The organism is Mycobacterium sp. IS-2888, from assembly GCF_001954215.1.
In the GTDB taxonomy this organism is placed as follows: domain Bacteria; phylum Actinomycetota; class Actinomycetes; order Mycobacteriales; family Mycobacteriaceae; genus Mycobacterium.
On sequence record NZ_MBET01000051.1, the window covers coordinates 1 to 57,671 of the forward strand.

Here is a 57,671-nt window from a genome sequence, read left to right on the forward strand (position 1 = left end):
CTCGGGGGCGCCCTTGAGCATCAGGAGCGGCGCCGACCCGTTGGTGCTCAGCGTGCCTATCGCGGCGGCGAAACCGCGGCTGGACTCGAACGGCACCTCGGCAAGCATCGCCCACTCCGAATCACCTTGACCGGCAAGTGAATCCGCCGCGGTGATGATCGCTTCGTCGGTGGCGTGCGCATGTCCTTGTCCCTCTTGCGGTTTCGTCGACGCCCACGCCGCGGCCCGCAGCACGGCCGCGGACCGCGGATCGTCCGCGTCCGGAAACGGGTCCCGCGCGTCGGCCGCCGCCGGTACCGCGCACACGACGCGCAACCGGTTTTCGGTGAGAGTGCCGGTCTTGTCGAAACAGATGGTGTCGACCCGGCCCAGCGCCTCGATGGTGCGGGGCGCTCGAACCAGCGCCCCGCGCGCGGTCAGCCGCTGGGCGGCGGCGAGTTGGGACAGGGTGGCCACCAACGGCAGACCCTCGGGGACCGCGGCCACCGCGATGGCGACGCCGTCGGCGACGGCCTGGCGCAGTGACGCGCGCCGTAGCAATGCCAAAGCGCTGACCGCGGCGCCGCCGGTGAGCGTCAGCGGAAGGACCTTGCTGGTGAGCTCCCGCAGCCGGGCCTGCACACCGGCCGACGTTTCGACGTCGGCGACCGCCGAGATCGCGCGGTGCGCGGCGGTGCCGACCCCGGTGGCCACGACGATCGCCCTAGCGTGCCCGGCCACGATCGTGCTGCCCTCGAACAGCATGCTGGCCCGGTCCGGGTCGTTGACGGCAACGGGATCCACCTGCTTGTCCACCGGCAGCGACTCGCCGGTGAGTAGCGACTCGTCGACCTCCAGGTCCTCGGCCACCAACAGTCGCGCGTCCGCCGGCACCACTTCCGGTGCGGCCAGGTCGATCACGTCGCCGGGTCGCAGCGAATTGGCGGACACCGTGGCCGTGCGCGTGGCGCGCCGGGCCGCCTCCAGCCGGCGTCGCGTGGTCGCGACGGCCGGGACGACCACCCGGCGCACCAGCTGGTCCTGCTCGGCGAACAGTTCGGCGGCGGCCGCCTCGGCCCGTAACCGTTGTACCCCACCGGTTATCGCGTTGACGGTCATCACGCCGGCGACCAGAAGCGCGTCGATATTGCTGCCGACTATCGCGGATGCGGCCGCCCCGACGGCCAGGATCGGGGTCAGCGGATCGGCGAGCTCGGCGCGGGTCGTCGATGCCAGCCGCGCCAGGCTGGTCACCGGTCCGCGCAGCGGTGCCAGCGCGGGGGTGTAGGACAGGTCGTCGAGACGGCGTCGCCACGACGGCGTGCCGGGCTCGACGGCCAAGGGCCGCGCGCCGCCGGCCAGCCGCGAATACACGATCTCCGGGTCCAGCGCGTGCCAGGCGGTCAGCGGCTGCGGGGTGGGATCGGGCAGCCTGAGCACCCTGGTGGCCGAGAAGGTTCCCGCCACCAACGCGGTGGCCGCGGCCGCATTCACCGGATTGAGCCAGCGCCGGAAGCTGACGGGGTTGGCGGTTCGGTCCTGCTCGCCGGTGACCAGCAGCAGCCCGGCCAGCGTGGTGCCGCCCTGGGCGAGGTGCACGGCCGATTCGCTGGCCGACCGGGCCACCGGGATCGCCGAGAGGATCCGCACCGCGTCGGCCAGGTCGGTGCCCGTGATGATGTCCGCGGTCCACGCCGTCGCCGCGCGGGGATCATCAAGGGCCACACCGACATCGGCGATCGCCAGGGCCGCCAGCGTGTCGGTGGACGCGAAATCGCGGTGCAGCGCGGTGATCAGCAATACGGGTCCGCGATCCACGCGCAGCTCCCGCACCAGGTTCAGCAGCGGCGTGCCCGGCGGATGCGTCGCCCCGACGCTGGCGGTCAGCTCCTCGGTGCCGGCGACGTGGCGCAAGACCACCCGGGCTCCGGTGCGGTGCGCGGTCTGAAACAACGGAATCGCGTAGGGGTCGACCTCCCAGCCAACATCGACGCTGCCCACACATTCGCCGTCGACCACGAGGTCGGCGCTTTCGCGGCCCTGGGCCGGCGTGTCCGACGGGCCTTGCACCGGAACCCATCTCAGCCGCGCGCCGGTGGCGGGCAACTCGTCGGGATCGGGCTCGGGCGCCTCCTCGCCGTGCAGCAGGGCGTCGGCGACCTCATATACCCGGTCGTCGTCCCAGCCGGGCGCATCGCCGCGCGAATGCAGCACGGCGCGGTGATCGCCGCGCAGCGCGGCGCCGTCGATTACGACGACCTTGACCCGATCCAGGCGCCGCAGCGCACCGGGATCGAGGACCAACTGTCCGGCATTGGCCAGGCCGCGACCCAGCACCGCCGCGAACGCCTGCCGGCCCATGTGTGCCGCTCTCGGCACCCCGGCCTCGATCGCACCGGCCGCGTCCTCGGTACCACCACCGGCGACCAACGCGCTCGCCGCCGCGATCAGCGAGCCGTTCGCAGCCGAGTCGACATAGCTCTCCACCGGACCCGCCATCGATCCCTTCGCGGTGTCGATCGCCGCGTCGATGGATCCGCCGACCACGACGTGCGACGCCTCACCCGCCGCCGCGGCCGGCCAGCTGTGCCGTGGCGCGTGCGATCTGGCCCCGGCGGATGAGATGACCGGCACCACCGGCGCTTGCGGCCGTTCGGGCGAGGCCAGCTGAGGCTCCCGGTCTCGCCACACGCGGCGGTGAGCCGTCGCCTCGGAGATTTGCAGGGTGCGTTGCGTCAAATCGAGCAGCGGTGTGCCGACCGCCTGGGTCAGCCCATGAGCCGCGGCCGTCGTCGCGGCGAGCGCGATATCGGTGCCGACTCGCCCCAGTCGCGACTCCAGCAGTGACACCATGCGCGGCTGATGATTGATCAGGGCGGCCGCGGCCCGGGTCGTCTTCGGTGCGGCGGGCAGGCGGGTGACCCAGCCGGTGACGGCGGCACTCACCGCGATGAGATCCATCGCGGCCGCGGTCAACGGCACCAGAACCGCCAACGGGTTTCCCGGGTCGGCGAACGGCGCGGAGACGGGCCCTGATCCCGGCCCTGCCGACGCGAGGTCGTCGGCTATCGAAGCCACCGTTTCCCGCACCTCGTCCAGGACGACGTCGTTGTCGGCGTCCTCGGCGAGTTCGATCACCAAACGGCCTAGGGAGCCCTCGACATGGGCCTTGGCCACGCCCGCAATCCGGCGAACCGGTTCCTCGACCACTGCCGCGTACTCGTGCCAGCGCGGGAACGGCAGCAGCGGATCGAGGTCCAGGTGCACCCGGTGCCCGCTCTGCCAGCGCACCGGCGCCGCGACGCCGTTACGGGAACCGTTGGGGGAGCCGTTCATCCCGAATGCCCGGCCGGTCGAATCGGCCACCGAATGCGCCACCGGGCCGGCGAGCTCCACCACCGGGCTGACCAACATCTGCACTGTGCCCGCGGCGCCGGCCGCGGTGGACACGCCGGCTCGCACTACTTGGGCCGCTCCGCCGGTGACGCCAGCGACGACGCTGGCAACACCCGGAATCTTCATGTGGTCACCCTTCGATTGCCTCTACCGTGCCTATCCTCCTGGCGTCGCTAGGACCTGTCCACATAGGGCCTGGACGGTAGGGCCTCGTGATGAAGGGGGCTACCTACTTTGCGGTAATCCAAACGCGCCGAACAAAGCCGGGTCGAGGAAAACGGTGATCGCGCCGATCCCGGCGTTCCCGGCTTCGTGGCCCGCGGTCAGGACATGGATGGAATGGGCGCGCAGGACGCCGTCGGCACCGCGGCGGTACTCGGCCACGGCGGGTTGTGCGTTCGCGGCCGTCCGGACCATGACGATGTCGCCGGCCTTGGTGAAGGCACGGACGGCGAGGAACCGCATCACCGTGTCGCGGCCCGTGAACCACATAGGCAGAGGCGGCATTTCGAGTTTGACGTCGGCTTGCAGCAACTCGGTGAGCGCGGCCATGTCCGCGTTTTCGAATGCGGCGCAATAGCGGTCGAGCAATTCACGCAGTTGCGCGTCGTCGGGCTCGGCGGCGTCGTCTTCGGTGGGCGAGATCTCCGCGAGGCGGGCCCGCGCCCGCTGCAGGGAGCTGTTGACCGCGGCCGGTGTGGTTTCCAGTAGTTCGGCGACCTCAGCGGCGCTGAACTGCACGACATCGCGCAAGATCAGGACGGCTCGCTGCCTCGCGGGAAGCTCCTGCAGCGCCGTCATCACGGCCAGGCGCACACTTTGCCGTGCCGTGACGGATCCTTCCGGAGTCTCGGACATCAGGGCGTCGGGAATCGGCTCCAGCCACTGATGGGCACCGGTGTAGCCGTCCAGGCTCACGTCGGGGTCGATCGAACTGTCGCCCAGCCCGGCCGGCAGCACCCGCCGGGCGCGGTTCTCAAGCGCACGCAGGCACGCGGTCGTCGCGATCCGGTACAGCCAGGTCCGCAACGCCGCCCGTTCCTCGAAGGCCTGATAACCCCGCCAGCCCCGCAGATAGGTTTCCTGGACCAGATCTTCGGCGTCGTGCACCGAACCGAGCATGCGGTAACAGTGCGCGATCAACTCGGCGCGAAACGGCGCCGCGCGCTCGATGAACTCCTCCTGAGCCGGCACGCGCATCTCCTATCTAGGCCTCCGGTCCGGAATGGGCCGAAACGCTACTCCAGTACAGAGACACCCGGGCACCGGAATTCATCGTGCGGCGATGAATCAGTGCGCCGCGCCGTATCGGAATTAGTGCGGCCGTCGCGCCGTCCGGCGATGCGCCCGCACCGTCGGGCAGATCAACGAGGAGATCGTCATCATGGTGAGAATCGCCGACACCACAGTTCTGGTTACCGGGGGCAATCGCGGCATCGGGCGCGCCTTGGTCGAAGAAGCGTTGAGCAGAGGCGCCAAGCGCGTATACGTCGGTACCCGAGCGCAATTGACCCACCGGGATCATCGCGTCACGCCCCTGACCCTGGACGTCACCAACGCGGCGCATATCCAGGACGCGGTCGACGAAGTCGAATCGCTCGACATCCTCGTGAACAATGCCGGCCTGGCGCTCTACGACGACTTGAGCGAGCGTGTCGCGCTCGAACGCCATCTCGCCGTCAACCTCTTTGGCACCTACGCGATGATCCAGGCCTTCCTGCCGTTGCTGACTCGTTCCGGCGGAGCCATCGTCAACAATCTGTCGGTGAACGCCATCGCCCCCTTGCCGCTCATTCCCGCGTACTCGATCTCGAAGGCGGCCGCGTTCAACCTCACGCAATCGCTGCGTGCCCTGTTGGCCGAACGGGGCGTCAGCGTTCACGCCGTCCTCACCGGGCCCGTCGACACCGAAATGACGCAGGGCCTCGAGATACCGAAAAGCTCCCCAGAATCGGTCGCGCGGGCCATCTTCGACGGAGTCGCGAACGGCGAAGAGGACATCTTCCCCGACGCCATGTCGAAGTCCGTGGCCGAGAGCTGGAATACCGGCGCCGCGAAGGCGCTCGAACGCCAGTACGCGGCGCTGCTCGCGGACGGCACCGATTAATCCCGGTGACAGAACGTATCTGAATTACTGAGCACCCAAAACACCGGAAGCGAGCACGATCATGACCAACACAATCACCAACCTCGCCGGCACGACGGCGATCGTGACGGGGGCCAGCCGCGGATTCGGCCGCGCCATCGCCACCGCCTTGTCGGCCGCCGGCGCCGATGTCGTCGGCGTCGCGCGCAACCGCGCGCTGCTGGACGAGGTCCGCGGCCAGCTGGGCGACACGTTCATCCCCGTTGCCGCCGACGCCGCCGATCCGGCCACGGCCGTCCGTCTCATCGACGAATACGGGCCGAGCACACTGGTGCTGTGTGCCGGGGCGGCTCCGCGGATGGGCCCGTTGCAGGATCAGACCTGGGAGACCTTCAGCGAAAACTGGAACGTGGACGTGGCACAGGCATTTCATTGGACCCGGCATGCGCTGCGGCGCCCCCTGCCTCCGGGCAGTTCGGTGATCGTGATGTCCAGCGGCGCCGCGCTCAACGGGTCACCGCTGTCCGGTGGCTACGCGGGCGCGAAGTCGACCGTCCGGTTCATCACCAGCTACGCCGCCGCCGAATCGCAACGGGCCGGGCTGGGGATCAGCTTCGTGTCCGTGCTGCCGCGCTTGACGCCGGCCACCGATCTCGGTGCCAAGGCCGTCGCCGCCTACGCCGAGCGTGAAGGCGTCGACGTCGAGACGTTCGTGCAGGCCGCCGGCCCCGCGCTCACCGCGGACCAAGCCGGCCGGTCGGTTCTGGAGATCGCCGTCGGCGCCATCCGGAACGGCGACGCCTACCTACTCACCTCCGCTGGCCTGTCATCGCTGGCGTGAGCCACTCAACCGAAAGGCGGACAACCTCATGACGATGAACACACCCCCGATCGTGTCGGCCGAGGAGTGGGCGGCGGCCCATCAGCGACTGCTGGTCAAAGAGAAGGAGGTGACCCGGGCCCGGGACGCGCTCGCGGCGATGCGCCGGCGGATGCCGTGGACTCCCGTCGACAAGCCGTACGAGTTCGAGGGGCCCGGGGGCACGGTCGACCTGCTCGGCCTGTTCGAGGGCCGGCGCCAGCTGATCGTCTATCGCGCGTTCTACGGGCCCGACATCGAGGGCTGGCCCGACCACGGCTGCCGGGGCTGCTCGATGATCGCCGACCACATTGGGCACCTCGCCCACCTCAACGCCCGCGACACCACGCTCGTGTTCGCCTCGCGCGCACCCCAACCCGACATCGAACGCCTCAAGGAGCGGATGGGCTGGAAGATGCCGTGGTACACCATCACCGACAGCTTCGACGCCGACTTCGGCGTCGACGAATGGCACGGCACCAACGCCTTCATTCACGACGGCGAGCGCGTGTTCCGCACCTATTTCATCAACAACCGCGGCGACGAGGCGCTGGGCAACACCTGGAGCTTCCTCGACATGACAGCCCTTGGGCGCCAAGAAAACTGGGAGGATTCGCCGGAGGGCTACCCGCAGAGCGCGCCCTACGAGTGGTGGGACTGGCACGACGCCTACGGACAGCACGAGCCGTCGCGATGGTTCGGCGAGCCGGACCCCAACGATCCCAACGATCAACGTCCCCCGCGCGCGTGACCCGAATAGGGGCTTGACACTTGCGATCACGCTGATTCGCACCGCTGTGTTCCGCGGCGCCGGTCGCTACCATCCAAGCTTCGAGAGTCTGCCTCGTGCAGATTGCGGAAGCAGTTAGTCAGTGGTGATTGGCGACTTCTGCGAGACCGCGATATGGAGGCGGCGATGACACAGCCCCCGCAGGCGCCGGCGCGCCGGCGCGCATTTCGGTTGCCCGTTCCGTGGCTCAATATCGTCGGCATCGTTGCGATCGTCCTGGCGGCCGGCCTGATCACGGCGAAGAACCTGCACGGCCACGCGCCGCCGAATCAGATCCTCAATGTGTCCTATGACCCGACGCGGGAGCTCTACGCAACGCTCGACAAAGCCTTCGTCGAGCAGTTCCGCCGGCAGACCGGCGTCACCCTCGACATCAAGCAATCGCACGGCGGTTCGGGGCGGCAGGTCAGCGATGTCATCGACGGCAAGCAGAAGGCGAGCGTCGTATCGCTGGCGCTGGTGAGCGATGTCGATGCGCTGCGCAAGCGCGGATTGATCGCCGCCGACTGGCGGACCCGCCTGCCCAACAATTCGGTGCCCTACACATCGACCATCGTGTTCGTCGTCCACAAGGGCAATCCGAAAGCAATCCACGACTGGCCGGATCTGATCAAGGATGGCGTCGCGGTCGTGTCGCCCAACCCGCGCACCTCGGGCAACGGCAAATTGAGCGTGCTCTCCGCGTGGGGTTCGGTGACCACCCGCGGCGGCACCGAGACGCAGGCCTTCGCCTTCGTCAAGGCGCTGATGGGCCACGTCGCCGTCGCCGACCCCGGCGCGCGCAGCGCCGCCATCAGCTTTGCCGTCGAGAGAATCGGCGACGTCCACCTGACCTGGGAGAACGAAGCTCTGCGGGAGGTCTCCGAGAACAAGGACGAACTCGAGATCGTCTACCCGCCGATCAGCATCCGTGCCGAACCTGCGGTCGCCTGGGTCGACGCGAACGTCCCCGACAAGAAGATCGCGTCCTACGCCAAGGCGTACCTGGAATACCTCTACACCGATTCGGCACAGGAAATCATCGCCCAACTGGGATACCGGCCGCTGAAACCCGAAATCCTGGCCCGGCACGCCGGCCAGTTGCCCGACATCAACCTCTTCCCCATCACCGCGATCGCCAAAGACTGGGACGACGCCCGGGAGAGGTTCTTCGGCGACAACGGGATCTACGACACGCTTTCATCACCCGCGCAGGCCAGGGCCGTGTCGGCGCACCCGCGGCGAAAGGTCAAGCAGCCGTGAGCATTTCGGGGATTGTGAAGAACCTGAACTACGACGCGACGAAGGCGCGCCGCGATGCCGTCGCCGGCCTCACCGTCGCTGCCGTTTCGCTGCCACAGAGCATCACCTATGCGCTGGTCGCCGGAGTCGACCCCAAATTCGGCGTCTACTCCGCGATCGTGGTGACCCTTGTCGCCGCGGTCTTCGGGTCGTCCTCCCATCTCATCAACGGACCGACGAGCGCGATATCGCTGCTCATCTTCAGTTCCCTGGCGTTTCTCGACCCCGAGAATCGCACCGTCCTTTTCGAGGCGCTGTTCGTGCTGGGCGTCCTCGTCGGCGCATTCCAGATCCTCATTGCGGTATTCAAGCTCGGCGACCTGACCCGATACATCTCGGAATCGGTGATCATCGGTTTCCTGGTGGCCGCCGCGCTGCTGATCGCGCTGGGCCAGCTGGGTAATGCGCTCGGCGTGCGGGACAAGGGCAGCGGGCGGATACCGGTGCTGAAACGCACCTACCTCACCCTGTTGCACGGCGACGCCGTCAACTACCGCGCGCTGGTCCTCACCGTCGCAACCGTGGCCCTGGCGGTCATCCTGCGCCGGCTGGTCAAGCGCTACGGACTCCCGCAGCTCGACTTGCTGGCGGTCCTGGTCATCGCGGCCGTGATCGCCTATGTCGCCGGGTGGTCGACCCCCGACCGCGGCGGTAACACGGCGGTGACCCTCACCGCGAAAATCCCGCAGAGCCTGCCCTCCCCGCATATCCCGGACGTGCAACTCGGGCTGTTGAGCCAGCTGTCCGAAGGCGCGTTCGCCATCGCCTTCATCGGCCTCATCGAGGCGCTGTCGATCGCCAAGGCCATCGCGCACCAGAGCGGGCAGAAGATCGACTACAACCGGCAGATCCTCGCCGAAGGCCTGGCCAACCTGACCGGCGGCTTCTTCCAATCCGTGCCGGGCTCGGGCTCGATGTCGCGCTCGCCGATCAACTTCCAGGCCGGCGCGGCGTCGCGGTTCTCCGGAGTCATCGCCTCGGCCGCCGTCGCCGGGGCCGTGCTGCTGTTCGCGCCGCTGCTGCATTACATGCCGAAGGCCGCGCTGGCCGGTCTCCTGCTCATCACCGCCGCGCGGCTCATCGACTACAGGCGGCTGTTCTACATCTTGAAGGCGTCGCGCTACGACGCGGGCCTGGTGATCGTCACCGCGCTCACCGGTGTGCTGATCGATTTGGACACCGCCGTGCTGCTCGGGGTCGCCTTGTCGATCCTGTTGTTCGTGCCGCGCGCGGCGAAGCTGAAGGCCAAGGAGCTGATCGTCACCCCCGACCGCGTGGTACGGGAGCGCGTGCCCGGTGATCCGGTGGATCCGTCGACGATCATCTACGACCTCGAGGGTGAGCTATTCTTCGGCGCCGCACCGGAACTCGACCGCTATCTCGATGCGCTGCGCGACCGGGTCAAGCAGGATCGCATCAAGTTCGTCGTGCTGAGGCTCAAGCGGGTGCGCCATCCCGACGCCGTCGTCGTCGAGCGGATCGAGCATTTCCTGCGCGACGAAACCGCGCTGGGCGTAACCGTTCTGCTCGCCGGTGTGCAGCCCGACATGTGGACCGTGCTGACGAATGTCGGCCTCGAAAGCTGGTTCTCGGTCGAGCACGTCTTTCCCGAAGAGGATGAGGAATTCTCGGCGACGCTCAAGGCCGTCCGCTACGCCCATGCCCAGCTCGGTATCGGCGAACCGGGCGAGCAACTGCCCGCGAATGCTGGCAACGGGGATCTACAGCGTTACTACTACCTCGTTTGAGACGGCGCCTGAGCCGGTCCGAAAACACGAATGCGCGGTAGCCGTCGACCGGCTACTCGCGCATTGTCGGACGCTTGGTCTACAGAATTCGGTGGTTGGCCCTGCCAACCTGGTATCCGGCCGGGAACGACTTCTCGATGACCTGTAACTGGTGGTCCACTCTGGATTCGAGTTCGAGAACGACGCAGCTGTCGCCGACGGCTTTCGATTCGAGAACTATGTACCGCTGACCACAATCGGTGATCGGGTCGCCCGAGTGCAATTTCTCGACCGCCACCGACTCCGGTGTTCCGTCTGCCTCCATCCATGACACGTTAGGTCAATTGAGCGGATGAGGGAATAGTTCACCGGCCCGCCATCAACGCGTGTCGCCCCCGGGCTGCTTGAAGAACACGCTGACGCGAACGATCAAACCGTCGTCTCCCTGCTCGAACAGGATGCATTCCGGCCACGTCGTGGCGACGCCGTCGATCTCGAACGTCTCGGTCAGCTCGGCGAACGACAGTCGGTGGTCCACATGGGAGACCCGCTGAACCTGCAGCCGATGGCCTTCGAGGTTGGTGCACACCTTTCGTAGGTAGGCGACGTAGTGCGCCTTCCCGTCGACTTGATCGCAGAAGGGCCCCTCCCGGGTCAACCCTTCGTCGGCAATGGTGTCGGCCAGTCCGTCCCAGTCGTGCGCGGCGAGACACTCCAGGTACCGCTCGACCGCTTGGTCTTCAGTCGCGTTGCCCATGTCGTCCACGGTAGCCCGGCCGCCGCGGCGGGCTAGGTTGTCTGCCATGAGCTGGTGGACGGCCCAGGCCGAGCGAACGCTGACGGAAGACGTGCCCGCACCGCCCGATGAGGTTCGCGATTTCTACGTCGACCTGGACAACATCAAGCTGGTGCATCCGCTGATCGTGTCGGTGGAAACGCTGTCCCGCACCGAGACCCCGGCGGGTTACCGCCAGAGCTACCGTGTGGTCGACCGAATTCCGCTGGGGCCGTTGAATATCCGAATCACCTATCGGGCGTCACTACAAGTGCCCGCGATTGGCGACGTGCTGACCGAGGCCGACCAGACCCCCGGCGTGCGCCTGCGCGGAACGGTGAGCTTCGAGCCCGCCGCCGGAGGCACCCGGGTCACCGAGCGGATCCGGATCAGCGCACCCCGTGTGCTGGCGCCGGTGACCATCCGCGAAGCGGTCAAGGCGCACATCGAGATGCTGGCGGGCATCCGTCGCCACTTCGAATCCGCTTGATCAGCGGGGTTTCCACTCCGAGGTGAGGGCGAGTTCCGAGAGGTACCTGGTGGAGCTCCAGCCGCCGTCGACGACGATCGTCTGGCCGTTGATGAAAGTGCCGCCGGGAGAACACAGGAACGCCACGGTGCTCGCGACGTCCTCGACTGTCCCCAACCGCTGATGGGGAGTCAGCTCGGTGTTGATCCGCCGGAACCGCTCGTCCTGCAGGCGATGCTCGGTCATCGGCGTCTGAATGACGCCGGGAGCCACTGCGTTGCACCGGATTCCCTGAGCTCCGTATTGGCAGGCGATGTGTGTGGTCAGTGCGGTGAGCCCGCCCTTGGCCGCCGAGTACGCGCCGCCTCGAAGGCCTCCCACGACGGCGAAGGTCGAGGTGATGTTGATGATCGCCGAACCGGGCCGCATGTGCGGCAGTACTTCGCGAATGAGGCGAAACGGCGCGCGCAGCATTAGACCGAGGAAACGGTCCAATGTTTCGTCGTCGGTCTCGTGGACCGGTTTGGGACTGCCGATTCCGGCGATATTGATCAGGAAGTCGATGTGCCCCCAGCGCGCGACGGCGAGGTCCGCGAGGCGTCGGGGCGCGTCATCCTCGGTGAGGTCGGCGGCGTGGGTGGCGACCCGATCGGGATCGTCGGTGACCCTGGCCAGGCCGCGCGCCAACTCGGCGAGCTTGTCCTCGCTCCGGCCCGTCGCCAGCACCGCCATGCCCATTTCGGCGAGTTTCGTTGCGCAACCGAAGCCGAGTCCACCGCTCGCCCCGGTGACGATCGCTACCTGCATGTCACTGGTCCGCTTTCATCAGTGCCGCCTTGATCTGGTGCTTCAAAATTTTGCCCGCGTCGTTTTTCGGCAGGGCATCCCAAATAACCACTTGTTCAGGCGCTTTGAACCGCGCCACGCCCTCCTCCTGGAGAAAGACAGCCAAGCCGGCGACGTTTAATCTTGGGTCCAGTCCGGGGTCCGGGCCCGGTGTGGATGCCGGTACCACCACCGCGCACGCTCGCTCCCCGGTGCGGTCGTCGGGAAGGCCGACGACGGCGACCTCGGCGATGCCGGGATGGGTGGTCAGGACATCCTCGACCTCCTTGGGAGAGATGTTCTCGCCGTTGCGGATGATGATGTCTTTGGCCCGGCCGGTGACGACGAGGTAGTCGTCGTCGACCCAGCGCGCAAGGTCCCCGGTGCGGAAGTATCCCTCCGTGTCGAACGATTCGGCTTCGTCTTCGGGGTGCTGGTAACCCACCAGCATCTGCGGCCCGCGCACGCGGATCTCACCGGCGGAGAGTTTGACGTCGGCGAATCCGACGCGCCCGTCGGTGTCCGCGGCGTGGCCGCGGTGTCGTGCGGACCCGACCGTGGTGACCGGCACTTCGGTCGAGCCGTACACCCGGGTGACCACCGCCGAATCGAAATACGCTGCGGCCCTTCGGATCAGCGACGGCGATGCGGAAGCGCCCCCGCAGACGAACAGCTTCAAGTCGGGCAGGTGAGTGCCCGCAAGCTGCGCGGCGGCGAGCAGCTGCTCCAGAAAGGGCGTCGCACCGGCCATGTGCGTGCACCGCTCGGTTTGCATGAGCCGGACCGCCTCGTCGCCGTTCCAGCGATCCATCAGCACGGCGGTGGTGCCCAGCAGCAGCGGGCATTCGAACGCGTAGATGGAACCGCCGATATGGGCGATCGGAGATGCCACCAGGAAGCCGTCGCCCGGCTCGACGAGCCAGTGCTCGCTGATCTGGCGGATCAGCGCATGAATCGAATTATGGGTGTGCAGGACACCTTTCGGGCGACCGGTGGTTCCGGAGGTATAGAGGATTATGCGCACCGCGTCGGGGTTCGGCGTGGGCAGGTTCCTCGCGACGGTCTGCGAGGTGAGCAAGGACTCGAACGGGATTTGGTGGTCACCCGGATCACCGCGCACCACCACGACATCCGGCGGCGATTCCATCTGGGACGTCACCCTGCGCAGCATCGCGGGGTAGTCGTGACGCCCGAAATTCGATGGCGCGAAAAGCATGCGGCTGTCGGCGTCTTCGAGGATGAAACGCAGCTCGCGGTCCCGCATCGACGGCAGGATCGGATTCGCGACCATTCCCGCCAGCGTCGCGGCCAGATAAACCACCGCAGCCTCATGCCAGTTGGGCAGCATGAACGACACGACGCTGCCCGGGGGGATGCGGGCGTGCAACGCCTGCGCCAGCGTCGTCGCCTGCTCACAGAGGCTGCGGCAGTCCACCCTTCGGTCGCCATCGACCAATGCCACTCGCTCCGGTGTGCGCTCCGCGGCATCGCGCAGCGCGTCGGCCAGCGTGGCACGAACCCACCAGCCGCGCGCGTAGGCGTCGGCGGCGCGCGACTCGTCCCATCGAACCCAGCGGTCGCCGATGAGTTTTCGGTCGTGATGCGTGGCGGTGATGCGAGCTAGCCTTTCATGCGCCGCATCGTCATCGAGTGACGGAAGCGGGACGCTGGGTGGGTGTTGATGGTGACCTGGGCGACCTGTCCGTCGGAGGTCGTGTAGGTGCGACGCACCTGCAGCGCCGGGGTTCCGGGCTCGACGTCGAGGCCACCCGCCAGTGCGGAGGGGATGAGGACTGCCGCGATTTCCTGATGAACCTCGACGATACTCAGGCCGAAGAGGTCCTCGATCAGCGGGAAGATGGGGCCGTCGTGGCGCTGCAGCAGCCTGCCTACCGCGGCGAACGCGCGGTTGATGTAGTACTCGGCGCGGCACAGCGCGGGCTCCGAAGACCCGGCCGGTTCGGCGCCGTCCGTCCGCCGGTAACCGCGAACGGTCAGCCACTGCTCCCCGGCGGTCAGCCCGGTTCGCGGCGCCAGCTCGTCGTCGATCGTGACCATGGCGACGGATTCGATCGCGAAGTGCGTACCGGTCGCAAAGGCCAGCAGGTCGTTGATCGACATGACGTGCTGAACGTAGGAATCCGACGACGGTCGCGGCACCACGAGGGTACCGGTTCGCGGCCGCGACGACACCAGGTTGTCCTCGCGCAGTCGCCGCAGCGCCTCGCGAATGGTGTAGCGGCTGACCGCAAACCGTTCGCACAGCTCGTGCTCGGTGGGCAATTGCGACCCGACCGGATACACACCGTCCACGATCTCCTTGCGCAGGGTTCGCGCGACCTGAAGGTAGCGGTGATCGACGACTTTGGCGTCCGGCACCTCAGCCTCCCGCGTCTCGCAGCGCCAGCACGCTGCCCTCGGCGTCCGCCGAAACGTACAGCGTGCCGTCGGGCCCCGCGGCGATGCCGGCGAAGGGGCCCTGCGGCCCGGAGAAGGGCGGCAGCCCGAGCAGCGGCTTGGGGCTCACACCCGGCGGCGCCCCGACCGGCAAGTCCGACGCGATGGTGCGCCGCGTCCCGGTCGCCGGGTCGAACGCGATTAGCTCCTTGGCGCCCGCGTCGACGACGTAGACATGCCCGTCGCGCACGAGGATGCCCTGCGGCCGCCGCAAGCCGTCCACCAGTGTGCCGGTGCCGTCCAGCTTGACGACCTGCCCCGCTCCCGCTTCACAGACCAGGCACGCCCCGTCGGGGGCGATGGCCACGCCCACCGGCTCGCTCAGCCCGGAGGCGAGTACCTCGACGCGGCCGGCCCGGATGGATACCACGCGCCCGACACCGAGCTCGGCGGCCACGACGGTGCCGTCGGGAGCGACCGCCACGCCGTAGAGCTGGTCGAAACCCTCTGCCAGCACAGCACTTTCGTTGCTGGCCGGTCGATACCGCGAAACCTGGCCGTTGGACGTGGTGACCACGAACTCGCCCACTGCCGTCGCGGCGACGCCGCGCACGAAGCCGGGGTATCCGGGGCTGAACAACATACCGGCCGTCCGCAGCGCGCCGGGCCTGATGGGCGACGACCCGCTTCGCCCGGCTGCGCCGCGCCCGCGATCGTCGCCGTCGGCACCCATGACGTAGAAATACGTGCCGTCGGCGACGTAGAGATTGCCGTCCGCGCCAACCGCCAGATCCAGCGGCCAGTTCAACCCACCCGGCAGCACCGGGCGAGACTCTCCGCCACCGAGGATTTCGGTGATCTCCCCGGTGAAGTTGGACACGAACAACCGCTCGCCCACGAAGGTGAGGTTGTCCAGCCCGGGGTTCAGCGCTGCCAGCACGGTGCGCTCGCCGCTGCGGGGGTCGATGCGCAGCACCTCTCCGGTCTGCACCTGGGTGGACACGATGCGGCCGCTGGAATCGAACTTCACCGCGTCGGGGACGCCGAGGTCACCCGCAACCCGTTCGGGGACACCGCCTTCGGGGTCGATGCGCCAGATCTCGTTGGCCCCCATCAACGGGAAATACAACAAGCCGTCGGGTCCGACCTCCATGGCGTTGGGCAGCGGCGCGTTCTCCAGGAGCACCCGCGGCGCGCCGCCGGTGAGGTCGAGTTCGAGCAGCCGCCCGCCCTCGCGGCACTCACCGATGAACAGCCGGCCGCGGTGAAATGTGATGCCGTTGGCCGACGGGACATCGTCGCGCAGCACCCGGGTGCGCCCGGCGGCGTCGCGCATGCTCACCCGGCCGTCCATCACTTCGGTGGCGTAGAGGTTGCCGTTCGGGTCGAAGGCCACGTCGTCGGGCGCGACGATGTCGCCGCCCTTGGCGCTGACCGTGTCCAGCCGGCCGGTCGCCGGGTCGAGCGCACTGATCTGGCTGCCGGTCACCTGTGCGATGTAGATACGGCCGTCCGGCCCGGTGCGCAGGCCGTTGGCCCCGAACAGCCGGCTGGGCGGCGTGAGTCGCTGCAGGGTCCAGCCTTCGGCGAGGGTGGGTGGACGCGCGGCCGAGTGGCGGCTCGCGTCCTGCGACAATCCGGTTCCGGCTATCACCGCTCGCACCTTAGCAATCGGCCAATAGTCCAGACAATAGCCAGCCTGGAACCATATCCGGGCCTTGACGCGCTGGCCGTCATAAGAGAATCATGCTCTCTAATGAGTGCACGTCATTATCTTGTCCGGACAATAATCTAATCCTGCATGGGACACGATCTGTTAGGCCTTGAGGGGCGCATCGTCCTGGTCGCCGGCGCAGCGGGCGGCGGCATCGGTACCACCGTCACGCGCATGGTCGCCCAGGCGGGGGCGACCGTCGTCGCGGTGAGCCGCGATCAGGACAACCTCGACCGGCACGTCGGCCCTCTACAAGCCGAGGGACTCCCAGTGGTGCCGGTCGCCGCCGACGCCTCCACCGACGACGGCGTGAGTGCCGCGCTGGCGGCGGTGGGGCGCATCGACGGCGAATTCCACGGGTTGGTCAACGTCGCGGGTGGCGCCGATCCGTCGACGTGGATGCCGTCGACCCGGGTGACGCGCGCCGACTGGCGTGAGTTGTTCGCCCGCAACCTGGAGACCATGTTCTTCATGAGCCAGGCGGTCGCCGCGGAACTGAAGCGCCGCAGGAGCCCGGGCTCGATCGTCTCGATCTCGTCGATCAGCGGGATGAACACCGCGCCCTTCCATATCGCTTACGGCACAGCCAAAGCCGCGATCGTCGCGGTCACCCGCACCATGGCGCTGGAGCTGGCGGCCGGCGAGAACGGCGCCGCGATCCGGGTCAACGCGGTGGCGCCCGGCGTCACCGAGACGCCGGCGTCGACCACGTATGTGGACGCCGACCCCGAACGCGACCGTCGCGCCATTGCGATGGGACGCCGCGGCCGCCCTGAGGAGGTGGCCGGCGCGGTCCTTTTCCTGCTGTCGGATCTGTCCAGCTACATCACCGGGCAGACGCTGCTGGTCGACGGCGGCCTGAACCTCAAATGGGGGCACCTGGCCGCCGACAACACCTCTGTGTTCCTCAAGGACGAAAACTTCCGCGCGGCGATCACACGCTGGGACTAGGGAGAAAGGAAAAGCGATGACCGATAACGGCGCGGCCGCGGCCGACGAGCTGACCGGGCCGGTCACGATCCCGGTGGAAGCGTATGTGTCCGAGCAATACGTGCGTGCCGAGCGCGACAAGTTGTGGCGAAAGGTGTGGCAGCAAGTCGGGCGGGTCGAGGATCTGCCCAAGGTGGGCAGCTACCTGACCTACGACATCCTCGACGACTCCATTGTCGTCGTGCGTACCGGGCCCGACACCCTGGCGGCGCACCACAACGTGTGCATGCACCGTGGCCGCCGCCTGGTGGATGTCCCGCCGGGGGCGAAAAGCGCTTGCGGCCAAAAGAAGTCGTTCGTGTGCGGATTTCACGGCTGGACCTACGACCGGGACGGCACCTGCATCCACATCCCCGAACAGCAGGACTGGCAAGGGGCGCTGACGCCCGAGAACACGCACTTGGCAAAGGTCAAAGTCGATACCTGGGGTGGGTGGATCTGGATCAACATGGATCCCGGGTGCGAGCCGCTGCGCGACTATCTCGAGCCGGCCGCCACCATGCTGGATCCGTTCGGATTGCAGGACATGCGCTGCAAATGGCGCAAGTGGCTGCATTTCGAATGCAACTGGAAGGTCGCGATGGAGGCCTTCAACGAGACCTACCACGTCGCGACCACACATCCACAGTTCAACAAATTCGGCAACTTTCGCGGCTGGGCCAAGGCACAGGGAAAGCACAGCAACATCGGCTACGACGCGCCCGCGGAGCTGGAAGAGACCAAATCGAAGATCCGGCTCGGCACCGGCGCGGACCCGCGCGTCTCGACCGCCGAGATGCAGATCTACACCTTGGAGGAAACCAACGCCACGACCACCAGAACATTGGTGGAGGCGGCCCGCCGGCTGGTCGACGAGCTGCCAGAGGACGCACCCCCCGGCACGGTGCTCGAGCACTGGCTGTCCTCGGCGCGGCGCGACGATGCCGCGCGCGGCGTGGTCTGGCCCACCATCGACCCCGAGCACCTGGCCCGCAGCGGCACCGCGTGGCAGATCTTCCCGAACTTCCAGATCGGGCAGGGCCTGACGACCGCGCTGTGCTATAGCGCCCGCCCTCACGGCTACGACCCGGACCAATGCATCTTCGAAGCCTCGTGCTACGAGCTGTATCCGAAAGGCGAAGAGCCGCAGACCGAATGGGTATACGCGCCACCCGACGACCCGAACTGGCGCAGCGTCCTGCCCCAGGACTTCTCCAACATGGCCGCGGTCCAGCAGGGCATGAAATCGCTCGGCTTCCGAGGCCCCAAGCCCAACCCCTACATGGAGCGCAGCACCGCGAACCTGCACCGCAACCTCGCCGAGTACATGGGCACCGGTGCGCCCCGCGAACTCGCCCCCCAACCGGAAAGAGAGATGGATCGGTGAAAGTCAACCTTGGGTTCGGATCGCACAACTCCCACGACTGGGACCGCGTGCTGGCCGGGAATTTCGCCGACCCGCCCGCGACCCCCGACTGGGAGTGCGTGCAGGGCACGCTCGCGATTGCCGACCTCGCCGAACCGCTCGGCTTCGACGGCATCTGGATGCCGGAGCACTGCGGGACCCCATATGGCATGACGCCCAACCCGATTCAGGCCCTGAGCTATTTCGCCGGGCGCACCGAACGCGTCAGCCTCGGCACCTTCGTCGTCGTCGCGCCGTGGTGGCACCCGGTGCGGCTGGCGCACCAAATCGCCTACCTCGACATCCTGTCCAACGGCCGGTACACGACGATCGGAATCGGTCGCGGGGTCTCCAAGGGCGAGTTCGACGCCGTCGGCGTGCCCCGTGAGGAAAGCCGGCAACGGTTCAACGAGACGCTAGACATTCTGCAGCTGGCCCTGTCCGGGGAGCGGTTCTCCTACGAGGGGGAGATCTTCACCGTGCCGGAAATGTCGCTTCGGCCCGAACCCCAAAGCGACGACCTCTTTTCGCGCATCTACAGCTCGTCATCGACCGCGGAGTCGCTGGAGATCCTGGCGCGACGCGGCATGGTGCCACTGTTCGTGGGCAACAAGCCGATCGAGGACGCCGGACGAGAAGTGCAGAAAGTGAACACGTTCCGCAAGGAAGAAGGCTTGGGGCCGTGCCAGCCGAAAAATGTGATGTTCATGTATTGCACGACCGACGATCCGGGCAAGTCCGAAGAATGGATCTGGACCGCCAACCGCGACGTCACCGTGCATTACGGATTCGCCGACGCGTCGAACTTCAAGGGCGTCAAGGGCTATGAAGCCTATGCGGCCCGGGAGGCCAGCGCCACCGCGGTCCTCGCCTCGTCGGTCACGGGCCCCGAGGCCGGCGCAGCCAAAGGCCCGTCCAAGACGCCGGGCTACCACGCCTCCAATCTGCTGATCGGCACGCCGGAGGAAATCTTCAACCGGATCCAGGCCGCTCAGCGGGCCTGCTCGTTCTGCGAGCTGACGATCGTTCCGCAGTTCGGCACCATGCCCTACGCCGAGGCGATGGCGAGCACCGAACTCTTCGCCAAAGAGGTGCTGCCGGCCGTCCAGAAAATGGAGGCCCCGCTGCACCCCGCCGCGCTCCCGGAGAACGCGCTGGCATGACGAATCCGGATTGCCCACCCACGCCGACGCCGGACGACATCGACCTCCCGGCGTTGCGCGAAAAGTACCGCCAGGAGCGCGAAAAGCGGCTGCGCCCAGAGGGTTCCAAACAGTACATCGAACTCGTCGACGACTTTGCTGGGTTTTACGAAACCGACCCGCACTCGCCGCCGCTGGTCCGCGACGCGATCTCGGAGGACATCGACGTCGCCGTGCTCGGCGGTGGCTTCGGGGGCCTGCTGTGTGCCGCGTATCTGAAGAAGGCCGGCGTCGACGACGTCCGGATCATCGAGTTGGGCGGCGATTTCGGTGGCGTCTGGTACTGGAACCGGTTCCCCGGGCTGCAGTGCGACAACGAATCGTACTGCTACATACCACTATTGGAAGAGCTCAACTACATACCGAGCAAGAAGTTCGCCGACGGCACCGAGATCTACGAGCATTGCCGGCGCATCGGAAAGCATTTCGGCCTCTACGACTCCGCGATCTTCTCCACCCAGGTCCGGGCCCTGCACTGGGACGAGGACATCAAGCGCTGGCGGGTCAGCACCAATCGCGACGACGACATCCGGGCCCGATTCGTGGTCATGGCGTCGGGCCCCTTTCACCGGCCCAAGCTGCCCGGCATTCCGGGCATCAACGACTTCAAGGGGCACAGCTTTCACTCGTCACGCTGGGACTACGAATACACCGGCGGCGATAGCAACGGCGGGCTGCACAAGCTCGCCGACAAACGCGTCGCGGTGGTGGGCACCGGGGCGACCGCCGTCCAAATCGTGCCGTTCCTGGGCCGGGATGCCAAACAGCTCTACGTGTTTCAGCGCACGCCGTCGTCGGTGGGCGCACGCAACAACACGCCGACCGATCCCGAGTGGGTGAAAACGCTGCGGCCGGGCTGGCAGAAGGAGCGGCAGCGCAACTTCCACGCCTGGACGTTCGAGGGAATGGCGCTGGGCCAACCCGACTACGTGTGCGACTTCTGGACCGAGCTCGGCCGCAATACCGCCGCGCGGGTTCTCACACTCGAAGACCCGGCGTCGATGACGCCCGAGCAGTTCATGACCATCCGCGAAGAAGAGGACTACAAAGTCATGGAGCGCCTGCGGCGCAGGGTCGAGAGCATCGTCGACGACCCCGGCACGGCCGAGGCGCTCAAGCCCTACTACCGTTTCCTGTGCAAGCGACCATGCACCAACGACGACTACCTTCCGACCTTCAACCGTCCCAACGTGACACTGGTCGACGTGTCGTCGACGAAAGGCGTGGAGCGGGCGACGGAAAAGGGTCTGGTCGTCAACGGTGTCGAGTACGAAGTCGACTGCATCATCTACGCCAGCGGGTTCGAGATCACGACGGAGATCAGCCGCCGCTACTCCATCGACACCATCGCCGGCCGAGGCGGGTTGTCGCTTTTCGACCACTGGCGCAACGGCTACAAGACATTTCACGGGATGACCAGCCGCGAATTTCCCAACCAGTTCTTCACCGGGTTCACCCAGGTCGGTATCTCGGCGAACATCGCAGCCAACTATGAACTGCAGGGCGAGCACATCGCCTACATCATCTCCGAAGCGTTGGCCCGCGGCGCGGCTACGGTCGAACCCACCCAAGAGGCGCAGGATGAATGGTGCAAAACCATCCGGGACACCGCGATCGACAACAGCCAGTTCGACCTGGAATGCACACCGGGCTACTACAACAACGAAGGCGGTGGCATGGGAACCGCGAAGGGCGAAGGGATCCGGTCCCATCTGGGTGAGCCCTACGGGCCCGGCTTTTACGCCTTCGGCGACCTGTTGGCCGCGTGGCGCGCCACCGGTGAGCTGGATGGCCTCGCGTTGGGATCGTGATGGCTGAACTCAGGTTCGACGATCGGGTGGCCGTCGTGACGGGCGGCGGCAGGGGACTGGGGCGCGAGTACGCGCTGCTGTTGGCGTCCAGGGGTGCCAAGGTCGTCGTCAACGACACCGGCGGCGCTCTGACCGGATCCGGCACCGACGAGGGTCCCGCGCGGCAGGTGGTCGCCGAGATCACGGCGGCGGGCGGCGACGCGGTGGCATCCGTTGACTCGGTGGCGACGCCCGAAGGTGGCCAAGCCATCATCCAAGCCGCACTCGCGAACTACGGGCGGATCGACATCCTCGTCCACAACGCCGGCAACGTGCGGCGTGCCTCGCTGAAGGAGATGAGCTACGAGGATTTCGATGCGGTCATCGACGTTCATCTGCGCGGGGCCTTCCACGTGGTGCGGCCGGCATTCCCCGTCATGTGCGCCGCGCACTACGGCCGTGTCGTCTTGACCTCGTCGATCGGCGGCCTGTACGGCAATCACGCGGTCGCGAACTACGCCGCCGCCAAGGCGGGCCTGATCGGGCTGTCCAATGTCGTCGCACTCGAAGGCGCCGCCGACGGCGTGCTCTGCAATGTCATCGTCCCGTCGGCGGTCACCAGAATGGCTGAGGGCCTGGATATTTCGGCATACCCACCGATGGGCGCGGAGTTGGTGGCGCCGGTGGTGGGCCTGCTGGCGCACGAAACCTGCCCGGTGACCGGTGAGATGCTGATCGCCATTGCGGGCCGGGTGGCCAAAGCGGTTGTCGCGGAGACCCCCGGCGTGCACCGTCCCTCGTGGTCGATCGAGGACGTGGCCCAGCAGATCGACGCCATCCGTTATCTCGCTGCGCCGCTGGTCTTTCCCGTTGTACCCGATGGTCATACCGACCACATCCGCTACAGCTTCGACACCGCCACGCGAGCGACCCGGGAAGGCGCCAGCCATGGCTGACCACGGGGCCGGACCGCTGGCCGGTGTGCGTGTCATCGACCTCACGGCGATGGTGATGGGTCCCTACTGCACCCAGATCATGGCCGACATGGGCGCCGACGTGATCAAGGTCGAACCGCCGCAGGGAGACGACACGCGCTACATCTCGGTCGGTCCGGTGCGGGGCATGGGCGGCGTCTTCGTCAACGTCAACCGCGGCAAGCGCGGTGTCACCCTCGACCTGCAGTCCGACTCCGGCAAGATCGCCCTGCGGGCGCTCATCGAACAGGCCGACGTGTTCATCCACTCGATGCGGTCCAAGGCGGTCTCCCGGCTCGGCTTCAGCTACGACGAAGTGGCCGCGATCAATCCCGCCATCGTGTACACGAACTGCTACGGGTACGGCCGGCGTGGGCCGAAGGGAGATTTGCCGGCCTACGACGACACGATCCAGGCCGCGTGCGGGCTGCCCTACGTGCAGGAACAGCTGACCGGCGAACCCAATTACGTGGGAACCATATTGGCCGACAAAGTCGCCGGGCTCACCGCGCTCTACGCCACCATGATGGCGTTGTTCCACCGCGAGCGCACCGGGGAGGGGCAAGAGGTCGAGGTCGGCATGTTCGAGACGATGGCCTCGTTCATGCTCGTCGAACACGCCAACGGCGCCATGTTCGACCCGCCGCTGGGCCCGGCGGTCTATCCCCGCACGGTCGCCCCCAACCGGCGGCCGTACCGCACCAGCGACGGGTACATCGCGGCACTGATCTACAACGACAAGCACTGGGCCGCGTTCATGGAAGCCGTGCGGCCACCGTGGGCCAGCGATCTCTACGGCACGCTCGAGCGGCGCTCGCGCCAGATCGACACCGTGTACGCGCTACTGGCCGAAACGCTGGTGCAGCGAACGACCCAGGAATGGCTCGACCTCTTTCGCGACCTTCAGATCCCCGCCGCGGCGCTGTCCAGCCCGGCGACCTTGTTCGACGACGACCACCTCAACGCCGTCGGTTTTTTCGAGACGCTGGACACGGTCCACGGCCCGGTGCGATTCCCCGGTGTGCCGACGTGGTTTTCCCGGACACCGGGCCGCGTCGCCGGGCCCGCTCCGGAGTTGGGCGCGGACACCGCGGAGGTACTCGAAGAACTCGGACTGGCGCCCGCAGACGCGAATCCGGGCGCGCCGGCATAACCCGAAAATGGGGCCGCCGCAACCGGAAACCGTTGCGTGTCTTCGCGTGTCTATCTCCTGAATCCGCCCGCGACGCCACTAGGCTGGCTGCGATCAAGAGGAGGGGCAGCGACGCATCGGCATGGGCCAGGGCGCGTTAACAGCGGACACTGATCCGGGCGGGAGGCATCCCGCACCGGCGCCTTCTGCTCGGCGGCCCCGGTGGGTCGCTCCCGTGCGACGTGTCGGTCGGCTGGCGATCTGGGACCAACCGGAACGGCGCAGCGGCATTCCCGCGCTGGACGGGCTTCGCGCGATAGCGGTCGCGCTGGTGCTCGTCGGGCACGGTGGCATCCCCGGCGTGAGCGGCGGGTTCATCGGCGTCGACATCTTCTTCGTCCTCAGCGGCTTCCTGATCACCTCGCTGCTACTCGACGAGCTCAGGAGCAGCGGCCGTATCGAGCTGACCGGCTTCTGGATTCGCCGTGCCCGCCGGCTGTTGCCCGCGCTGGTGTTGATGGTGATCACCGTGGGGGCGGCCCGCGAACTCCTTCCCTACCAGGCCCTGAACGGACTGCGGGACGACGCGGTCGCGGCGTTCCTGTGGATCGCGAATTGGCGGTTTGTGGCCCAGAAGACCGACTACTTCACGCAGGGCGCCCCGCCCTCACCGCTGCAGCACACCTGGTCGCTCGGGGTGGAGGAGCAGTACTACTTCGTCTGGCCGGTGCTGCTAATCGCGGTCACGCTGCTGTTGGCGGCGCGGGCCAGGCGTTACTTCATGCGGGCGACCGTGGGCGGGGTCCGCTTCGCCGTGTTCGTGATCGCGACGTTGGGGGCGCTGGTTTCGGCCGCGGCGGCCATCGTGTTCGTCTCCGACAGCACCCGCGACCGAATCTATTTCGGCACCGACACCCGCGCGCAGGCGTTGCTGGTCGGCTCCGCGGCGGCGGCTCTGCTGGTTCGGGATTGGCCGTCGCTGAACCGCGGCTGGTGCATGATCCGGACTCGGTGGGGGCGTCGCACCGCGCGCGCCCTGCCGTTTGTCGGGGTGGCCGTTCTGGCGGCCGCCACACACTACGCGACGGGCAATGTCGGTGAGTTCCGCCACGGTCTGCTGATCGCGGTCGCGATCGCGGCCGTGTTGGTGGTCGCGCCGGTGGCGATGGAACAGCGCGGCGTCATCGCCCGCATCCTGGCCACGCCACCACTGGTGTGGCTCGGCACCATTTCCTACGGCGTCTATCTGTGGCACTGGCCAATCTTCTTGGCACTCAACGGGGAACGAACCGGCTGGACCGGGCTGCCGCTGTTCGCCGCCCGGTGTGCCGCCACGGTGGCCGTGGCCGCCGCATCGTGGTGGCTGATCGAGCAACCGATCCGGCGCTGGCGACCGGAGCGGGTACCGCTGTTGCCGCTGGCGGCTGCCACCGTGGCGAGCGCCGCCGCGATCACCTTGTTTCTGGTCCCGGTGGGAACCGGGCCCGCGCTACGGGAGACCGGTTTGCCGCCGGGGGTTTCCTCCGTCGCGGCGGTGTCGCCGTCGCCGCCCGGCGTGGTTCGCCCGCGGCCTCGAGATCCCAACCGCCCGTTCACCGTTTCGGTGTTCGGCGATTCGATCGGCTGGACCTGGATGCACTATCTACCGCCGACGCCCGGATTCGCTTTCCTCGACCACACCGTCATCGGTTGCAGCCTGGTGCGCGGCACGCCGTACCGGTATATCGGCCAAACGCTGGAGCAAAGAGCGGAATGCGACACCTGGCCGACGCGCTGGTCGACGCAGGTCGGCCAGGACCAGCCGGACGTCGCCCTGCTCATCATCGGCCGCTGGGAGACCGTCGACCGGGTGAACGAGGGGCAGTGGACCCACATCGGCGATCCGACCTTCGACGCGTACCTCAACGGTGAGCTCGACCGGGCGCTGAACATCGTGAGCGTGCCGGGGGTTCGCGTGGTGGTGGCGACCGTGCCCTACAGCCGCGGCGGCGAAAAGCCGGATGGCCGCCTGTACCCGGAGGACCAGCCGGACCGGGTCAACCAGTGGAACACCATGCTGCGCAACACGGTTAGCCACCACAAGGGCGTCCAGATCCTCGACTTGAACAAGAAGCTGTGTCCGGACGGTGTGTACACCGCCAAGGTCGACGGAATCAAGGTGCGCAGCGACGGCGTGCACCTCACCCCGGAAGGCGTGAAGTGGCTGACGCCGTGGCTCGAGGAATCGCTGAGGTAGGCGTTAATCGTTTGTGCGGCAGCTGATTTCCATGCTGTCGCTTTCGCGGACCTGAAAATTGAAACTGGTATAGCCGTTGTCGGGATTGCGCACGAGCTCGAGGTAGGGACCGGTGTCCGCCGCGCTGGTGTTGTCGGCGACGATCAACGCACCCGTGGGCAGGCGCGGTTCGAGCAGCTCAATCACCGGCAGATACAGATCTTTCCAACCGTCGAGCAGGACGAACTCGACAGGCCCGTCCAGGTGCTGCAACGTGGTGAGGGCATCGCCTTCGAGAATGGTGATGACCTCGTCCAGGCCGGTCTCGGCGAAGGTTTTCTTCGCAGCGGCGATCTTGGTCTCGCTGAGCTCGGTGGTGACCACTCGGCCGATGCCGTTGTCGCGCACCGCGCCCGCCAGATGAACGGCCGAGATGCCGAACGACATCCCGAATTCGACCACCGTGGTCGGACGCGTCGCGCGCACCAACGCGTACAGCAGGCGGCCGGCTTCGGGGGTCACCGGGATGTAGAACTCGCTCATCGCCTCGGCGCGTTCCGCGGTGGTCATCGGCCGGGCGAACTGATCGCGCCGCTCCCGCAAGAGCGACATCTGGTTTTTCGCTTCGTTGTACATCCGGTCGAGAACGGTCGCGACCCGAGGGTCCTGCAAAGTTGTGGCCATGCCCACGAGGGTAGGCCGTGACCGCGCGCCGAGTTTGACGAGGAGCGAGCCCCATGTCAGCATTGACGGGCAAGCACCTCGGTAGGTGAGGCGTCTGCACGGATACAGGCCACTGACCCCGAACGTCGAGAGACGCCCCGGGTCAGGACAGCTCTTCCCGGACCCAAGGGTTGAGCCCAAGTGGCTTCCGGAGATGTTCCGGATACGCCGTGCAGTGCCAAAGCTCCGACGAGAGGGGTGCGACCGGCGTTGTTACGCCGGTCATTTCCTCTTCCGTTACCGAGGTGACGACACCCGCGTGTGTCCCGGCCGTGAGGAGGTGAGGGCGAGATGAGTCCCGGCGATAGTCCCTATCCGAGATACCCCTTGCCCCGACCCGGTTCCGGCATTGCTTTGTCCGCCTGAAGTGGCGTGCATGCCCGAATGCCATGAGCCGATCGGGCCTCCAGAAGGAGAAAGATCATGGCTTTCGTTGTTACGCACCGTGTTACCGGTCGGACCCGTCGGCAGGGATGGGCGTTCCTGCGGTCGGCTCGGCTGCTGGCTGACAAGTTGCGCGCCCGCAGCGCGCTGACTCCCCAGGAGCGGGCCAACCTGTACGTGTCACGGATGCCGATCGCGGTGGTTACCGCCTCGTTGGGTGGCCACCCCCCGGTCGACGACCGGCGGTGATTCGTTCCATCGTCCGGCCGGTGTCGCGCAACTACCGCGAATCGTTGGGCAGCAGAACGATTTTCCCGTGCGTGTGCCGCTGTTCGAGCTCCTCAAAGGCGTCGGCGACCCGGTCCAGCGGGTAGGTTGCGGCGATGTCGAAGTCAAGGGCACCGGTGGCGACCAGGTGGGCGATTTCGGCGAGCACTTCCGGGGTCGACGCCTCCTGGCTGCCCTCGGTCTTGGCGCCGACTTCGCCCGCCTTCTGAAACGAGATGATGGTATCGATCCGCTCGGGCGCCACGCCGAGATCGACTGCGAGCTGGACGTAGTCCGGACCGAACAAGTCGATGAACGCATCGATTCCGTTCGGGGCGGCCTCTCGCAGCCGGTCGGCCAGGCCTTCCCCATAGACGACCGGGACGACGCCGTGCGCGCGCAGCCAGTCGGCGTTGCCCGGCCCTGCGATGCCCAACACCCGCGCCTGGCGCAGGACCAGCAGTTGTACGACAAGGCTGCCGACCCCGCCCGCCGCCGCCGATACGGCCACAGTCTCGCCCGGTTGGGGCGCGACGGCCCGGACGGCGGCATACGCCGTCACACCCACGACGTAGAGCGAACCCGCGACCTCCCAACTCAATTCGGGAGGTTTGCGGATCAGTTGATTGACGGGAACCGCGGTGTGGGTGGCATGGCTGGATCGCCGGAAACTGAAACCCAGCACCTCGTCGCCGACCTCGAACTCGGTGACTCCCGGCGCTACGGCGGTCACGACGCCGGCAAGGTCGCTGCCCTCGCCGGACGGAAACGTGGCGGGGAACATGTCGTGCATCGCCCCGACCCGGATACCGGCCTCGCCGGGGTTGATGCCGGCCGCGCGAACTTCCACCACCACCTCGCCCGGCCCCGGCTCCGGCATGTCGATGTCCGCCACATACAACTCGTCACGGCCCCCGTAACGGTCGAACCGTACGGCGCGCGCCGTCGCAGCCGTCATCTCGTTCTCCTTCGCCCAAACGCTTGCCCACGCCAGCATAGGCCGCGGATTCTGCGTGCCCGCCGGAGAAATTTGCGCGTATGTTCGTATGCGCTGGTGTTGTGCCGTCAGCGGATTGGCAGGGAAGGAATGTCCATGGAGCTTGCTCGGACAACCGTCGCCGGCTTGAGCGTCGCCGCCCTTGCGGTAGGCGCCGCGATCGCAGGCTGCGGCAACAACAAGACCCCGGCGACGTCGTCCTCGGCCACGTCGAGCGCCACGGCGTCATCGACCGCGTCCACCGCGGTAACCGGCCCGTCGCCCGGACAGACCACGGATTACAGTGGGCTGCTGATCAAGCCGAGCGACATCGGCCCGGACCTCACCACACCCCAACCACCCGTGCTGAATCCCAACAATGCGCCCGGGGTTGCGCAGTTGTTCGCCAACGCCGACAACAGCCGCCGAATCGGGGACACCATCTTGATCGTCGCCGATCCCCAGACCGCGGCGGCCGGCATCGAGAACACCAAGGCGAACTACGCGGGCAAAGTCAGCGGCACGTGGCAGCCGGTCGACGTGGGATCCAACGGGGCAATGATCTCCGGGACATCGCCGGACAACTCCCAGGCGGTGACGGTGCTGTTGTTCAGCGAGGGCAAGGCGCTGGTCAACCTGGAATTCGACAGTGCGCCCAACGATCCCATCGATCCGGGCATGGCGACAGACATCGGCCGCAAGCAAGACGCGGCGATCAAGAGCGGGTTGCCGCCCAGCTGAGGTAGGTGGCTAGACGCCGCGGTCGCGCGGAATGTCTTCACCCGCAGCGATGTTGGGGCAGCTAGGCGATGACCTGGACGGGATCGCCGACGTTCACCTGGTTGAAGTACCACGCGGCGTTGTCCGGGCTCAGGTTGATGCATCCGTGACTGACGTTCGCATGGCCTTGCGAGTCAACCGACCAGGGGGCCGAGTGCACGTAGACGCCGCTGTTCGTGATGCGGACCGCGTACGACGCGATGATGTTGTATCCCTCGGGCGAACTCAGCGGGATACCGATGGTCCGCGAGTCCATCCGCACGGTGCGCTCCTTGGACAGCGCGGTGAAATTGCCGATCGGTGTCGGGCGGGTGGGCTTCCCCATGGATGCCGGCATCGTGCGAAGCACCTCGCCGTTTCGGCTGACGGTGAACGTGTGCTCGGACACGCTGGCAACACCGAGTAGCGCGTCACCGGTGTCGAAGCCGGTCGTCAGGGCCTGCACACCCACCGAGACGTGGCTGTGGGCGGGCCAATAGCGGTTCGGAACCCACTGCACGACATTGTTGTCGACCCACTCGAAGTGTCCCGGCACGTTGCTCGGCGAGCTGACGTGGATGGTCCGCTCAGCGCCAACGCGATCGGTGACGGGCGCAGTGAACGTCACCACTACCGGGTGCGCCACGCCCACCACGGCGCCATCGGCCGGCGAAACGGTCGCGACTGTGGGAATCGGTTGGGGCAGCGGGACGGCGGCCACGCCGCGGGCGGCGCTGCCCAGCAGGCCCATGCCGGCGATCGCTACCATAACGAATAGATAACGAACCATACGACGCATGGCGTCCGCCCTTCGAGATGGTGCGATCAACACAACGTTATTGTACTGACTGTCTACCCTTTACGGGTTTTAGCAAACATACACATCGCCGCCAGGTACGTGGCGATAACGACCCGATTACCCGTTGAGTTCGATCCGATCACCGGGCTGCGGACCACCGGCAAACGATCGGGTGCACCCCTCCGAAGCCACGCACGGCGGCGCGCCCGCAGCCCGAGACATGCCCACGAAAGAGGGGTCAGCACACTGGCTTTCGCTGGACGCAACGTCCTGACCTGCGACCGAACGTCGATCTATGCCATGCCATCGGCGGCAAGGGTGCGAAATCTGGCCGAGATCGCCGTTGGCTGCCTTTTGAGCGAGGCGTTAGCCTCAGCGATAGCGGTGCGGGGAAGGCCGAGGAGGTGCCCGTGCTCTTCCGTCAGCTGGAGTACTTTGTTGCGGTCGCCCAGGAACGCCACTTCGCCCGGGCCGCAGAGAAATGCTATGTGTCGCAACCCGCGCTGTCCGCCGCGATCGCCAAGCTGGAACGCGAACTGAACGTGACCCTGATCAACCGCGGGCACAGCTTCGAGGGCCTCACGCCCGAAGGTGAGCGATTGGTCGTGTGGGCCAAGCGGATTCTCGCCGAGCACGATGCCTTCAAAGCCGAGGTGGATGCCGTGCGGTCCGGTATCACCGGCACGCTTCGGCTGGGTACGGTTCCCACCGCCTCGACGACGGCGTCGCTGGTGCTCTCGGCGTTCTGTTCGGCGCATCCGTTGGCGAAGGTGCAGATCAATTCCCGGCTGGCCGCCGCGGAGCTGTACCGGCGGCTGCGCGAATTCGAGCTGGACGCCGCCATCGTGCATGCCGCGCCCGAAGACGCTCACGACGTGGACCTGGTGCCGCTCTACCAGGAGCGCTACGTGCTGCTGTCGTCGGCGGAGATGTTGCCCTCCGGCGCATCGACACTGACGTGGCCGGACGCCGCCCAGCTGCCGCTCGCCTTGCTCACCGCGGACATGCGGGACCGCCAGATCATCGACGAAGCCTTCGCCGGCCACGGCCTGACGGTCACGCCGCAAGTCGAGACCGACTCCGTCGCATCGTTATTCGCTCAAGTCGCCAGTGGCAATTGGGCGTGCATCGTCCCGCACACGTGGTTGTGGACGTCGCCGCTGGCGGCGGAGATTCGCGCGGTCGAAATGGTCGATCCGGTGCTGAAAGCCGAGATCGCCTTGGCCACCAACTCCGCCGGGCCGGGATCACCGGTTGCCCGCGCGCTCGTCGCGTCCGCGCAACAACTGGCGCTCGACGAGTTTTTCGACACGCAGCTGCTCGGAATCACGCGTCGGCGCTGACCGCCGCGCTGGTCGGATTGAGGCTCGCCAGATGACCGCTTTCCACCCCCGCTGCCGGGTCGAGTCCGCAGTCGATGATCGCGGGGCCGTTCGAGGCGAGCGCCTCGGTCAGCGCCGACCGCAGCTCCGGCGGCGTGGTGACGTGGTATCCCTTGCCGCCGAACGCTTCTGCGATCAACTCGTGGCGGGCGCCGGCATGCAGCACGGTCGGCGCCGGGTCATTTCCCTTCGGCGCTTCGTCGCCGCGGTACACGCCGCCGTTGTTGAGGATGACGACCGTCACCGGCAGGCGATACCGGCAGATAGTCTCGACTTCCATCCCGGAGAAGCCAAAGGCGCTGTCGCCCTCGATCGCGACGACGGGCTTGCCGGTTTCGACCGCGGCTGCGATGGCGTAGCCCATGCCGATACCCATCACGCCCCACGTTCCGGTGTCGAGCCGGTGTCGCGGCAGCTGCATGTCGATCACGTTGCGGGCCAGGTCGAGCGCGTTGGCTCCCTCGTTGACCACATAGACTTCCGGGTTTTCCTGCAGCACAGAGCGAATCGCGCCGAGCGCGTTGTAGAACCGCATCGGGTGCGGGTCTTCGGCCAGTCGCTCGCGCATCTTCTCGTCGTTGCGCTCTTTGCGATCGGCTAGCTCGCCGGTCCATTCCGGGGGCACGGCGACCCGATGGGCGCCCAGGCCGTCCCGCAGCGCCGCCATCACCGACCCGATGTCGCCGGCCAGCGGAGCCGCGATCGGCTGGTTGCTGTCGAACTCCGATGCCGCAATGTCGACTTGGATGAACGCGGCATCGGCGGACCATTGCGGCGAGTCTCCGTGGCCGAGAAGCCAGTTGAGCCGCGCCCCGACCAGCAAGACCGCGTCCGCGCGCGCGATCGCCAGCGAGCGCGCGGCCGCGGCGGACTGCGGGTGGGAGTCCGGCAGCAGTCCCTTGGCCATCGACATCGGCAGGAACGGGATTCCGGTGGCTTCCACGAATTCCCGAATGACGCTGTCCGCCTGCGCATACGCCGCGCCCTTACCGAGGACGATCAGCGGTCGCTGCGCCCGCGCGAGCACGTCGAGGGCACGATCGACCGCCTCCGGCGCCGGCAGCTGGCGCGGCGCGGGGTCGACGACGCGCCAGATCGTGTCCGCTGCGGCGGAACTGTCCATGGCCTGGCCCAGAATCTCGCCGGGAATGTCGAGGTAGACCCCGCCCGGGCGGCCGGAGATCGCGGTTCGCATCGCGCGCGCGACGCCGCGGCCAATGTCCTCGATACGGCCGATTCGGTACGCCGCCTTCGCGAAAGGCCTTGCGGCATTGAGTTGGTCGAGGTCTTGGTAGTCACCGCGCTGCAAATCCACCGCCGCGCGATTGCTCGATCCCGAGATCTGGATCATGGGAAAACAATTCGTCGTGGCATTGGCCAGCGCAGGCAGGCCGTTGAGGAAGCCGGGCCCCGACGTCGTGAGGCAGATACCGGGGCGCCGGGTGAGAAACCCGGCGGCGGCGGCCGCGTTGCCCGCCGAGGCCTCCTGCCGAAAGCCGATGTAGCGGATGCCCGACGCCTGGGCGGTGCGGGCGAGGTCGGTGATCGGGATGCCGACTATTCCATAGATGGTGTCGATGTCGTTGGCCTTGAGCGCGTCCACCACAAGGTGGAAGCCGTCGGTCAAGCTCGTCGACTGCGGCCCTGCGCCGGGAGATCCCGAAACGGTACTCATGCTGGCGGCTCCTCTGCCTCGCGAATGCGTTGTCACCACTGTGGTCCGGAAGCCCTTCCGGTGTCCAAGACCAAGCCGCTATGCAGCGATTCACGCCGCTTATCGACATTGCCGGCCCATTCGATAGCTCCCGATTATCGATTGTCAGCGGATCGGTATTGGACGAACGGGGTGCCGAATGGGCATGGTGCCAATATGTCCGATGAATCCGCGAGCCCGCGCATCGCCGACCTGGTCGAGGTCGCCGCGTCCCGGCGGCCCGAGGCTCCCGCGCTGGTCGTCACCGCCGACCGGATACCGATCAGCTACCGCGACCTGACACGACTGGTCGATGACCTGGCCAAGCGGCTGCAGGACGCCGGCATCACGCGAGGCGACCGGATCGCGCTGCGCGCTGCCAGCAACACCGAATTCGTTGTCGGCTTGTTGGCCGCCTCGCGGGCGGACCTGGTCGCCGTCCCGCTGGACCCGGCGTTGCCCGTCGCTGAGCAGCGCGCCCGATGCGCGGCCGCAGGCGCCGCTGTCGTCCTCGTCGACGACCCCGACGGTCAGGGCGACATGGACGACCCTGAGTTGCGGTGGTGGCCGATCGCGGTGACCACACACGACGACACCGTTGCCGTGACCCTCGACGCCGCCGCACCGCCGAACCGCGACGTGCCCAAGCCCGAGGGGCTCCGGGACGACGACGCGATGATCATGTTCACGGGCGGCACCACCGGCGCGCCGAAGATGGTCCCCTGGACCCGCGGCAACATCGCCGCGTCTGTGCGGGCCATCATCGCCGGCTACCGGCTCGGCCCGCAGGACGCGACCGTCGCGGTGATGCCGCTCTACCACGGCCACGGGCTGCTGGCCGCCCTGCTGTCGACCCTGGCATCGGGGGGCACGGTGCTGCTGCCTGCCCGCGGGCGGTTCTCGGCCCACACGTTCTGGGACGACATCGACGCCGTCCAGGCCACGTGGTACACGGCGGTCCCGACGATTCACCAGATCCTGTTGGAGCGTGCCGCGACCGATCGGTCCGGTAGCAAGCGAGCCGCGTTGCGCTTCATCCGCAGCTGCAGCGCCCCGCTCACCCCGGAAACGGCGCAGGCGCTGCAAGCGGAGTTCTCGGCGCCCGTGGTGTGTGCTTTCGGCATGACCGAGGCCACCCACCAGGTGGCCACCACGGGCATCGACGACATCGAAAACCCGGCGGCGACAACGGGTCTCGTCGGTAGGTCGACCGGGCCCGAGATCCGGATCAACGGGTCCGGCGATCGCGTGGGGGAGGTGTGGCTGCGCGGTCCCACGGTGGTGCGCGGCTACCTCGGCGACCCGGCCATCACCGCCGCCAACTTCACCGACGGATGGCTGCGTACCGGCGATCTCGGATCGGTTTCGGCAGCAGGCGATTTGATCATTCGCGGCCGGATCAAGGAACTCATCAACCGGGGCGGTGAGAAGATCTCACCGGAGCGCGTCGAGGGCGTGCTGGCGAGCCATCCCGACATCATGGAGGTGGCTGTGTTCGGCGTTCCGGACAAGTTGTACGGGGAGAAGGTGGCCGCGGTGATCGTGCCCCGGGAGTCAGCTTCGCCGACGCCGGAGGGGTTAGCCGACTTCTGCCGGGATCGGTTGGCGCCCTTCGAGATTCCCGTGGAATTTCAGGAGGCGAGCGAACTGCCGCATACCCCGAAGGGCTCGCTCGACCGCCGGGCGGTAGCCGAACAGTTCGGCCCGAAGGCGTGAGCCGCCGCGACGGTTCCCCATGCGGCCCGCGCACCCGATTCGCCGACCCGGTAGCCCTGCACCAGCGTTGCCACCGCGGCGGCGATTACCAGCAGTCCCACGACGGTGCGCACACCGAGGTTCACGGCGCGGCCGCGCGCCTGGCGGATGTGCACAGCGGCCAGCACGATTACGGTGGCCACCAGCGCCCCTACCAGGTAGACGAGCGTTTCGCCGAGTTCCTGATGGTTCTTGATCGCGGGAGACGGACCGAGCTTGTCGCGCAACCACGCACCCGAGTTGGTCGTGATGGGCGTCAGGACGAGGGTCACCACGGCCAGCACAAGAACCAGCCAGATCAGCCGGCGCCGCGCGGCGGGCCACAGCGCGCAGAGGATCGCCAGGATCGCCGCCAGCGGAGCCAGCACGACGACGAAATGGTTGAACAGGATGTGCGCGGGAAGGCCGTTGATCGTCGACATGAAGATCAGGCCGACGTCTTCACCCTGGCGGCCGCCGACTCGGGCATGGGCTCGTAGCGGGCGAACGACCGTGTGAACGACGCGGCCCCGTGGGCCAGTGAGCGCAGGTCGATCGCGTACCGCGTCAACTCGACCTGGGGTACCTCGGCCCGCACCACGGTGCGTTCGTGGCCGGCGGTCTCGGTACCCAGCACGCGGCCGCGACGACTCGACAGGTCACCCAGCACCGCACCGACGAAGTCGTCGGGCACCAGCACCGAGATCTCGTCGATCGGTTCGAGCAGGGTCACCTTCGTCGCGGCGGCCGCCTCCCGCAGCGCCAGCGCACCCGCCGCCTGGAACGCGAAGTCCGAGGAATCCACGCTGTGGGCCTTGCCGTCGAACAGCGTGACGCGGATGTCGACCACCGGATAACCCGCGTGCACACCCTTTTCCATCTGCGCGCGGACGCCCTTCTCCACGCTCGGGATGAAGTTGCGCGGCACCGCGCCGCCGACCACCTTGTCGACGAACTCGAACCCGGAGCCTTCCGGCAGCGGCTCCACCTCGATGTCGCACACCGCGTACTGGCCGTGTCCGCCGGATTGCTTGATGTGACGGCCGTGGCCTTTTGCCTTGCCGCTGAAGGTTTCTCGCAGCGGCACCCGGAGTTCCACGGTATCCACCGTCACGCCGTATCGGTTGGACAGCGCGTCGAGGACAACGCCGGCGTGCGCTTCACCCATGCACCAGAGCACGATCTGGTGTGTTTCCTGGTTCTGTTCGATGCGCAGCGCCGGGTCTTCGGCGGCCAACCGTCCCAGCCCCACCGACAGTTTGTCCTCGTCGGTTTTGGCGTGCGCCTGGATCGCGACCGGCAGCAGCGGCTCGGGCATGGTCCAGGGCCTCAGCACCAGGGGTTCGGATTTGTCCGAGAGCGTGTCGCCGGTTTCGGCGCGGCTCAGCTTGCCGATCGCGCAGATGTCGCCCGCCACGACCGCGGGCGCGTTGCGCTGCTGCTTGCCGAGCGGGAAGGACAGAACACCGATGCGTTCGTCCTCGTCATGGTCGGGGTGCGAATGCCCGTTCCCGTTGGCGCCGCCGAAGAACGACGCAAAATGGCCCGACACGTGAACCGTCGCGTCGGGCCTGATGGTCCCGGAGAACACCCGGACCAGGCTGACCCGGCCGACGTAGGGGTCCGACGTCGTCTTCACCACCTCGGCCAGCAGGGGCGCATCGGCGTCGCAGGCCAGCTGGGCGTGCGGGGCGCCCTGCGGCGTAAAGACCTCCGGTAGCGGGTGTTCCATCGGAGACGGGAATCCGCGGGTGGCGATCTCCAGTAATTCCAGGGTGCCGACGCCGGTGCCGCTGCAGACCGGGATGACCGGGAAGAAGGAACCGCGGGCAACGGCCCGCTCCAGGTCCTCGATCAGGACCGACTCGTCGATCGTCTCGCCGCCGAGATAGCGCTCCATCAGGGACTCGTCCTCGGACTCCTCGATGATTCCCTCGATCAGGGTGCCGCGTGCCTCCTCGATCCGATCGGCGTCCGACTCCTCCGGCGATTGCGTCGTCCGCTTGCCGTTCTCGTACTTGTAATACGTCTGCGACAACAACCCGATCAGACCGCTGCAGCTGGGCAGTCCGGTCGGCAGGTAGAGCGGTAACACCTTGTCCCCGAACGCATTTTGCGCCGCGGCCAGTGCCTCCTGGTAGTTCGCCCGGGCGTGGTCGAGCTTGGTGATCACCACCGCGCGGGGCATGCCGACCTGGTCGCACTCCTGCCAGAGGGACTTGGTCGGCTCGTCGACGCCCTCGTTCGCCGCGATCACGAACAGTGCGCAATCCGCGGCCCGCAGCCCGGCCCGCAGCTCACCCACGAAATCGGCATACCCGGGTGTGTCCACCAGGTTGACCTTGATGCCGTCGTGCGAGAGCGACGCCACCGCGACGCCCACCGACCGCTGCTGGCGGATCTCCGCGTCGTCGTAGTCGCACACCGTCGTGCCGTCCACCACCGAGCCCGCTCGGGTCAACACCCCGGAGGCCACCAGCAGAGCCTCGACCAGCGTGGTCTTGCCGCCGCCCGACGGCCCCACCAGCACCACGTTGCGCACATCGCGTGGACTGTTCGCGGTGGGAGCGGCTCCCGCCCCCTGGGAAGCGTTCGCCTTTTCCGCCATGACGTTCCTCCAGTTCCGCTGGCTCGCTTCGCTCGGCACAGGGTCGCTATCGCGTAAGCAACTTTTCCCCCAACTGCCGCCCAACACAAGGCCACCTGCCGGTCACAATCGGGTTGGCCGGCGCGAATCGCGCAGGACCGGCAGGCCGTGCCGACGCCGCCCGCTCAGGCGTGCCAGCTTGCCCAGCGGCGCACGGTGACCGCGATGACCGCACCGTTCAGCGAAACGGATTGGTACTGAGGGTATTTCGCGCGCAGCAGCCGATACCCCGTGTGCATCGCCGGGCCGTCGGAATGAATCGCGGCCACACCGTCGGCGCGGACCCACCACAGCCGCGTCCAGTCGTCGGCGTAGTGGTCGACGAGCAAGCTGACCTGTGGATTGCTTTCGATGTTGGCCAATCGGCGCAGCCGTTGCGTCGTTTTCGGTTTCGCATCGACCGCGGTGTAGACGACGCCATGGTCGCCGGCGGCGTCATCGTCGAGGGCGAACACCACCGGCACCAGATGAGGTCTGCCGTCGGGCGCGACCGTGGCCAGCCGGGCTACCGGGGACTGTGTGAATCTGACCAAAGGGTCGAATTCGCCCACGACGTCAGCTTAGAAGTCAGCTAAGGAGCTGGGCTAGGTTAGCCGCATGCGGGCGGAGACCCAGATCACCAACCTCCTGTATCGGTACGCCGAATGCATCGACAGTGGCGACCTGGCCGGGGCGGCCGAGCTGTTCGGGCACGCCCGCATCCGGGTCGCAGCCGAGGAGACCGTCGATGCGGCCCAGCTGCTGAGGATCTGGAAGTCACTGATCGTCCTGTACGCCGATGGGACGCCCCGAACCAAGCACGTGACCACCAATCCGATCATCGAGGTCGACGAGGAGGCCGGTACCGCGAGTTGCCGCAGCTACTACACGGTGCTGCAACAGACCGACGAGTCCCCGCTGCAGACGATCGTCGCCGGCCGCTACCACGACCGCTTCGAACGCGTCGACGGCCGTTGGCGGTTCTCCTTCCGCGACCTGACCATGATCGACATGATCGGCGATGTCAGCCGCCATCTCGCGCATCCCATTTCTCCGGCACGACCAGGCTGAACGCGCTCGGAGATCGGCGAAGATCCCGGAGTTGCCAATGCTCTGCATAGCAACCTGCACTACGGTTGTACGGAGTAATTAGTGCCGCCCAGACCCGGAGCCTGGGCCGATTCTGGTTCTTACCGCGACGCAGGAGGTACGGGGATGAGCAAAGGGCACCGCCGCCCAGTCTGGTGGACAGGGCTGGTCAGCGTGCTGGCTGTGGCCGGACTGAGCCTGGGCCTGACGACGGTGCCGGCGACCGCCGCCCCGTCCGGGCCGTCCATCGCGCTCGACCGGTACGCCGACCGGCCCCTGATACCGCTCGACCCCTCGGCGATAGTCGGCCAGGTCGGGCCGCAGGTGGTCGACATCAGCACGAAGTTCGGCTACAACAACGCGGTCGGCGCCGGAACCGGCATCGTCATCGATCCGGGCGGTGTCGTGCTGACCAACAACCACGTGATCTCGGGCGCCACCGACATCAGCGCGTTCGCGGTGGGCAACGGCCAAACCTACGGCGTCGACGTGGTCGGCTATAGCCGAAGCGCCGATGTCGCGGTCCTGCAGCTGCGCGGCGGGGGTGGGCTGCCCAACGCCGCGATCGGTGGCGGGGTCGCCGTCGGAGATCCTGTCGTGGCGCTCGGCAACGCCGGCGGCCAGGGCGGGACGCCCAGCGCGGTGAGCGGCAAGGTGATCGCGCTCAACCAGACGGTCTCGGCGACCGACACGTTGACCGGCGCCGACGAGACGCTGGGAGGCCTGATCCAGGCCGACGCCCCGATCCGGCCGGGCGACTCCGGCGGTCCGATGGTCAACAACAGCGGTCAGGTGATCGGCATGAACACCGCGGCCACCGACAGCTACAAGATGTCCAAGGGACAGGGCTTCGCCATTCCGATCGGTACCGCGATGGCGGTAGCCGGGCAGATCCGATCGGGCGCCGGCTCGAACACGGTGCACGTCGGCCCGACGGCATTCCTCGGCTTGGGCGTGATGGACAACGGTGGCAACGGCGCACGGGTCGAACGCGTGGTCAACGGTGGGCCCGCGGCGGCAGCCGGGATCGCACCGGGCGACGTCATCACCGGTGTCGACGGCACCCCGATCACCGGTGCCACCGCGATGACGGAAGTGCTCGTTCCCCATCACCCGGGGGACACGATCGTGGTGCACCTGCGTGGAAACGGCGGTGACCGCACCGCGAACGTGACGCTGGCGGAGGGACCTCCGGCCTGACTCCCGCGCGGATACCGCCCGGCGGCACGCTAATTCGCTTGCCGCCAGGGAAGTTTCCCCGCGTGATTCCAAAACTCCGGCCTCGGGTACACGTGGCATCGTGGAATTGATGAACGACGCAAGAGACGCTGTCGAACACCATCCCGCCGGGGGCAGTCACGTGGAAGGGGGCGTCGTCGAGCACCCGAGCGCCGACGATTTCGGCGACGCCGCCGTACTGCCCGCCGATCCGACCTGGTTCAAACATGCGGTGTTCTACGAGGTGTTGGTCCGGGCGTTCTTCGACGCCAGCGCCGACGGCTGCGGCGATCTTCGTGGGCTGATCGACCGCCTGGACTATCTGCAATGGCTCGGCATCGACTGCATCTGGCTGCCGCCGTTCTACGACTCGCCACTGCGCGACGGCGGCTATGACATCCGCGACTTCTACAAGGTGCTACCCGAGTTCGGCACCGTCGACGATTTCGTCGCGCTGCTCGACGCCGCCCACCAACGCGGCATCCGCGTCATCACCGACCTGGTGATGAACCACACCTCGGAGTCGCACCCGTGGTTTCAGGAGTCGCGCCGCGATCCCGACGGGCCGTACGGCGACTACTACGTCTGGAGCGACACCAGCGAGAAGTACACGGACGCCCGGATCATCTTCGTCGACACCGAAGAGTCGAACTGGACGTTCGACCCGGTCCGCCGCCAGTTCTACTGGCACCGGTTCTTCTCCCACCAGCCAGACCTCAACTACGACAACCCCGCCGTGCAGGAAGCGATGATCGACGTCATCCGCTTCTGGCTCGACCTCGGTATCGACGGGTTTCGGCTGGACGCTGTGCCCTATCTGTTCGAGCGCGAGGGCACCAATTGCGAGAACCTGCCCGAGACGCACGCGTTCCTCAAGCGCGTCCGCAAGGTCGTCGACGACGAGTTTCCCGGCCGGGTGCTGCTGGCCGAGGCCAACCAGTGGCCGGCCGATGTCGTGGAGTATTTCGGCGACCCCAGCACCGGCGGCGACGAATGCCACATGGCATTTCACTTCCCGCTGATGCCGCGCATCTTCATGGCCGTCCGCCGCGAATCCCGTTTTCCGATCTCGGAGATCCTGGCGCAGACGCCCGAGATCCCGGACCTGGCCCAGTGGGGGATTTTCTTGCGCAACCACGACGAGCTGACGCTCGAAATGGTGACCGACGAAGAACGCGACTACATGTACTCCGAGTACGCCAAGGATCCGCGGATGAAGGCGAACGTCGGAATTCGTCGCCGGCTCGCGCCCCTGCTGGACAACGACCGCAACCAGATCGAGCTGTTCACCGCGTTGCTGCTCTCGCTACCCGGCTCGCCCGTCCTCTACTACGGCGACGAGATCGGCATGGGCGACGTGATCTGGCTGGGGGATCGCGACGGGGTGCGCACCCCGATGCAGTGGACACCGGACCGCAACGCGGGCTTCTCCACCGCCAACCCCGGTCGGCTCTACCTGCCGCCGAGCCAGGACTCGGTCTATGGCTATCAGGCCGTCAACGTGGAGGCCCAACGCGACACGTCGACCTCGCTGCTCAACTTCACCCGCACGATGCTGGCCGTCCGCCGCCGCCACGCCGCCTTCGCGATCGGCACATTCGAGGAACTGGGCGGGTCGAACCCGTCGGTCCTGGCGTTCGTGCGCCAAGCGGGAGACGACGGCGACACCGTGCTGTGCGTCAACAACCTGTCGCGATTTCCGCAGCCCATCGAGCTGAGCCTGCAGCACTGGAGCGGCCACACGCCCATCGAACTCACCGGGCAGGTGGAGTTCCCGCGCATCGGCCACTTGCCCTATCTGCTCACACTGCCGGGACACGGTTTCTACTGGTTCCAGCTGTCCCCTTCCGAGGAGAACGCATGAGTCTGCCAGCCAAGCTGCCTTGGTCTGAGTGGCTGCCACAGCAGCGTTGGTACGCCGGCCGCAACCGGGAGCTGGTCTCCGCCGAGGCCGGGTTGGTTGTCCCGCTGCGGGAGGACCTCGATCTGGTGCTGGTCGACGCCCGCTACGCCGACGGTTCCTCGGAGCGTTACCAGGTGATCGTGGGGTGGGACTTTGCGCCGCTGTCCGAATACAGCACGGTCGCCACGATCGGCGCCGCCGACGACCGCACCGGAATCGACGCCCTCTACGACGCCGACGCGCCGCAATTTCTGCTGTCGCTGGTCGACTCGTCGGCCGCGCGCGCCTCGTCGGGCGCCGAGCTCAGGTTCGTCAAGGAACCCGACGTCGAACTCCCGCTGCAGGCGATGCCCCACGTCTCGGATGCCGAGCAGAGCAACACCAGCGTGATCTTCGACCGGGACGCGATCTTCAAGGTTTTCCGTCGGGTCAGCGGCGGCATCAACCCCGACATCGAACTGAACCGGGTACTGGGCCGGGCCGGCAACCCGCACGTGGCTCGGCTGCTGGGCACCTACGAGATCGACGCGCCGGATGTGTTCGGTGACCAGACGTGCCCACTGGGCATGGTCACCGAGTTCGCGTCCAATGCGGCCGAGGGGTGGGCGATGGCCACCGCCAGCGTGCGCGACCTGTTCGCGGAGGCCGATCTGTATGCCTATGAAGTCGGCGGCGATTTCGCCGGCGAGTCCAACCGGCTCGGCGAAGCCGTCGCGTCCGTGCACGCCACCCTGGCGGAGTGTCTTGGGACGGCGCAGGTGAATTTCCCGCTGGACAACGTCTTGGCGCGGCTGTCGTCGACTGTGGCGCTCGTCCCGGAACTGCGGGAGTACGCCCCGACGATCGAAGAGCGATTCGGCAAGCTCGCCGACGAGGCGATCACCGTGCAGCGGATACACGGCGACCTGCATCTGGGACAGGTGCTGCGTACCCCGGAGAGCTGGCTGCTGATCGACTTCGAGGGTGAGCCCGGTCAGCCGCTGGACGAGCGGCGGGCACCCGATTCCCCACTGCGCGACGTCGCCGGGGTCTTGCGCTCGTTCGAGTACGCGGCCTACGGCCCGCTCGTGGACCAGGGCCCTAAAAACACGGACAAGCAACTGGCCGCCCGAGCCCGCGAATGGGTCGAGCGCAACCGCACCGCGTTCTGCGACGGCTACGCCGCCGCGTCGGGCATCGACCCGCGGGATTCGGCCTTGCTGCTGGCCGCCTACGAACTCGACAAGGCGGTCTACGAGGCCGGCTATGAGGCGCGGCATCGACCCGGCTGGCTGCCGATCCCGCTGCGGTCCATCGCGCGGCTCACGGCTGCGTAGCGTCCGCCCCGCCGCCCGCGGTCTGCAAGCATGTCGGTGTGGCGAGTGAGATTTTCGATAGTGAGGCGCGGTTGTCGTGGGTGCTGGCCGGGCTGGCCGGCGTGCTGGGGGCGACGGCCTTTACCCATTCCGCCGGCTATTTCGTGACGTTCATGACTGGGAACGCCCAACGCGCCGTGCTGGGGTACTTCCGCCACGACGTGGTCTTGTCGATCACCGCCGCGGTGCTGATGCTGTGCTTCGTGGCGGGCGTGGTGGTCGCGTCGGTGTGCAGGCGGCATTTCTGGGTGGCGCATCCGCACGGCCCGACCGTGCTGACGACCTGCAGTCTGGTGGCCGCCACGGTGGTCGACGTCATCAATGAGGGGTGGAAAGACAATCCTCTCGATTTCGCGCCAATCATGCTGGTGGTCTTCGGCATTGGGGCTTTGAACACGTCGTTCGTCAAGGATGGCGAGGTGTCGGTTCCCCTGAGTTATGTGACCGGCACGCTGGTCAAGATGGGCCAGGGCATCGAACGCCACATCGCCGGCGGAAGCGCATCGGACTGGCTCGGCTACTTCCTGCTGTTCGCCAGCTTCGTCGCCGGCGCGACCGTGGGCGGTGCTATCAGCCTGATCGTCAACGGCACCTTGATGCTGGTGGTCGCCTCGGTCGTGTGCGCGTTGACCACCGGATACACCTACTTCCACCAGGATCGCCGGGCTCTGCTGGACGAGTCGGGGCAGTGAAAAAGCATCGGCAGCAGCGCTGACCGGGGCGCTGCTGCCGATGCTGACTAGGGGGGGTCAGGCGGCTCTTAGGCGGAGTTGTTGCCGCTGTTGAGCACCTGAATGATGTCGGGCTTCATCGCAACCAACTGGGCGTTCCAGTAGGGCCACGAGTGCGTCCCGTTGGCCGGGAAGTTGAACACGCCGTTGCGTCCACCCGCGGCCACGTAGTTGTTCTGGAAGGTTTCGTTGGTGCGCAGTGTCAGGCCTTCCAGGAACTTCGCCGGCATGTTGTCGCCGCCGAGGTCGCTGGGTGTGCCGTTGCCGCAGTACATCCAGATCCGGGTGTTGTTGGCGACCAGCCGCGGAATCTGGACCATCGGGTCGTTGCGCTTCCACGCCGGGTCGGAGGACGGACCCCACATGCTGTTGGCGTTGTAACCGCCCGAGTCGGTCATCGCCAACCCGATCAGCGTCGGCCACCAGCCCTCGGACGGGTTGACGAAGCCCGACAGCGACGCGGCGTACGGGAACTGCTGCGGGTAGTACGCGGCCAGGATCAGCGAAGAGCCGCCCGACATCGACAGACCCACCACCGCGTTGCCGAACGGCGAAACCTGCTTGTTCGCCTGCAGCCAGGTGGGCATCTCCTGGGTCAGGAACGTCTCCCACTTGTAGGTGTAGTTCTGACCGTTGCCCTGCGACGGCTGGTACCAGTTGCTGTAGAAGCTCGACTGGCCACCGACGGGCATGATCACCGACAGTCCGGACTGGTAGAACTCCTCGAAGGCCGGCGTGTTGATGTCCCAGCCGTTGTAGTCGTCCTGGGCCCGCAGCCCGTCGAGCAGGTAGACCGCGTGCGGCCCGCCGCCCTGGAACTGAACCTTGATGTTGCGGCCCATCGACGGCGACGGCACCTGCAGATATTCCACTGGAAGACCCGGCTTGGAGAATGCCCCCGCGATCGCCGAGCCGCCGACGGCACCGACCAGACCGCTCAACAGGGCGGCCCCGATGGCCGCAACAGCCATCCGGCGCGGCATGGTTGCCGCTGCGCCACGCAACTTCTCAACGAACTTCATAGCTCCTACCCATCCTTCATCTGCCGCGAGCAGCGGTCGAATCCGTTCTCGGGGAGTGAAACACAGGGACAGCGCGCAAATCGGCTGTCACGGCCGGAGTTTGAAGTCGCGGTTAGGCAACGATTGGGCGTCGGCCCGAAATCGTCACGGTCCGATCACAATTGGCTATCGGAAGCGCCCCGCCGCCTTCACATGAGATGGCAACTGCGCTATCGCATTTCGCTAGGCGACGAGGCGCCGCGACAGTGTCGAGGCCGTCGCAATTCCGATGACCGCAGCCACCGCCAACACGACGATGTCCAACGGGTGCAGTGGTGTGCCGATCAAAAAGGCCCGCAGGGCGTCGACCTCGTAGCTCAACGGGTTGACCACGCTCAGCGCGCGCAACCACCCGGGCATCACGTCGACCGGGTACAACGCATTGGAGGCGAAGAACAGCGGCATCGTGATGGCCTGCCCGATGCCCATCAGCCGATCGCGACTGCGAACCAGCCCGGCCAGCGTCATCGACAGGCAGGCGAAGAACGCGGCACCAAGCATGACGGTCGCCATCGCCGCCAGCACCCGCAGCGGATTCATGGTCAGCCCGATACCCATCACATACGCCAGCGCAAGTACGCCGACAACCTGTGCGACCGATCGCACCCCGGCCGCGAAAGCCTTTCCGGTGATGAGCGCCGACGCGGGCGACGGTGTCACCATGAGTTTGGCGAGCACGCCGGCGTCGCGGTCCCAGATGATCTGGATGCCATAGAAGATCGAGATGAACAGCGCCGACTGAGCGATGATGCCGGGCGCCAGGAAGGCCAGATAGGACACCGACCCGGTGTTGATGACGTGCAACTTGCTGAACGTGGTACCGAAGATCAGCAGCCACAGCGCCGGTTGGATCATGCGGGTGAGAAGTTCCGTCCGGTCGTGCTGCAGCTTCTGCATTTCCACGATGGCGAATGCCCCGATGCGGCCCGCTGTCGCGCGGACTCGATGCCATCCGCGCGGCGCGCGAATTACGACCGCCGGGGCCGTGTAGGCATGGTCAACTGGCACGGCTGGCAACCCTTCTGCTGGACCGGATTTCGCGGAAATCGGACGGCGCCTGCGTGAGATCAGAGGCGGCGTAGTGCCGGAACACATCCTCGAGCGTCGCACCGGGCGACACCTTGGACACCTGGGCCTTCAAGTCGGCGGGCGTACCCACCGCGCGCAACACGCCGCGATGCATCAGCGCGACGCGATCGCACAACGCGTCGGCCTCTTCCATGTAATGGGTGGTGAGCAATACGGTCATGCCGAACCGCGCCTGCATGTTCTGCACTTGCGTCCACACGCCGTCACGGGCGATGGGGTCCAGCCCGACCGTCGGCTCATCGAGCACCAGCAGCGACGGGCGGTTCACCAGCGCCTGGGCCACTTCCAGCCGGCGCACCATGCCGCCGGAGTAGGTCCCCGCTAGCCGGTCGGCCACGTCGAGCAACTCCATGGCGGCCAGTGCCTGCTCGACGCGCTCGGCGCGATCGGCGCGGGAAACGCCGTACAACCGGGCGAACCACTCCACGTTCTGGCGACCCGTCAAGGCCGGCTCGATCGAAAGTTGTTGTGGCACATAGCCGATATTGCTTCGGATATCGGTGGTCTGGCGGCGGGAGTCCAGTCCGAAGACGCGTAATTCACCCTGCTGGATGGGGGTCAGCGTGGTGAACATTCGCACCAGGGTGGTCTTTCCCGCGCCGTTGGGCCCCAGCAGGCCCATCGTCTCGCCGGGGCGCACTTGCAATGTCAGGTCGTCGACCGCGGTGAACTGGCCATAGCGGTAGGTCAGGTGCCGGCAGTCGATAGCCATCGGCAGGCTCATGAGCTTCGCTCCCGCAATCGTCGGGTCATCGTGTCCAGTACCTCCAATCCCTTTGTCAGGGATTCGATTTGGTCGTCGTCCAGCTCGCCGAGCACCTCGGCCATCAGCGCTCGCCGCGCGGCGCGTGATGCGTCGACGACCTGCTGGGTGGGCCCGGCGAGCCGTAGCTGGCAGGCGCGCCGGTCGGTCTCGTCCACCGTCCGGATCAGCCACCCGTTCGCCACCAGCTTGGAGACCAGGGTTGAGGCGGTGTTGGGTACCAGCCCTAGCTCCGCGGCGGCGCGGCGCACCGAGATCCCCGGTCGCCGCCCGACGAGCCACAACAGCTCGGACTGCGACTCGGTGAGCCGCCCGGAATCCAGGCCGCGACCGGCCGATCGGCGGAGCTGCCGGCGGAGTCGTCCGACCACGCCGAACACCTCGGTGACCAAGTCGGTGCGCGTCTGCATATCGTCCATAATAGCTCTGTTTCCGAGCTAAATATGTGTGCGAGCTGTGCGGGAGTTAGACGTCCGCTACTTTTCGAGGCGATGGAGATCGACGCCGGTGAGCACGCCATTCTCGAGGCTCGCGGTCATGTAAGTGCAGAACGGTTGCCGTCGCCGATCGGTGGGGGAACCGGGATTGAGCAGCCGCAACCCCGTGTGTGTCGTCGAATCCCACGGGATGTGACTGTGCCCGAACACCAGCACATCGCTGTCGGGATAGAGCCGCGACATGCGCGCCTCCCGTCCCGCCGCGGCGCCCGCCTCATGAACCACCGTGAGGTGCAAGCCCTCCAGCATCGCGTCGGCCCGTTCGGGCAACCGCGCGCGCAACGCGGGCCCGTCGTTGTTGCCCCAACATGCCACCAGCCGGGCGGCCCTGGCTTCCAGCTCGTCGAGCAGCTCGGGCACCACCCAGTCGCCGGCGTGCACGACCACATCCGAGTCGGCGACCTCATCCCACACCCGCGCGGGCAGGTCGCGAGCCCGTCGCGGGACATGGGTATCGGCGATCAGTAGGAGCCTCACGAGTTCTATGCTTACCCGCGAGCAGAGGAGAACACCGAATGCGCACCTTCGAGTCAGTCGCCGACCTCGCCGCCGCGGCGGGCGAAACGATCGGGCAGAGCGACTGGGTGACCATCACCCAGAAAGACGTCAATCTGTTCGCCGACGCGACCGGCGATCACCAATGGATCCACGTCGACCCGGAGAAAGCGGCCGCCGGCCCGTTCGGCGGCACCATCGCCCACGGTTTCATGACCTTGTCGCTGTTGCCGCGCCTGCAGCACCAGATGTACACGGTCAAGGGCATCAAGCTCGCGATCAACTACGGCCTCAACAAGGTTCGCTTCCCCGCGCCGGTACCGGTCGGCTCTCGAGTGCGGGCGCAGAGCTCGTTGGTCAGCGTCGACGACCTCGGCAACGGTGCTGTGCAGGCGATCGTGTCGACCACCGTCGAGATCGATGGATCGCCCAAGCCGGCGTGCGTGGCCGAAAGTATCGTCCGCTACATCTCCTGACGCAGCTGCGCCGTCGCCGAGATTGCCGCCATGGCTGTGGTCGGCGCCCGAATCACGACCCTCACGGCAATCTCGCCGCGCCGCGCCGTCAGAACTCCGCGATCGAGTGTTCCAGGCGCTCGGCCAGCCGGGCCTGGGCCTCCGCGCGCCGGGTGGGGATGTGCTGCGACGGGAAAAGCGTTGTCACGGGCTGATATTCGCGCAGCGTGCGGCGGGCTACCGTCATCTTGTGCAATTCGGTGGCACCGTCGGCGATGCCCAGGGACTCGGCGGCCACCAGCATCTTGATGAACGGCATCTCGTCGGAGACGCCGAGCGCGCCGTGCAGGTGCAACGCGCGCTGCGCGACATCGTGGAGCACCTGGGGCATGGCGACCTTCACCGCGGCGATGTCGCGGCGCACCTTCTGGTAGTCGTGATGCTTGTCGATCAACCACGCGGTGCGCAGCACCAGCAGCCGGAACTGCTCGATCTGAATCCAGCTGTCGGCGATCTTCTCCTGCGTCATCTGGAAGTCGGACAGATGGCCATTCCTGGTCTTGCGCGACACCGCGCGCTCGCACATCATGTCAAAAGCCTTGCGTGCCAAGGCGATTGTACGCATCGCGTGGTGGATGCGGCCGCCGCCGAGGCGGGTCTGCGCGATCATGAAGGCCGAGCCCTCGCCACCCAGCACATGATCGGCCGGTACCCGGACGTCGTTGTAACGGACGTAGCCATGCGAACCGTGCTTCGACTCGCCTCCCACCCCGACGTTGCGGATGATCTCGATGCCCGGCGTCTCGCCCGGAACGATGAACAGCGACATCTTGTCGTAGGTGCGGGCGTCGGGTTTGGTGACGGCCATGACGATGAAGAACGACGCATGCTTGGCGTTGGAGGAGAACCACTTCTCGCCGTTGATCACCCAGTCGTCACCGTCGCGGGTTGCGCTCGTCACGAACATCCCGGGATCGGAGCCGCCCTGCGGCTCGGTCATCGAGTAGCAGGAGGAGATCTCGCCATCGAGCAGTGGCTGCAAATAGCGCGCCTTCTGCTCGTCGGTGCCGAACAGCGCGAGGATCTCGGCGTTGCCCGAGTCGGGTGCCTGGCAGCCGAACACTGAAGGTGCCCAACGGGAGCGCCCGAGGATTTCGTTGAGCAGGGCCAGCTTGACCTGGCCGAAGCCCTGACCGCCGAGCTCGGGTCCCAGATGCGCGGCCCACAGGCCTTGCTCCTTCACCTGCTGCTGTAACGGCCGCAGGATGGCCATCATTTCGGCGTTCTGTTTGTCGTAAGGATCAAGGGCGACGAGATCGAGCGGTTCCAGCTCGTCGACCATGAATTTCTCGACCCAGTCCAGCTTCGCCTGGTATTCGGGGTCTGTTTCGAAGTCCCACACCGTGGCCAACCGTTCTCCAGCGCAGCTCCGCGCCGGCCTCGTCGATCAAGCCATCGTAGATGCGCCCGCGCAGCTACCTCGACCCGGCGCCGCTCACCACCAGTGCAGCTTGGGTAACACGTTGGTGCCATAGAACTCGATCGCGCCGACGGGGTCGTCCTGCGGGAAGTGCAGAAACGGGACGGCACCGGCGTCGAGCACCGCTTGCACCGCCTTGATATGTGTGTCGGGGTCGGTGCCGACCGTCCAGTTGGCGAGCACCTTGTCGATCGGGTTCGATTCGGCGGCGCGCTGGATCTCGACGGGATTGGGCTGGTCGACGGCCCCGGCGGTGAACCGCCACAGGGCGGCGGCGCGCGCGGCGGCCGTGCTGTCGCCGACAACGGCGAACATTTCGGCGCGCTTACCCAGGCCGGCGGGATCGCGGCCCGCGGCTTTCGCGCCGGCCGCGAACGCGGCGACAAGCTTCGGGTTGGTCACGTCGTGGGCCTGCGTGATCCATCCGTCGCCGTACTGGCCGGCCAGCGTCGCGCTTTTGGGCCCGCCGGCCGCCACGAAAATCGGTGGCGGCGTTTCGGGAAGGTCGTAGAGCTTCAACGAGTTCGTCTGAAAATAGCGGCCGGCGAACGAAATTCGTGAGCCGCTCCACAGCTGGCGGATCAATCCGATGGCCTCGACCAACCGGTCGTGGCGCTCGGCGTATTTGCCGAACACGTTGGTGGTGGCCTGCTCGTTGAGCCGTTCGCCGGTGCCCACGCCCAAGAACACCCGTCCCGGGTTGAGGATCGCCAGCGAGGCGAACGCCTGCGCCACCGTCGCCGGGTGATAGCGGTAGGTGGGGCAGGTCACGCCGGTGCCGAAGGAAACGCGGCTGGTGTTGGCACCGACCAACGCCAGCGTCAGCCACGGGAACATCGAATGGCCCTCGTTGTCCTGCCAGGGCTGGATGTGGTCGCTGGCCCATACGTATCGGAAACCCGCGTCTTCGGCCGCTCGGGCTTGTGCCACCAGCCGATCGGTGCGGAATTGCTCGTGCGAGAGCACGAATCCCACGCCCTTGCCCGCCGGCACCGGCGCGGTGGGCCCGGAGCGGTCCGCCCCGCGTTTGCCGCAAGCGCCCGACAATCCGAGCATGCCCGCACCCGCGGCCATCCGGCCGAACGTCCGCCGTGAGATCCCAGTCATCGGGCCGGAATACCCGTCGCGCCGCCGGCGACACTCGCTAGCCTGACTTGTGTGAGTCCACGGGCGCGCCCGGCGCGTAAAGACGATCTCGGCGCGCTGGCGCGCACGTTAGCCCGCGCGTTCTACGACGATCCGGTGATGATCTGGCTCCTCCCCGACGAGAAGGCCCGGATCGCGCAACTGCGTCGCATGTTCACGGCGATGACCCGGCACCACCATCTGGCCCTCGGCGGCGTGGAGGTGGCCTGCGACGGGCCGGGCGTGGGCGCGGCGGCGCTGTGGGATCCGCCGAATCACTGGCAGGAAACGCGGTGGGGGCAGTGGGCGATGAAACCGACGTTCATCCGCGTGTTCGGTCTTCGGTCGATGCGCGGGCGCGCGGTGCAGGAACTGATGAAACGCGTCCACCCCGAAGAGCCGCACTGGTATCTGGCCGTGATCGGTAGCGATCCGTCGGTACGCGGCCAGGGCTTCGGTCAGGTCCTGATGCGGTCCCGCCTGGACCGCGTTGACGCCGAACACGCACCGGCTTATCTCGAGTCGACGAAACGCGAAAACGTGCCGTATTACGAACGTTTCGGCTTCACGGTGACCCGTGAGATCGTGCTTCCCGACGGCGGCCCGACGATGTGGGCGATGTGGCGGGCGCCGCGGTAGCGGTTCACGGACTGCTTCGCCAGCCGGCGATGCCGATGGTGATCAACCGCAGTTGTTTGACCGCAAGCCGGCGCACGTCTTCCAGCGCCTCGCTGCTCTGGGCGTCCTCGATGGCCTCGGCGATGACGATCATCGCGTTGACGAACAGCGTCGCAAGCACGTTGAGATCCTCGGTGCTCCACTCGTGCAGGCCGGGAAATCGCGCCAGGTCGGTGGCCAGCTCCGAGGTGATCAGGCGCAACTCGGTGCGGATCGCGTAGCGCAGCACGGTGACTCCGCCCGAGCGCTCCCGATAGATGAACCGCCAGTGCTCGCGGCGTTCGGTGATGCTGGCGACGACGATCTCGACCGACGACTCGATCACGCGGGTGGGGTCGAGCTTGCCCGCCCGCGCCCCGCGCAGCGTGTCCCGCAGGGTGCGAAACGACTCGTCGATCAACACCAGCCCGAGCGCCTCCATCGACTCGAAATGGCGATAGAACGCGGCGGGCACGATCCCGACCTCCCGAGTCACCTCACGCAGGCTCAGGCTGGAAAAGCTGCGGTCCTGCAGGAGCTTGAGGGCCGCGGCGATGATGGCACGCCTGGTGGCCTCCTTGCGCTCGCCGCGCGAGGGGCTTTCGCGTGCGCTCTCGCGGCCGGACTTACGCGACCGTGAGCCAGGAGTACGACTGTTCACTATTGTGAACCCTACCACATACGGGTAGAAACCCTTGACTAGCTGGGGCGGGCGGGCGCACGGTGTACATATGTTCACTCAAACCGCTCAGACCTCCGGTCGGCGCTTTGTCAAAGCTTTCCAGAAGCGAGTCCTGGGTTCCGACCTGGTCGACCTGCTCACGGGTCCCCACGGCGTCGACCGCTACACCGAGCTGGTGGCGCCGACCTGGACGTCGGGAGACGGCCGCGCCAAAGTCGTCGACGTCCGCAGGACCACGCCGCGCAGCGTCACCCTCACCCTCGCCCCGAACGAGGCCTTCGCGTCAGCCCATACCGTCACGGCGGGTCAGTACGTCAACGTCACCGTCGACATCGACGGCCGCCGGCACACCCGCTGCTACTCGCCTGCCAACGCCGAAGGCAGCTCGTATCTGGAGCTGACGATCGGTCACCACGACGGTGGGCTGGTCTCGACCTACCTGTACGAGCGCGCCCGTCGCGGCATGGTGGTCGGCCTGGCAGGCGTCGGCGGGGACTTCGTGTTGCCGGCGCAGCGACCGCGGCGCATCCTGTTCGTTTCCGGCGGAAGCGGCATCACGCCCGTGATGGCAATGCTGCGGACGCTGATCGCCGAGCGTCATCCGCACACCCCCGGAGCCGAGATCGCGTTTATCCACTACGCGCGCAGCGCCGCCGAGGCGTGCTATCACGAAGAACTTGCCGCCCATAACGGCCTGCCCGGCGTGCGGGTGCTGCACGGTTACACCCGGGCCGACGACGGCGATTTGACCGGCCGGTTCGGGCGCGAGCACCTGGACGCCGCGATGCCGTCGCCGGATGCGGTATTCGTCTGCGGGCCAACGGCATTGGTCGAGGCGGTCCGCGAGCACTGCGACAACGTGTACACCGAAAGCTTCGTGCCGCCGGCCTTCGAGCCGTCGGCGAACCCATCGGGTGGCCGAGTCACGTTCGCGGACAGCGGCATTGATGTCGTCGACGACGGCCGCTCGCTGCTGGAACAGGCCGAATCAGCGGGCCTGACGCCCGAGAACGGCTGCCGCATGGGAATCTGCCACACCTGTACCCGGCGCAAGACGGCCGGCACGGTGCGCAACCTGGTCACCGGCGCGGTCTCGACCTGCCCCGACGAGGACGTCCAGATCTGCGTGTCCGTCCCCGTCGGCGACGTCGACCTATCCCTCTAAGCCAACAGATGTGCGCGAGTGTGAATCTGGCGACGGCCACGCGGCGTGTCGCGTCGCGAAATTCACAGTCGCGGTGGACCTCGGAAGGAGTTCCCATGACACCCAACAAGATCACCCTGACCACAGAACAGGCCGACGCCTTCGGCCGCGAACTCGACGCCATCAAGGAACGCGTGATGGCAGACCTCGGCGAGAAGGATGCCGACTACATCCGCCGCGTCATCAAGGCCCAGCGTGCGCTGGAGGTCGGTGGACGCGCCCTGTTGTTTCTGCCGCCGGCCTGGCTGGTGGGTACCGCGATGCTGGGCGTCGCGAAAATTTTGGACAACATGGAGATCGGGCACAACATCATGCACGGCCAGTACGACTGGATGCGTGACCCGACGATCTGCGGCCGCACGTTCGAGTGGGACACCTCATGCCCGGCCGACCAGTGGCGGCACTCGCACAACTACATGCACCACACCCACACCAACATCGTCGGGATGGACCGCGACATCGGTTACGGCATCCTGCGCATGAGCGAAGACCAGCGGTGGAAACCGTACTTCCTGGGCAACCCGGTCTACGCATTCCTGCTGATGGTGCTGTTTCAGTACGGCGTCGCGCTGCACGAGCTGGAAACCGAGCGCATCCGCTCCGGTGAGATCAGCCTGCGCGACAAGCGCGACACGTTAAGGGCCATCTGGAAAAAGACGAAGCGGCAGTCGCTCAAGGACTACGTCGCCTTCCCGCTGCTGGCCGGGCCGTTCGCCCCGTTCGTCTTCACCGGCAATCTGACGGCGAACCTGATGCGCAACGTGTGGTCGTACATGATCATCTTCTGCGGCCACTTCCCAGACGGCACACAGGAATTCACGATCGAAGAGACGAAGGACGAGTCACGTGGCCAGTGGTACTTCCGCCAGGTGCTCGGTTCGGCGAACCTGACCGGGGGCAAGCTCTTTCACCTGCTGTCCGGCAACCTGTCACACCAGATCGAGCACCACCTGTTCCCGGACATGCCCGCCCGCCGGTACGCCGACATCGCGCCGGAAGTGCAGGAGATCTGCGAACGCTATGGCATCCCGTACAACAAGGGCCCGCTGCTGCGTCAGTTCGGCACCGTCGTCCGCAAGATCGTCAAGCTGAGCATCCCGGGGTCTCGGAGAGACACCGCCGGCGACCCTGTCGATGTCGTTCGTGGGGCCGCTTGATCGTCGCCGAACGTGAACTGGTGGAGGCTTTTTCGCAGAAATCTCGCCACAGTTTCACGCTCGGCGGGTTAGGTGACGGCCGGGCGGGTTAGGTGGCGGCGCTCGGCAGGTCAGGTGACGGCGGTGGGGGCGTCCGACGCCTTCACCAGTTTCACTTCGGGCCTCGCCGGCACACCGTCGGCGAGGAACCACCGGAAGGCGAGGTTGCCACGCGGATAGCCCAGCGCGGTCAATGAATTCGGGTGGGCCGTGATCCTGTGGGACAAGACGATGGTCACCGAACCGTCGCTGTTGAGCGCGGCGCTGTGGCCGTTGATGGAGCAGCGGGCATCCGACGCGCCGACCGTGGCCATGAACTGATTCCACACCACCAGGTTCCAGAACCTGCACGACGGAGGTTGGTGCGTGATGACCAGGGCTTCGTCGTCGTCGAGCACGAAGCTGCCGTAGGAGTAGCAGGCGTCGCGCGCAGACCAGCCGAAGTTGGCGTCGGGCACCTGATACGGATCGGCGAATTCGTTTGCGGCGTGCGCGGTCTCGTGCCCGAGTCCATGCTCGTCGTCGACCCGTGTGCCGACGGCCAGCGGCACGATGGCAAACATCGTGCGCAACCAGGCCGCCGTCGCCCGCAGCCGGGCGGCGGTTTCGGCATCGCCGTGTCGTATCGGCTCCGCCTCGTCGAGAGCCTCGATCTGCCAGGCAACCGGGCGCCCCGTCAGCGGGTCGGCTTGGTAGTCACGGGTCATCAGCACGGCCGCGTCCGGTGTCGCGGGGAATTCGAAGCTGAAGTTGCCCTGCGCGTCGACGTCGAGGTCGGTGTCGCGGACGATCGCCACGACCCGGTCCGACCAAGCCCCGGGCGACGGTTCGTTGTACGCCGTCACCGAAAAGTACACGCTGTCACCCTTGTTGCCGCTGATGCGGTAACGCCGGTTCGGATCGACCGGGCAGAGGAAGTAGTAGGCGTCGGTGTTGTCGCCGCCCCACCGACGATCGCGGCGGAACGGGGTGTTGACAGCGACGAACTGCGGACGACCGGGCTCGGGGAACAGGTACGTGTCGAACGCCACGCCCAACGTGGTGGCGAGCATGCGGTAGCCGTCGGCGACGTGCCGGTCGTCGGTGACCGCACGGTCGCCCTCGAGGAAGGAGCGGTCGAGCTCGCCGATGGTCGTCACCAGCTCGCGCCACGCGAGGGTCGACTCGTGTTCGGTCATGCACGGATTCCTTTCAGCAGCAACGTGGTTGTGCGTTCGACCCAGGCGTCATCGAGTTCGGCGCCGCGGGTGAGCAAGCCCAGTAGCGTGATGCCGGCGATGGCCTCCGCCAGTTCGGCCGCCGTCACGTCGGAGCGGACCTCGCCGGCGGCCGCGGCGGCCTCGAGCCGCTCCGCGAGACCACCGCCGATGATGCCGGCGAACCGCTCCAAGAGTGCCGAATGCAGGGTCGGATCCGCTGCCATCTCGCCGACCAGCCCCGGCAGGGCCGCCCGGGCGGCCGGTGTGGTGAGGACGGCCATCGAACGGCGCACCATTTCGCGCAGGTCCTCGGGCAGCGAGCCGGTATCCGGGATCTCGGTGGCGGCCCCGATCGGGAACACCGCCTCATGCACCAGATGCGCCTTGCTGGGCCAGCGCCGGTAGATCGCGGGCTTGCTGGTACCGGCGCGCTCGGCGATCGCGGACACCAACAGGCCGGGATAGCCGGTCTCGGCGAGGAGTTCAATCGTTGCGCGCAGCACCGCACCGTCGATACGTGGGTCACGGGGACGACCGAGGTCTACTGTCATTACGAAACTCAGAGTAACATAAGTCGCCGTGACCGAAGCCGCGATGCACGTCCGCCTCGATGACCTGGCCCAGCCCCGGTTCAGCACCGAGGCGCAGCAGATCCTCGACATGATGGCCGCGATGGCCCTGCACTGCCCGCTGGACGCCGACGCGCTGCATGCGCAGGCCAGCTCCGACACCGGCCTGGACGATTTCGGCCCAGACGACTACCGAGAACGGCTCGACGTCTACCTCGGCGCGCTGCGGGACATCGACGGCCTGCACGGCGCCGGGGTCGTCAACTTCTACGGGCAGCTCCTGCAATTGCTCAAGAACCGGCTGCTGCTGACCGACCTCGTGGGACGGCATCCCGAGATCGACGACATCGAGCTGCGGGCGCCGGTGGTGATCGCCGGTCTGCCACGCACCGGCACGACCCACTTGCACAATCTGCTGGCGGCGCCGCCGACCTTCCGAACGATGCCGTATTGGGAAAGCGTCGAACCGTTCCCGCTGCCGCAGGAGGCGGGTCTGGACCCGGATCCTCGGCGGGCGCGGATGGACGTCGCGATCAGCGTGCTCAACACCGTGATGCCGCATTTCGCGCTCATGCACGAGATGACCACCGACCACGTCCACGAGGAGATCCAGCTCCTGGCCAACGACTTCTCGACGATGCTCTTCGAGACGCTCGGCGACGTGCCGCGTTGGCGCGACTACTACCAGGCCCACGACCAGACGCCGCACTACGAGTACCTCGCGCGCCAACTCAAGGCGATGCAGTTCCTGCGCGGCGGCCGGCGGTGGTTGCTGAAGTCGCCCCAGCATCTCGAGCAGGTGCCGGTGCTGAACCGCGTCTTCCCCGACAGCATCGTCGTGTTCACCCATCGCGACCCGGTGCCGGTCGCATTGTCGATGATCGCGATGATCACCTACTCCGCGCGCATGCACCGCTCCCCGGTGCCGGTGCAGCGGATCGCGAGTTTCTGGATCGACCGTTTGGAGGACATGCTCGGCGCGCTCATCCGCGACCGCGACACCATCGGTCCGGATCGCTCGATCGACATCCGTTTCGACGACTTCATGGCCGACGAACTCGGCGTCGCGGAGCGCGTCTACGCGCTGGCCGGTGAACCGTTCACCGAAGAGGCGCGCGCGGCGATCGGGGGCTACTTGTCGGGCCACCAGCGCGGCCGGCTGGGCAACGTCGAGACGTCGTGCGAGATGTTCGGGCTGACCCAGGACGGTCTGCGGGCACGCTTCGCACCGTACGTCGAGCGCTTTCTGGCATAGGGCGTCCGCTACCTTCTGAGCATGGTCACCATGCCCGCTGTCGACGGCGCTATCGCTTTGGAACACAGGTACGTGGATCTGGGCGACGGCGTCACCATCCACGTCGCCGATGCCGGTCCCGCGGACGGGCCGGCGGTCATGCTCGTGCACGGCTTCCCGGAGAACTGGTGGGAGTGGCACGAGATGATCGGGCCGCTGGCCGCCGACGGCTACCGGGTGCTGTGTCCCGACCTGCGCGGCGCGGGCTGGAGTTCAGCGCCGCGCACCAGCTACCTCAAGAGCGAGATGGCCGACGACCTGGCAGGCGTCCTGGACCGGCT

The 57,671-nt window shown here is 67.0% G+C and carries 53 protein-coding genes and 1 riboswitch (1 of these 54 running past the window's edge); of the genes, 28 read left to right on the top strand and 25 right to left on the bottom strand.

Annotated elements, in window-relative coordinates; all coding sequences use genetic code 11:
• Both A5745_RS07870 and A5745_RS07875 read right to left on the bottom strand, forming a co-directional pair.
• Positions 1 to 3,501, bottom strand: a 3,501-nt coding sequence (locus A5745_RS07870; protein WP_076115662.1) for an HAD-IC family P-type ATPase, incomplete at its 3' end; no start/stop codon positions are given.
• A gap of 99 nt (positions 3,502 to 3,600) precedes the next feature.
• Positions 3,601 to 4,569, bottom strand: coding sequence for a sigma-70 family RNA polymerase sigma factor (locus A5745_RS07875; protein WP_076115706.1), 969 nt, complete (start codon positions 4,567 to 4,569; stop codon positions 3,601 to 3,603).
• A 190-nt stretch (positions 4,570 to 4,759) separates the two neighbouring features.
• Between A5745_RS07875 and A5745_RS07880 the strand changes: the two genes are divergently transcribed.
• From A5745_RS07880 to A5745_RS07900, 5 genes are all read left to right on the top strand, one after another.
• Positions 4,760 to 5,482 carry an SDR family NAD(P)-dependent oxidoreductase gene (locus tag A5745_RS07880; protein ID WP_083662798.1) on the top strand — a complete coding sequence of 241 codons (723 nt, stop codon included), beginning with the start codon at positions 4,760 to 4,762 and terminating at the stop codon, positions 5,480 to 5,482.
• A gap of 61 nt (positions 5,483 to 5,543) precedes the next feature.
• Entirely contained in the window at positions 5,544 to 6,302 is a 759-nt protein-coding gene (locus A5745_RS07885) for an SDR family oxidoreductase (protein ID WP_076115663.1), read from the top strand.
• 34 nt (positions 6,303 to 6,336) lie between these two features.
• Positions 6,337 to 7,071: a DUF899 domain-containing protein gene (locus A5745_RS07890; RefSeq protein WP_076115708.1), complete on the top strand. Its 735-nt coding sequence runs from the start codon at positions 6,337 to 6,339 to the stop codon at positions 7,069 to 7,071.
• 165 nt (positions 7,072 to 7,236) lie between these two features.
• Complete coding sequence (locus A5745_RS07895; RefSeq protein WP_076115709.1) at positions 7,237 to 8,352, top strand: sulfate ABC transporter substrate-binding protein; 1,116 nt, start codon at positions 7,237 to 7,239, stop codon at positions 8,350 to 8,352.
• A gap of 2 nt (positions 8,353 to 8,354) precedes the next feature.
• Entirely contained in the window at positions 8,355 to 10,139 is a 1,785-nt protein-coding gene (locus A5745_RS07900) for a SulP family inorganic anion transporter (protein ID WP_371336869.1), read from the top strand.
• 79 nt (positions 10,140 to 10,218) lie between these two features.
• On the opposite strand, the gene A5745_RS07905 is transcribed toward A5745_RS07900, so the two are convergent.
• Together A5745_RS07905 and A5745_RS07910 are read right to left on the bottom strand one after the other, a co-directional pair.
• Positions 10,219 to 10,443, bottom strand: coding sequence for a hypothetical protein (locus A5745_RS07905; RefSeq protein WP_076061380.1), 225 nt, complete (start codon positions 10,441 to 10,443; stop codon positions 10,219 to 10,221).
• Between the two features lie 54 nt (positions 10,444 to 10,497).
• Complete coding sequence (locus A5745_RS07910; RefSeq protein ID WP_076115710.1) at positions 10,498 to 10,875, bottom strand: nuclear transport factor 2 family protein; 378 nt, start codon at positions 10,873 to 10,875, stop codon at positions 10,498 to 10,500.
• A gap of 46 nt (positions 10,876 to 10,921) precedes the next feature.
• On the opposite strand from A5745_RS07910, the gene A5745_RS07915 reads away from it, so the two are divergent.
• Positions 10,922 to 11,383 carry an SRPBCC family protein gene (locus tag A5745_RS07915; RefSeq protein ID WP_076115665.1) on the top strand — a complete coding sequence of 154 codons (462 nt, stop codon included), beginning with the start codon at positions 10,922 to 10,924 and terminating at the stop codon, positions 11,381 to 11,383.
• Here A5745_RS07915 and A5745_RS07920 read toward each other — a convergent pair whose 3' ends face one another.
• Genes A5745_RS07920 through A5745_RS07935 form a run of 4 tightly spaced genes read right to left on the bottom strand, consistent with a single transcriptional unit; the run spans position 11,384 to position 16,220 of the window.
• Entirely contained in the window at positions 11,384 to 12,169 is a 786-nt protein-coding gene (locus A5745_RS07920) for an SDR family NAD(P)-dependent oxidoreductase (RefSeq protein ID WP_076115666.1), read from the bottom strand. It abuts the gene before it with no gap.
• Position 12,170: 1 nt separating this feature from the next.
• Positions 12,171 to 13,772, bottom strand: coding sequence for an AMP-binding protein (locus A5745_RS07925; RefSeq protein WP_076115711.1), 1,602 nt, complete (start codon positions 13,770 to 13,772; stop codon positions 12,171 to 12,173).
• Positions 13,773 to 13,807: 35 nt separating this feature from the next.
• On the bottom strand, positions 13,808 to 14,566 hold the full coding sequence (locus tag A5745_RS07930) for a GntR family transcriptional regulator (protein ID WP_076061374.1): 759 nt from the start codon (positions 14,564 to 14,566) through the stop codon (positions 13,808 to 13,810).
• Between the two features lies 1 nt (position 14,567).
• Positions 14,568 to 16,220, bottom strand: coding sequence for an SMP-30/gluconolactonase/LRE family protein (locus tag A5745_RS07935; RefSeq protein WP_254848515.1), 1,653 nt, complete (start codon positions 16,218 to 16,220; stop codon positions 14,568 to 14,570).
• Positions 16,221 to 16,385: 165 nt separating this feature from the next.
• On the opposite strand from A5745_RS07935, the gene A5745_RS07940 reads away from it, so the two are divergent.
• The 7 genes from A5745_RS07940 (at position 16,386) to A5745_RS07970 (ending at position 26,006) form a co-directional block, all read left to right on the top strand.
• Positions 16,386 to 17,249, top strand: coding sequence for an SDR family NAD(P)-dependent oxidoreductase (locus A5745_RS07940; protein ID WP_076115667.1), 864 nt, complete (start codon positions 16,386 to 16,388; stop codon positions 17,247 to 17,249).
• A gap of 16 nt (positions 17,250 to 17,265) precedes the next feature.
• Complete coding sequence (locus A5745_RS07945; RefSeq protein WP_076115668.1) at positions 17,266 to 18,654, top strand: SRPBCC family protein; 1,389 nt, start codon at positions 17,266 to 17,268, stop codon at positions 18,652 to 18,654.
• Complete coding sequence (locus tag A5745_RS07950; RefSeq protein ID WP_076061368.1) at positions 18,651 to 19,835, top strand: LLM class flavin-dependent oxidoreductase; 1,185 nt, start codon at positions 18,651 to 18,653, stop codon at positions 19,833 to 19,835. Before A5745_RS07945 ends, A5745_RS07950 begins: the two co-directional genes overlap by 4 nt.
• A complete protein-coding gene (locus tag A5745_RS07955; protein WP_076115669.1) occupies positions 19,832 to 21,685 on the top strand; it encodes an NAD(P)/FAD-dependent oxidoreductase in 1,854 nt (617 codons plus the stop codon). The genes A5745_RS07950 and A5745_RS07955 overlap by 4 nt, the downstream gene beginning before the upstream one ends.
• Positions 21,685 to 22,620, top strand: a complete 936-nt coding sequence (locus tag A5745_RS07960; protein ID WP_076061364.1) for an SDR family NAD(P)-dependent oxidoreductase — start codon at positions 21,685 to 21,687, stop codon at positions 22,618 to 22,620. Before A5745_RS07955 ends, A5745_RS07960 begins: the two co-directional genes overlap by 1 nt.
• Positions 22,613 to 23,791, top strand: coding sequence for a CaiB/BaiF CoA-transferase family protein (locus tag A5745_RS07965; protein WP_076115670.1), 1,179 nt, complete (start codon positions 22,613 to 22,615; stop codon positions 23,789 to 23,791). Before A5745_RS07960 ends, A5745_RS07965 begins: the two co-directional genes overlap by 8 nt.
• Before the next feature lie 121 nt (positions 23,792 to 23,912).
• Positions 23,913 to 26,006, top strand: a complete 2,094-nt coding sequence (locus tag A5745_RS07970) for an acyltransferase family protein (protein ID WP_139329495.1) — start codon at positions 23,913 to 23,915, stop codon at positions 26,004 to 26,006.
• A gap of 3 nt (positions 26,007 to 26,009) precedes the next feature.
• Here A5745_RS07970 and A5745_RS07975 read toward each other — a convergent pair whose 3' ends face one another.
• A complete protein-coding gene (locus tag A5745_RS07975) occupies positions 26,010 to 26,669 on the bottom strand; it encodes an O-methyltransferase (RefSeq protein WP_076115672.1) in 660 nt (219 codons plus the stop codon).
• Between the two features lie 70 nt (positions 26,670 to 26,739).
• Positions 26,740 to 26,913: riboswitch (M-box (ykoK) riboswitch) on the top strand.
• Between the two features lie 218 nt (positions 26,914 to 27,131).
• On the opposite strand from A5745_RS07975, the gene A5745_RS07980 reads away from it, so the two are divergent.
• Positions 27,132 to 27,341, top strand: coding sequence for a hypothetical protein (locus tag A5745_RS07980; RefSeq protein WP_076115673.1), 210 nt, complete (start codon positions 27,132 to 27,134; stop codon positions 27,339 to 27,341).
• Between the two features lie 31 nt (positions 27,342 to 27,372).
• Here the strand turns inward: A5745_RS07980 and A5745_RS07985 are convergent, their stop codons facing one another.
• A complete protein-coding gene (locus A5745_RS07985) occupies positions 27,373 to 28,317 on the bottom strand; it encodes an NADP-dependent oxidoreductase (protein WP_076115713.1) in 945 nt (314 codons plus the stop codon).
• 135 nt (positions 28,318 to 28,452) lie between these two features.
• On the opposite strand from A5745_RS07985, the gene A5745_RS07990 reads away from it, so the two are divergent.
• On the top strand, positions 28,453 to 29,076 hold the full coding sequence (locus A5745_RS07990; RefSeq protein ID WP_076115674.1) for a hypothetical protein: 624 nt from the start codon (positions 28,453 to 28,455) through the stop codon (positions 29,074 to 29,076).
• A gap of 61 nt (positions 29,077 to 29,137) precedes the next feature.
• Here the strand turns inward: A5745_RS07990 and A5745_RS07995 are convergent, their stop codons facing one another.
• Positions 29,138 to 29,893 carry a L,D-transpeptidase family protein gene (locus A5745_RS07995; RefSeq protein WP_076115675.1) on the bottom strand — a complete coding sequence of 252 codons (756 nt, stop codon included), beginning with the start codon at positions 29,891 to 29,893 and terminating at the stop codon, positions 29,138 to 29,140.
• A gap of 410 nt (positions 29,894 to 30,303) precedes the next feature.
• Here A5745_RS07995 and A5745_RS08000 point away from each other — a divergent pair, with 410 nt between their 5' ends.
• Positions 30,304 to 31,236, top strand: coding sequence for a LysR family transcriptional regulator (locus A5745_RS08000; protein WP_076115714.1), 933 nt, complete (start codon positions 30,304 to 30,306; stop codon positions 31,234 to 31,236).
• Here the strand turns inward: A5745_RS08000 and oxc are convergent.
• Complete coding sequence (oxc, locus tag A5745_RS08005) at positions 31,220 to 32,950, bottom strand: oxalyl-CoA decarboxylase (RefSeq protein WP_076115676.1); 1,731 nt, start codon at positions 32,948 to 32,950, stop codon at positions 31,220 to 31,222. The two genes, A5745_RS08000 and oxc, sit on opposite strands and share 17 nt — an antisense overlap.
• Positions 32,951 to 33,145: 195 nt before the next feature.
• Between oxc and A5745_RS08010 the strand changes: the two genes are divergently transcribed.
• Entirely contained in the window at positions 33,146 to 34,684 is a 1,539-nt protein-coding gene (locus A5745_RS08010; protein ID WP_083662800.1) for a FadD7 family fatty acid--CoA ligase, read from the top strand.
• On the opposite strand, the gene A5745_RS08015 is transcribed toward A5745_RS08010, so the two are convergent.
• The 3 genes from A5745_RS08015 to A5745_RS08025 form a co-directional block, all read right to left on the bottom strand.
• On the bottom strand, positions 34,600 to 35,145 hold the full coding sequence (locus tag A5745_RS08015) for a DUF2231 domain-containing protein (protein WP_076115678.1): 546 nt from the start codon (positions 35,143 to 35,145) through the stop codon (positions 34,600 to 34,602). The genes A5745_RS08010 and A5745_RS08015 overlap by 85 nt on opposite strands.
• Before the next feature lie 5 nt (positions 35,146 to 35,150).
• Positions 35,151 to 37,310, bottom strand: a complete 2,160-nt coding sequence (locus A5745_RS08020; protein ID WP_076115679.1) for an elongation factor G-like protein EF-G2 — start codon at positions 37,308 to 37,310, stop codon at positions 35,151 to 35,153.
• Positions 37,311 to 37,474: 164 nt separating this feature from the next.
• On the bottom strand, positions 37,475 to 37,900 hold the full coding sequence (locus A5745_RS08025) for a TIGR03668 family PPOX class F420-dependent oxidoreductase (RefSeq protein ID WP_076115680.1): 426 nt from the start codon (positions 37,898 to 37,900) through the stop codon (positions 37,475 to 37,477).
• A 46-nt stretch (positions 37,901 to 37,946) separates the two neighbouring features.
• Here A5745_RS08025 and A5745_RS08030 point away from each other — a divergent pair, with 46 nt between their 5' ends.
• The 5 genes from A5745_RS08030 to A5745_RS08050 all read left to right on the top strand — a co-directional run bounded on the left by A5745_RS08030 (position 37,947) and on the right by A5745_RS08050 (position 43,585).
• Complete coding sequence (locus A5745_RS08030; RefSeq protein WP_076061340.1) at positions 37,947 to 38,399, top strand: nuclear transport factor 2 family protein; 453 nt, start codon at positions 37,947 to 37,949, stop codon at positions 38,397 to 38,399.
• Positions 38,400 to 38,543: 144 nt separating this feature from the next.
• Positions 38,544 to 39,617 (top strand): S1C family serine protease, encoded by a 1,074-nt coding sequence (locus tag A5745_RS08035; protein ID WP_076115681.1) that lies wholly within the window; start codon positions 38,544 to 38,546, stop codon positions 39,615 to 39,617.
• A 109-nt stretch (positions 39,618 to 39,726) separates the two neighbouring features.
• On the top strand, positions 39,727 to 41,499 hold the full coding sequence (gene treS / locus A5745_RS08040; protein WP_076061408.1) for a maltose alpha-D-glucosyltransferase: 1,773 nt from the start codon (positions 39,727 to 39,729) through the stop codon (positions 41,497 to 41,499).
• A complete protein-coding gene (locus tag A5745_RS08045; protein WP_076061337.1) occupies positions 41,496 to 42,854 on the top strand; it encodes a maltokinase in 1,359 nt (452 codons plus the stop codon). The genes treS and A5745_RS08045 overlap by 4 nt, the downstream gene beginning before the upstream one ends.
• A 38-nt stretch (positions 42,855 to 42,892) precedes the next feature.
• Positions 42,893 to 43,585: a YoaK family protein gene (locus A5745_RS08050; RefSeq protein WP_076061335.1), complete on the top strand. Its 693-nt coding sequence runs from the start codon at positions 42,893 to 42,895 to the stop codon at positions 43,583 to 43,585.
• Positions 43,586 to 43,653: 68 nt separating this feature from the next.
• Here A5745_RS08050 and ag85C read toward each other — a convergent pair whose 3' ends face one another.
• From ag85C to A5745_RS08075, 5 genes are all read right to left on the bottom strand, one after another.
• Entirely contained in the window at positions 43,654 to 44,646 is a 993-nt protein-coding gene (ag85C, locus tag A5745_RS08055; RefSeq protein WP_076061333.1) for a diacylglycerol acyltransferase/mycolyltransferase Ag85C, read from the bottom strand.
• A 222-nt stretch (positions 44,647 to 44,868) separates the two neighbouring features.
• Positions 44,869 to 45,693: an ABC transporter permease gene (locus tag A5745_RS08060; protein WP_076115682.1), complete on the bottom strand. Its 825-nt coding sequence runs from the start codon at positions 45,691 to 45,693 to the stop codon at positions 44,869 to 44,871.
• Positions 45,683 to 46,498, bottom strand: a complete 816-nt coding sequence (locus tag A5745_RS08065) for an ATP-binding cassette domain-containing protein (RefSeq protein ID WP_076061329.1) — start codon at positions 46,496 to 46,498, stop codon at positions 45,683 to 45,685. Before A5745_RS08065 ends, A5745_RS08060 begins: the two co-directional genes overlap by 11 nt.
• Positions 46,495 to 46,956 carry a MarR family winged helix-turn-helix transcriptional regulator gene (locus tag A5745_RS08070; protein WP_076115683.1) on the bottom strand — a complete coding sequence of 154 codons (462 nt, stop codon included), beginning with the start codon at positions 46,954 to 46,956 and terminating at the stop codon, positions 46,495 to 46,497. Before A5745_RS08070 ends, A5745_RS08065 begins: the two co-directional genes overlap by 4 nt.
• 57 nt (positions 46,957 to 47,013) lie before the next feature.
• Positions 47,014 to 47,511, bottom strand: coding sequence for a metallophosphoesterase (locus A5745_RS08075; RefSeq protein WP_076061325.1), 498 nt, complete (start codon positions 47,509 to 47,511; stop codon positions 47,014 to 47,016).
• A 38-nt stretch (positions 47,512 to 47,549) separates the two neighbouring features.
• On the opposite strand from A5745_RS08075, the gene A5745_RS08080 reads away from it, so the two are divergent.
• Positions 47,550 to 48,005: a MaoC family dehydratase gene (locus A5745_RS08080; protein ID WP_076061323.1), complete on the top strand. Its 456-nt coding sequence runs from the start codon at positions 47,550 to 47,552 to the stop codon at positions 48,003 to 48,005.
• Between the two features lie 88 nt (positions 48,006 to 48,093).
• Here the strand turns inward: A5745_RS08080 and A5745_RS08085 are convergent, their stop codons facing one another.
• A complete protein-coding gene (locus A5745_RS08085) occupies positions 48,094 to 49,386 on the bottom strand; it encodes an acyl-CoA dehydrogenase family protein (protein WP_076115715.1) in 1,293 nt (430 codons plus the stop codon).
• A 93-nt stretch (positions 49,387 to 49,479) separates the two neighbouring features.
• Positions 49,480 to 50,571, bottom strand: a complete 1,092-nt coding sequence (locus A5745_RS08090) for a F420-dependent hydroxymycolic acid dehydrogenase (RefSeq protein ID WP_076115684.1) — start codon at positions 50,569 to 50,571, stop codon at positions 49,480 to 49,482.
• A 51-nt stretch (positions 50,572 to 50,622) separates the two neighbouring features.
• Between A5745_RS08090 and A5745_RS08095 the strand changes: the two genes are divergently transcribed.
• Positions 50,623 to 51,228, top strand: coding sequence for a GNAT family N-acetyltransferase (locus A5745_RS08095; RefSeq protein ID WP_076061319.1), 606 nt, complete (start codon positions 50,623 to 50,625; stop codon positions 51,226 to 51,228).
• 4 nt (positions 51,229 to 51,232) lie between these two features.
• Here A5745_RS08095 and A5745_RS08100 read toward each other — a convergent pair whose 3' ends face one another.
• Positions 51,233 to 51,907, bottom strand: a complete 675-nt coding sequence (locus A5745_RS08100; RefSeq protein WP_076061317.1) for a TetR family transcriptional regulator — start codon at positions 51,905 to 51,907, stop codon at positions 51,233 to 51,235.
• A gap of 70 nt (positions 51,908 to 51,977) precedes the next feature.
• Between A5745_RS08100 and A5745_RS08105 the strand changes: the two genes are divergently transcribed.
• Together A5745_RS08105 and A5745_RS08110 are read left to right on the top strand one after the other, a co-directional pair.
• Positions 51,978 to 53,093, top strand: a complete 1,116-nt coding sequence (locus A5745_RS08105) for a flavin reductase family protein (RefSeq protein ID WP_076061315.1) — start codon at positions 51,978 to 51,980, stop codon at positions 53,091 to 53,093.
• Positions 53,094 to 53,188: 95 nt separating this feature from the next.
• Entirely contained in the window at positions 53,189 to 54,289 is a 1,101-nt protein-coding gene (locus A5745_RS08110; protein ID WP_076115685.1) for an acyl-CoA desaturase, read from the top strand.
• A gap of 110 nt (positions 54,290 to 54,399) precedes the next feature.
• Here A5745_RS08110 and A5745_RS08115 read toward each other — a convergent pair whose 3' ends face one another.
• Together A5745_RS08115 and A5745_RS08120 are read right to left on the bottom strand one after the other, a co-directional pair.
• Positions 54,400 to 55,506, bottom strand: a complete 1,107-nt coding sequence (locus tag A5745_RS08115; RefSeq protein ID WP_076115686.1) for a DUF1214 domain-containing protein — start codon at positions 55,504 to 55,506, stop codon at positions 54,400 to 54,402.
• Positions 55,503 to 56,078: a TetR/AcrR family transcriptional regulator gene (locus tag A5745_RS08120; protein ID WP_076115687.1), complete on the bottom strand. Its 576-nt coding sequence runs from the start codon at positions 56,076 to 56,078 to the stop codon at positions 55,503 to 55,505. Before A5745_RS08120 ends, A5745_RS08115 begins: the two co-directional genes overlap by 4 nt.
• A 43-nt stretch (positions 56,079 to 56,121) precedes the next feature.
• On the opposite strand from A5745_RS08120, the gene A5745_RS08125 reads away from it, so the two are divergent.
• A complete protein-coding gene (locus A5745_RS08125; RefSeq protein ID WP_175879786.1) occupies positions 56,122 to 57,351 on the top strand; it encodes a sulfotransferase in 1,230 nt (409 codons plus the stop codon).
• 21 nt (positions 57,352 to 57,372) lie between these two features.
• Positions 57,373 to 57,671, top strand: the start of a protein-coding gene (locus tag A5745_RS08130) for an alpha/beta fold hydrolase (protein WP_076115689.1). It continues 601 nt past the right edge of the window; only the first 299 of its 900 coding nucleotides appear in the window; it begins with the start codon at positions 57,373 to 57,375; the stop codon falls past the right edge of the window.

Coding starts and splice junctions, on each gene's coding strand:
- A5745_RS07880 (WP_083662798.1), top strand. CDS start 4,760: ATGGTGAGAATCGCCGACACCACAGTTCTGGTTACCGGGGGCAATCGC.
- A5745_RS07885 (WP_076115663.1), top strand. CDS start 5,544: ATGACCAACACAATCACCAACCTCGCCGGCACGACGGCGATCGTGACG.
- A5745_RS07890 (WP_076115708.1), top strand. CDS start 6,337: ATGAACACACCCCCGATCGTGTCGGCCGAGGAGTGGGCGGCGGCCCAT.
- A5745_RS07895 (WP_076115709.1), top strand. CDS start 7,237: ATGACACAGCCCCCGCAGGCGCCGGCGCGCCGGCGCGCATTTCGGTTG.
- A5745_RS07905 (WP_076061380.1), bottom strand. CDS start 10,443: ATGGAGGCAGACGGAACACCGGAGTCGGTGGCGGTCGAGAAATTGCAC.
- A5745_RS07910 (WP_076115710.1), bottom strand. CDS start 10,875: ATGGGCAACGCGACTGAAGACCAAGCGGTCGAGCGGTACCTGGAGTGT.
- A5745_RS07915 (WP_076115665.1), top strand. CDS start 10,922: ATGAGCTGGTGGACGGCCCAGGCCGAGCGAACGCTGACGGAAGACGTG.
- A5745_RS07920 (WP_076115666.1), bottom strand. CDS start 12,169: ATGCAGGTAGCGATCGTCACCGGGGCGAGCGGTGGACTCGGCTTCGGT.
- A5745_RS07940 (WP_076115667.1), top strand. CDS start 16,386: ATGGGACACGATCTGTTAGGCCTTGAGGGGCGCATCGTCCTGGTCGCC.
- A5745_RS07945 (WP_076115668.1), top strand. CDS start 17,266: ATGACCGATAACGGCGCGGCCGCGGCCGACGAGCTGACCGGGCCGGTC.
- A5745_RS07955 (WP_076115669.1), top strand. CDS start 19,832: ATGACGAATCCGGATTGCCCACCCACGCCGACGCCGGACGACATCGAC.
- A5745_RS07960 (WP_076061364.1), top strand. CDS start 21,685: ATGGCTGAACTCAGGTTCGACGATCGGGTGGCCGTCGTGACGGGCGGC.
- A5745_RS07965 (WP_076115670.1), top strand. CDS start 22,613: ATGGCTGACCACGGGGCCGGACCGCTGGCCGGTGTGCGTGTCATCGAC.
- A5745_RS07970 (WP_139329495.1), top strand. CDS start 23,913: ATGGGCCAGGGCGCGTTAACAGCGGACACTGATCCGGGCGGGAGGCAT.
- A5745_RS07975 (WP_076115672.1), bottom strand. CDS start 26,669: ATGGCCACAACTTTGCAGGACCCTCGGGTCGCGACCGTTCTCGACCGG.
- A5745_RS07980 (WP_076115673.1), top strand. CDS start 27,132: ATGGCTTTCGTTGTTACGCACCGTGTTACCGGTCGGACCCGTCGGCAG.
- A5745_RS07985 (WP_076115713.1), bottom strand. CDS start 28,317: ATGACGGCTGCGACGGCGCGCGCCGTACGGTTCGACCGTTACGGGGGC.
- A5745_RS07990 (WP_076115674.1), top strand. CDS start 28,453: ATGGAGCTTGCTCGGACAACCGTCGCCGGCTTGAGCGTCGCCGCCCTT.
- A5745_RS07995 (WP_076115675.1), bottom strand. CDS start 29,893: ATGCGTCGTATGGTTCGTTATCTATTCGTTATGGTAGCGATCGCCGGC.
- oxc (WP_076115676.1), bottom strand. CDS start 32,950: ATGAGTACCGTTTCGGGATCTCCCGGCGCAGGGCCGCAGTCGACGAGC.
- A5745_RS08010 (WP_083662800.1), top strand. CDS start 33,146: ATGTCCGATGAATCCGCGAGCCCGCGCATCGCCGACCTGGTCGAGGTC.
- A5745_RS08015 (WP_076115678.1), bottom strand. CDS start 35,145: ATGTCGACGATCAACGGCCTTCCCGCGCACATCCTGTTCAACCATTTC.
- A5745_RS08020 (WP_076115679.1), bottom strand. CDS start 37,310: ATGGCGGAAAAGGCGAACGCTTCCCAGGGGGCGGGAGCCGCTCCCACC.
- A5745_RS08030 (WP_076061340.1), top strand. CDS start 37,947: ATGCGGGCGGAGACCCAGATCACCAACCTCCTGTATCGGTACGCCGAA.
- A5745_RS08035 (WP_076115681.1), top strand. CDS start 38,544: ATGAGCAAAGGGCACCGCCGCCCAGTCTGGTGGACAGGGCTGGTCAGC.
- treS (WP_076061408.1), top strand. CDS start 39,727: ATGAACGACGCAAGAGACGCTGTCGAACACCATCCCGCCGGGGGCAGT.
- A5745_RS08045 (WP_076061337.1), top strand. CDS start 41,496: ATGAGTCTGCCAGCCAAGCTGCCTTGGTCTGAGTGGCTGCCACAGCAG.
- ag85C (WP_076061333.1), bottom strand. CDS start 44,646: ATGAAGTTCGTTGAGAAGTTGCGTGGCGCAGCGGCAACCATGCCGCGC.
- A5745_RS08065 (WP_076061329.1), bottom strand. CDS start 46,498: ATGAGCCTGCCGATGGCTATCGACTGCCGGCACCTGACCTACCGCTAT.
- A5745_RS08070 (WP_076115683.1), bottom strand. CDS start 46,956: ATGGACGATATGCAGACGCGCACCGACTTGGTCACCGAGGTGTTCGGC.
- A5745_RS08080 (WP_076061323.1), top strand. CDS start 47,550: ATGCGCACCTTCGAGTCAGTCGCCGACCTCGCCGCCGCGGCGGGCGAA.
- A5745_RS08090 (WP_076115684.1), bottom strand. CDS start 50,571: ATGACTGGGATCTCACGGCGGACGTTCGGCCGGATGGCCGCGGGTGCG.
- A5745_RS08105 (WP_076061315.1), top strand. CDS start 51,978: ATGTTCACTCAAACCGCTCAGACCTCCGGTCGGCGCTTTGTCAAAGCT.
- A5745_RS08110 (WP_076115685.1), top strand. CDS start 53,189: ATGACACCCAACAAGATCACCCTGACCACAGAACAGGCCGACGCCTTC.
- A5745_RS08115 (WP_076115686.1), bottom strand. CDS start 55,506: ATGACCGAACACGAGTCGACCCTCGCGTGGCGCGAGCTGGTGACGACC.
- A5745_RS08120 (WP_076115687.1), bottom strand. CDS start 56,078: ATGACAGTAGACCTCGGTCGTCCCCGTGACCCACGTATCGACGGTGCG.
- A5745_RS08125 (WP_175879786.1), top strand. CDS start 56,122: ATGCACGTCCGCCTCGATGACCTGGCCCAGCCCCGGTTCAGCACCGAG.